Origin of the sequence: Coleofasciculus sp. B1-GNL1-01 (assembly GCF_040220235.1) — a bacterium.
In the GTDB taxonomy this organism is placed as follows: Bacteria; Cyanobacteriota; Cyanobacteriia; order Cyanobacteriales; family Coleofasciculaceae; genus Coleofasciculus.
Genome location: NZ_JAVJTO010000070.1, coordinates 115344 through 173014, shown reverse-complemented (window position 1 = coordinate 173014; position 57671 = coordinate 115344). Strand labels below are relative to the sequence as shown.

The window sequence follows — 57671 nt, the reverse complement described above, 5'->3', positions numbered from 1 at the left end:
GCGAATGAACTTGAACAACTTGTCGGGCAATTTAAATATTAACGGACTCTTGACAAATGACGAATGACAAATGACGAATGACAAATGACAAATGACAAATGACAAATGACCATTAATATCCTTGTTGTTGATGACTCGGTGCTAGCGCGGCGCATGATTAGTAACGTACTCGAAGCTGATCCCGCCCTTTGCGTCATCGGTGTCGCGGCGAATGGTAAAATCGCCCTGGCTAAACTGGCTCAAGTAAAACCAGATGTGGTGATATTAGATGTTGCCATGCCAGAAATGGATGGCTTGGAAACATTAGCCGCAATTCGCCAGCAGGATCATCAGTTACCTGTGATTATGTATAGTGTCCTAACCGAACGTGGGGCGGCGGCTACGTTGGATGCACTGTCTCTGGGGGCGACGGATTATGTCGCCAAGCCACAAACGAAAAGCAAAGAGGAAGCCGTCGAACATATTCAGGAACACCTGGTTCCCAAAATTAAGGCATTTTGTGCCAATTCGCCCTCGACTCCGGTTAAAGCTGGTGTAGAACCATTGCCAGCGACATCTCCACAGCATCAAACGGATACAGTCTCTGATGTAAAGTCTCAGATTAAAATTTTAGCGATCGGCGTATCAACTGGAGGACCCAAAGCACTCGAGGCAATTTTACCCCAGTTTCCCGCTAATTTTCCCATACCGATTGTGATCGTACAGCACATGCCGCCTGTATTTACCACCCGTTTAGCTGAACGATTAGCGCAAAAATGCCAAATTAAAGTGGTTGAGGGGTATACATCGGGTCAATTAGAACCAGGGTTAGCGTGGATAGCACCAGGAGACTATCACCTGATTATCGAGAGAAATGGTAAAGGTGTACAACTTCGCACCCATCAAGACGCGCCAGAAAACTCCTGTCGTCCGGCTGTTGATGTGTTATTTCGTTCCGTGGCTAAATTGTATGGGGCAAATACCTTAGCCATTATCTTAACGGGAATGGGGCAAGATGGACGTTTAGGCTGTGAATGTATTCGCCAAGTTGGGGGTCAGGTTTGGGTGCAGGATGAAGCCACCAGTGTTGTTTGGGGAATGCCAGGAATGGTGGCAAATTCGGGGTTAGCGGATAGGGTGATTCCGTTACCCAATATTGCGGCTGAGATTATCCGTTGCGTTTAACTATTTAGAGGATGAGAATTACACCCAGAAACCGTAGGGGCGCACCGACGTGCGCCCGATTGAATTGTCAGGTTTAAGCTGTCATGCATTTAAATTGGATATTGGTAGCGAGCAAGATGCAAAGCCTGCGGCATGGCTTCGCTAAACGCACTACAAGGATTGCGCCATTATTGATATTAAGGTTTAAATGCCGAACAGCTTATCCCTGGATAAAATACGATGATCAGGCTAAAGTTCCTTTACTACAAACCTGTCAGGTTTATCCCTGGATAAAATACAATGATAGGGCTAAGGTTCCCTTACTACGAACCTGGGTTTGTTCATGTAATTAACGTGCCAATTTGTTTCATAATTTGCAGAACGTTGTATAGTTCATTATGCGGACGGGCAAAGATGGAAAAATCAGTGGATAAATCATAGTAGCCGACAGGCTCTTGAATTAATTTAAGGAAAAGGAAGTTATCCCCATTAGTGACTAAGCCAAAAGACGGTTGTGTGGGATGAGGATTAGCCATCATGTAGGCGAGGGCTTGGGGAATGGCGACTGAAAAGGAAAATTTAGTTTGTTTGGATTCAATGAGGGTTAGCCAAAATTGATTTTTTAACACGAGAGCGTCAATGCGTCCGCGATAGGTTTCATCTCGTTCTTCAACCGTAAATTCGACTGATTTTTCTCCTTTAAGTTTATAGGGCGGATCACAAAAGCCGGCTAGGTACAATAGTGGGGAAACGAGGAGTAAATTAACGGTCGCTTCGGTCATTGAACCATCAGCACTATTGTAGAGGTAACTCGTTTTAATCCGGTTGAGGGTGTCCTGTTCAGATTGGGTGAGTTCAGGAAGATAATCTTGCCATTCTGAAAAGAACTCAAGATGATCATTTCGGCGAATATTGAACCGCGATTCGGCTTCGTTGAGCGAAGTAACGACTTCAGTAATTGTTAGGGTTTTCGTCATAGGTTTAGGGGGAATACAGAGGATGCTTCGCTTTTTTTGCACGGGAGAGGGGCTGGGGGAGAGGGTTCCCCTTCTCCCCACCGTGGGAGAAGGGGTTAGGGGATGAGGGGGAAAATGTCAAGGAGTAGATAAACACAGCTTAAAACCTTGTCAGTATTGCTTTCACCTTAAGTTGACACCAATGACCGACGTGCGCCCGATTTAATTGTAAAATCTATCCCTGGATATGATACGATGATAGGGCTAAAGTTCCCTTACTACGAACTCTGAGATTGGAGCTAAAATGATTGATTAATAAGCCTTGAAGGTCAAGGTTAACTGATCTTTCGGAGAATCATTCAAATCTGGAGATTCAGGATTCGAGAGAGTAACCAAATTATTTTGGTACATTGTACGGATTTGCCAAGGCACATCAGCCGCAGATAACCGTTGCTGCAAGTCCGAGGGTAAGACACCACCGAGTTGGGTTAAGGCATCTAGAAGATTAACCACTAAATCCACTTCTTTGAGATGGCAATTTCTGAGACGATTAAGAATTGGTTCATTCGCTTCCTTAATTCCTAGTTTAGCTAAATGTTCAGCAACTAAACCAGCATAGTCTTTATCCTGAGTTACGGCATCTAACAGACACGGTACTCCTACCCGTGAGTTAAATTGCAGTAGCACAAGTGCTGCCAGAATTTGAGTTTCTGAATCATCCGATTCCTGGAATAGTTTCTCTAGATGCGGCACAACCACTGAACCCAAACGTTTAAGGCGTTCGGCAATTAGAAAGCGATTCGGACTTGTTCTTAAAGCAGCAACGGCTTGGATAGCAATAGAATCAACAATGTCTACAGCTTGTTCTAACGCCGGAACTTGTTTTTCAATCTGGGTCGTCCCAAGATCTTCTAGAACTGAATTAAGATTTGAATGGGTCATTATCGAATCCTCGTTACTAAAAATGTGCCATTCTGAATCAGGTAAATTCCTACTTGAGAGGATGATAATTACACCAAGAAAACGTAGGGGCGCACCGACGTGCGCCCGATTTAATTGTCAGGTTGATCCCTGGATAAAATACGATGATAGGGCTAAAGCCCTTACTACGAACTACGGGTTATTCTCTGGAATGGAAGACAAATCTAAGGGAATTGGTTCATCCGACGATTTAACCTGAACACTCCCATTACTCCCAACCTTATTTCCCTGATCTAATACCTCTGTCCATTGCTTGGCTAAGGTAATAAAATCTGATGGCATCATAATCAAGGTTGTGGTGTTATTTTCCGCGCCGATTTCCGTCAGCATTTGTAAACGCCGTAACTCCAAAGCGGCTGGATTTTCCACAATCTTCTGCGATGCTTCAGCTAACTTAATTGACGCTTCTTGTTCGGCGGAAGCCTTAATCAGACGCGCCCGTTTTTCCCGCACGGCTTCGGCTTCTTTTGCCATTGCCCGTTGCATATTCGTGGGAATTTCTACATCTTTAATTTCTACCCGTTCAATCACGACTCCCCATGATTCGGTGATTTCGTCTACAATTTCTTGCACACGCAGGTTGATTTTATCGCGGTTTTGCAAGACATCATCTAAGATATTTTGTCCCACGACATTCCGTAATGTTGTCATTGCGGCTTGATAAACTGCGATTTCGTAGTTTTCGACTTTATTAATTGCCCGCGAGGGATCAATGATGCGATAATATAAAACCGCATTGACTTTAATCGTCACGCTGTCAGCCGTTACCGCTTCTTGGGGGGCAATATCCACCGTTTTGGTGCGGATATCGACTTGAGCTTTTTGGTCAATCAGCGGTAAAATCCAGTACATACCTGGTCCTTTGACATTGCTGAACCGTCCTAGGCGGAAGATGACGCCGCGTTCATATTCGCGATCAATCTTAAATCCGCTGAGTCCCGCCAGCAGGATGATTCCGAACACTGTGCCAATAATGGTTTCCATAGAGACTTGCACCAACTCTAATGTCTCTATTGTAGGAGATAAGCCAGATAGGAAGGTAGAGACATAACCTAGATCTCTACCTTCCCGGTTCAACTGATGTCCATTGAAATCGGCGGTTCCCCGTTTCCTTTAACGACAAGCAAACAATTTATTCATCGCGGTGGTATAAGGCTGAATGATTGATTGTTGCTCAGAGTCTAGACGAATGATAATTTTTTCTGTCAAAAGTCCAACCATTTTTTCTACCAGTTCCCAACTAACACTCACACTGGGATAAACCATCTCACATAACGGATAGAGTTCTTTCTCCATTGCTGCCATACTCTGTTCCAATACACAAACCCATAGATAGGCTTGAAACATCTCGACATCACGAATACTTGAAGTTTTAACTTCTGGATGATCCAGTTTCCCGCGACGGCTGCGATAATTGGGGAATCGCTCTAATGCTTGGCGATAAACCCTGGTGGCAATTTCCTGACTCTTGGGAATGAGTTGCTCGACTAAGGCTAGTATAGGAGAATTCAGGGAATGTTGAGCCGCCGCTGTGCATACCCGTTGCCAGGGAATACAGACTTGCTCCTCAATAAATTTAAAGTAAGGAGAGAGCAATAACTGTTCCGGTAGGCTTAACCGATTCAGTAACACCTTGGAACTGAGATGAAACTGGGTACTCATAAATCCCAGCGTATTCTGATTATTGGTAGATAAATGCTGGGACTGAAATTGCATTAATTCTGGGGTCAGAATTGTAACCAGGGAGGAAACTTCGGGTAGTTCTAATTTGGGCATGACCGAGACTTTATATAAATCGGTCGAAATATCCACAGTATCTGCTGCAGATAACGCCTCCATTAAAGATGGACTTGGTGACTGTTTTCGATAGACAGATAAAACCTTCTCATAAACCTGCGCTGAGGATGTGGCGATACCCTGGGATTCGGTTAAGTTGACAACGTTGGGAATATAGGAGAAGAGAATACTTGTCCGAATACCCGCACACTTACAGTGAATTTCTATCAGTCGAGAGAGTTTAGTTGCCGTTTTCTCTCGCCCTTGACGAGAGGCGGCTTCCATTAACTCAATCGTTGTACATTTGTTAGTGGTTAAGGAAAGCGTGGATAAGTCAGGGACATAACGGGCTGCCCACAGTTTAAGTAGGCGTTTAACTGTGATACTTTTGTCTAATGGGGTGGTTACCAGCATGAAATACTCCTAGTTTGGGGTGAGGATAGTCAACAAATCGGATGATTGGCATCCGTCGAACCTATCGTTGGCTGGTAGATCCCCTTTTGGACTAAATTCGGGTTAATTCTCCCGTTTTGGGTAGAGACAAGGCAGATGGCAGATGGCAGATGGCAGATGGCAGATGGCAGAAGGTTCCCCGGAAAAAGTTATGTAGAGACGTGCCATGGTACGTCTGAGTTGGGGATTACTCTCCCTGCTTTGGTGAACGGATGGGAAAATTTTGCCCTGAAGGTCTAGGCTTGCGTTAATTTGACAGTCTTAATGTTTAGTATAAACGCAAATATATGAATTTATGTAAACCTTTTTTAAAGAAATACGGGGAATTTTTCCGGGCTTCCCCTGCTTCCAGACGCGCCATGGCGCGTCTCTACATTACCGAGCAGTCTCCCTATATCTGGTGTTGATGTAGTACAATGTTTAGCTTCTGTATGACGTGACTATACTGAAAAATTAAGAGGGGTGCATCTAATACATTATCGTTTGCCGTCGTCCAGAGGGATTACAACCCAAATTAAAATGAATAGTTTTCAAACGCCTAGTGAATCCATGGATCAACCAGCCAACAAGGAATTCACTCAAACTTTATTTTTAAGCGTATCAGATGATTTATTCGGAATATGGCACAAACAGGGATATTGGCAGCCGCTGAATCCGGCATGGGAAAAGGTTTTGGGCTGGACAGAGGAGGAGTTGCGATCGCATACTTCTCAGGAACTGATTCATCCCGATGATCGCGACAGCACCATCGCCCATTTTAACTCAACCGAGGCGGTTGAGTGTGAACATCGCCTTCGCCACCAAGACGGGAGTTATCGCTGGCTGGCGTGGAAACTCATTCCGGTGGAAGATGGTAGGTTGTATGGTGTTGGCAAAGACATCACCGAAACCAAGCACACAGAAGCCAAGCTCAAAGAACGCATCGAGTTTGAGGAGTTAATCACTAGCCTATCCCATCAATTCATCCACTTGTCCTCTGATGGCATTGATGAGGCGATTCAGCATACCCTGGAAAAAATCGGTGAATTTTGCGAGTGCGATCGCACTTATATGGCATTATTCTCAGAAGATGCTGCTACCGCCAGTATCATTCAGGAATGGGATGCACCGGGCGTGAGTTCCATCCAACCTCAATGGCAAGATTTCCCTACCGCCTCTTACCCTTGGGGAATAGCAAAGCTGAGAAACTTAGAAGCGATTCAAATTTCCCACCGCAGCGATTTGCCCCCCGAAGCCAATTCCCTGAAACAAGCGCTGGAATTAACCGGGGCTAAATCTATCACCCTCGTTCCCATTGCCCAAGGTAATCATCTAATCGGATATTTAGGGTGTTCTGCGGTTAACGCCGAAAAAACTTGGTCAGACGATAACCTCTCCCTCTTACAAATCATTGGCGGTATTTTTGCCAACGCCTTGAGTCGCCAGCAAGCCGAATCCCAACTGCGAGAAAGTGAACGGCGATTTCGGGCGGTTTTCAATCAAACTTTCCAATTATCCAGCTTGTTAACCTTAGAGGGGAATGTTGTCGCTGATAACCAGACAGCTACCGACTTTTGTCAACTAGATAGTTCTCAAGTAATCGGATATCCCTTCTGGCAATTAAAATGTTGGACAATTTCTGCCGAAACTCAACAGCAGTTGCAAACGGCGATTGCTGAAGCGGCGACAGGGAAAACCATTCGCTATGAAGCCGATATATTAGCCCCCGATCAGTCCGTGATCACGATTGACTTTTCCCTCAAACCCCTGCGAAAGGAAAACGGCGAAATCGAACTCTTAATTGCCGAAGGTCGGGATATTAGCGATCGTAAGCAAGCAGAAGCAAAACTGCAAACGGCGATGGGGGATTTAGAACAGCGAGTTGAAGAACGAACTCACGAACTCCAGCAGGCAAACGCGCAACTACAAGCGGAAATTCTTCAGCATCAGCAAACCGAAGCCGAGTTACGCAATAGTGAACAACAGTTTCGCCGGGTATTTGATGAAGCACCCATTGGCATGACATTGGCAGACTTAAATGATCGCTACATTCGCGTGAATCGATCATTTTATACCATGCTGGGGTACAGTCAATCGGAAGTCATGGCACTCAGCTTTAAGGATATTACCCACCCCGACGAGTTGGCGATGGAAGTTCCTTATATGCAGCAGTTAATTCGCGGGGAGATTGACAGCTTTCAACTGGAAAAACGTTATATCAAAAAGAATAACGATTTAGTCTGGGTAAATTTAACCCTCATCGCCTTGCGAGGTCAAAAGGGGGAAGTTCTCTATACCTTAGCCATGGTGGAGGATATCACCGAACGCAAACGAGCCATGGAAGCCCTGCGTCAAAGTGAGGCACGGTATCGAGCCATTGTTGAAGATCAAACTGAATTGATTTGTCGGTTTAAAGCCGATGGCACATTCACCTTTGTCAATGATGCCTACTGTCGCTATTTCAACAAACAACGCTCCGAATTAATCGGATATCGATTTAAACCCCAGATTCCGGAAATTGACCAGGAATTTGTCAACCAGCAATTTAAAACCCTTTCCGTTGAACAGCCCATCGTCACCTACGAACACCAAGTCATTTTGCCAGACAATGAGATTCGCTGGCAACAATGGACCGAACGAGTGATGTTCGATAATGAGGGGAATATTGTCGAGTTTCAGGGAGTTGGACGGGATATTACACCGTTGAAAAAGGCAGAAGCAGAAATTATTAAATCCTTGGAAAAGGAACGAGAACTGAGTGAACTACGCTCTAGCTTTGTTTCCTTGGTGTCTCATGAATTCCGCACCCCTCTGACGGCAATTCTGTCATCGTCAGAACTTTTAGAGCGTTACAGTAAAAAGTTAACGGATGAGAAGAAAAAGGCTCATTATCAGCGCATTCAAATCGCGGTTAGTCGGATGACGCAGTTATTGGATGATGTGCTGACAATTGGGAAAGCTGAGGCGGGGAAACTTACGTTTAAGCCAGCCTCAATGGATTTAATTGCCTTCTGCCGGGAAATTGTAGACACGCTGGAAATGAGCATCAGTCAACAGCATTCGATTAACTTTATCAGTCATGGCGACTGTGGTGATGCTCAAATGGATGAGAAGCTTTTACAGCATATCTTGAACAACTTAATTTCTAATGCGATTAAGTATTCTTCCCAGGGGAGTGAGGTGGAGGTTGAGTTAACTTGCGAAGGAGAATCGGCGATTTTCCATATTCAAGATCAAGGGATTGGTATTCCGCCAGAGGATATCAAAAAACTCTTCTCGTCGTTTCAACGCGCCGGTAATGTTGGCACAATTCAGGGAACGGGTTTAGGATTAGCCATTGTCAAGAAATGCGTGGATTTGCATGGTGGATTGATTACAGTTGAAAGTGAAGTTGGCAAAGGGACAACGTTTACGGTGATGTTACCTTTGCAATCGATGGCAGAGTAAATACCCTTTTCCACCCAGCAAATTGTCGTTCAGTTCAATTGTCGCCCAATTGTAGGGTGCGTTTGGGGGAGCGATAGAACCCCATCCTCAACGTAACGAAGTGGAGTAGGGTGGGGATGCCTTCACTCCCCCAAGCAAAAAGCAGGTATTCAATTATGCCTGCTTTTTGCACTATCTAATACTCTATACTAATATATTCGACATAGAATTGAGTTAACCATGCTAGTATTCGAGGCAAAATTACGAGGAACAGACGAGCAGTACGTCATCTTAAACGAGATGATCCGTACTGCTCGTTTTGTTCAAAATAGCTGCCTTCGGTACTGGATGGACAATAGAGGGGTCAACAAGTACGACCTCAACAAATATTGCAAAGTCCTTAGAGAACAATTTGAATGGTGTAAGAAGCTCTCGGCACAAGCCTGTCAAGCTAGTGCCGAGAGAGCATGGAGTGCCATCGCTAGGTTCTTTGATAACTGCAAGAAAAAAGTTCCAGGCAAGAAAGGCTTTCCCAAATTCAAAAAACATCAAACTCATTGCTCAGTCGAGTACAAAGTTGATGGATGGGTATTATCGGATGACCGATTAACCATTACATTCAGGGATGGTTTCAAAGCTGGAACGTTCAAGATGTGGGGAACTCGTGACGTGCACTTTTACCAAAAAGAGCAGATTAAGCGAGTCCGTGTTGTTCGTAGGGCGGATGGATACTACGTTCAGTTTTCCATCAACCAGGAGCGAAAAGAACGCCATGAACCCACTAATAGGATGGTAGGGATAGATGTCGGTTTAAACCACTTTTACACTGACTCTGATGGCAACAAGATTGAAAACCCTAGGTTTTTGAGGAAGGCGGAGAAAGCCTTGAAAAAGGCGCAAAAACGTGTTTCCCGTAGAGCTAAGGGTGCCAAAAATCGCATCAAAGCCATCCAGAAGTTGGGTAGAACGCATCTCAAGGTGTCAAGGCGGCGTAAAGACTTTGCGGTAAAGACTGCAAGGGCGCTTGTCCAGTCGGCAGACTTGGTAGCTATTGAAGACCTAAAAGTGCGAAACATGGTCAAAAACCATCATTTAGCCAAATCAATATCTGATGCTAGCTGGACATTGTTTAGGCAGTGGTTGGAGTATTTTGGGAAAGTGTTTGATGTGCCAGTAATTGCCGTTGCACCTGATTACACGTCCCAGGACTGTTCTAATTGCGGGCAAGAAGTGAAGAAAGCCTTATCCACTCGCACCCATAAATGTCCTCATTGTGGGTATGTTGACTGTCGAGACGTAAATGCTGCCATCAACATTTTGATGAAAGCATTGCAAGGGCTAGCCCAACTACCGAGGGGCACTCGGAAAGTTACGCCTGGGGATGAGATGACCCTCTGCTTGGATGGGGAAACCCAAAAAAGTAAGGTTGCTCGTAGAGCCAGGAAACCCCGTCAGTGATGATGGGAATCCCTACCTTCAACGAAGTAAGGTGGGGAGGATGTCAAACTGCTCAAGATTTAGCTAGGTAGCACCCAGGAAAATCATGGATCAAATGTCTCTCACTGTCACTCAAGTCATTCAAGCTATTCTTGCACCAGCCGTGATGATTTCCTCCAGTGGATTATTTTTTTTGGGATTAAATGCGAGACAGTCTTCTTTATTAAATCGTATCCGGTTATTGAACAACGAGAGAAGAATCCTTTCGCGAGAATTAATGCATCAAGGACAGTTCGATTCGGGAGAAGATATTCGCTTTTTAAGCTTAGAACATCAACTGAATAATCTGTTGCGCCGCGCCTGGTATGTTCGGAATTCAACCCTTTGCGATACATTAGCAGTAGTTTTTTTTGTGCTGACCTCATTTGCTATTGCCCTGCATTTTTTCATGGGGATCACTCTCCTGGAACGAGTCCCCATTTTTTTGTTTATCACCGGAATGTTTCTGGTATTAGTAGGAGTAATTTGTTTGGCGATTGACGAATTAATCGCCTATTCAGTAATTTTACTAGAGGTTCAAGACAAACAATCGATTATGGTTGACTTTTTTGCCCGGTCAAATGAACGGAATCCAGGAGAGCAGAGTAAAATGTAAAAAGTATACCCTTAAACAAAGTGAAGCGTAAAAAAGGTGTTTTTTCTTCTGCCTTTTCGAGTGAAAGCCTTTGTGACAAAATAGGCTATTGTTGATAACAACTGGATATCCGTCGCATCGATTCCAAGGAGTTGCTTTGCTATCTAATTTACCGCTACAACCTAATCCCTATCTTCTGTTAACGCTTCACTGCATCATTGGTATTATCGCGGCGCTCCTGGCTCGACGCAAGGGGTTTGATTTTCGTCGTTGGTTGATTATCGGGTTAATTGGCGGTACACCTGCGTTGATAGCCGCGCTAGTGGTTAAGCCAAAACTGTAGGGATTTTAGCTTTCACCCAAGCCAGCCCTCACCCCCAGCCCCTCTCCCAAGCTTGGGAGAGGGGAGCCATGTAGAGACGTTCCGGTGGAACGTCTTGCTTTTGAAGCGTCTGAAAACTAAAGTGGCAATTCGTCTAGAATAGTCGTTAATCTGGTTAATAATTCCCCTACCATCGCATTCTTACCGCCATGACTGGATCTGAAGCTCTCATCGCTCAAGCGATTAGCGGCATCGCCGTTCCCGTTTTCCAAACCCTCTGGGGACAAGGTGGTAAAGTTCTGGGATTATTTGGCAAAACTCTGGATGAAAAAGCTAAACGAGCGATTTTTAAAGCCTCTCGACAATATGCACAGAATTATACAGAACGTCATGGCATTCTGAAAGTCTTAGGAATGCGAGAACCTGTTTCTTTGGAATCCGTCTATACAACGGTGCAATTTTTGAATGACGCTGCGATTCGGAGTTTTGAATCCGTTGAAACCCTAGAAACTGTCTATCGGGAAGCAAAACAGCGGAGTTTTCAGTCTAAAGATTGCCCCAAGCAACCCGGAATTACTGTCGCCAATCAAAAGCAGTATTTGATGGTGTTAGGAAGTCCCGGTTCAGGAAAGTCTACCTTCTTGCGGCGGATGGGATTGGAAGCGCTGAAGGGAAAGAAGGGAAAATTTAAACACGCTTGTATTCCGGTATTGATTGAACTTAAGACATTTAACCAGGGTGATATTGATATCGAACATAAAATTGCTGAAGAATTCCGCATCTGTGGCTTTCCCTCGTACCCGGCATTTACTGCTAAAGCCTTGGAACAAGGGAAACTGCTGATTTTGTTGGATGGATTGGATGAAGTGCCAACGGAGCGGATGAATCAAGTAATTCAGCATATTCAGAACTTTGTCGATTTACATGATAAGAATCGCTTTATTGCCTCCTGTCGGGTTGCCGCTTATCGCAACAACTTCCGCCGCTTTACCGATGTAGCAATGGCAGAGTTTGATGATGATCAGATTGAAAAATTTATTAGCAATTGGTTTGGGCGTGAACCACAAACTGGTCAAGAATGTTGGCAAAAGCTGAATCATCAAGACAATAAAGCGGCAAAGGAACTCACCCAGACACCATTGTTGCTGACATTAGTCTGTTTGCTCTATCAGCGATCGCGGAAATTTCCCACCAACCGCGCTACGCTGTATGAACGAGCATTGCGTGTCTTGCTGGAAGAATGGGCAGCAGAAAAAGGTGTGTTTAAAGATGACGTTTATAAAGGATTAGATACGAAACGCAAGGAGATGATCCTGTCTGAAATTGCCCATGATGCGTTTCAGGCAGATCATTTATTTTTACCTAGACGGGAAATTACGGATCAGATTGAGGAACTCTTGGCAGAAATGCTCCCGGATGAAACGTTTATTGATGGAGAAGCGGTTTTAAGGTCAATTGAAAAACAACATGGGGTATTAGTCCAACGGGCAGAAGGGGTTTACTCGTTTTCTCATTTGACGCTTCAGGAATATTTGACGGCGCAATATATTGATGATCATCGCCAAATTGAAAAGTTAGTCAAGGAACATCTTACTGATCAGCGCTGGCGAGAGGTGTTCTTGTTGGTTTCTGGATTAATGCGGGGTGGGGCAGATGAGTTACTCTTGTTGATGGAAAAAGAAGCGCAAACCTATATTAATACTCCCCGGTTACAAGCTTTATTACGTTGGGCAGATTGGATAACGGCTGATTCTGAAAGCAATATGAAGCCTGTAGCAAAACGTGCGATCGCCTACGTTATTGCGAATACTCTTGCCAATGCTATCACCCTTGATTATGCTAACTACCTTCATCTTAATATCTACGCCAGAGCGATAGCCCGGACTCTTGGCTTTTCCAGAAATTTGGCTAATGCTGATGATTTCGTATCTACCCTCAACCTTAGTTATGTCAGAGATCGTGCTGTTAGTCTGAAGATTGCCAAAAATCTCACCCGCGATTTAGAAAAAATAAAAATATTCAAGAATATAGATTTCACTTTAATGATTGCAAGAATAGAATCTCTTAAAACTAAATTACCAGACAGCAATCAACCATATAAAGTACACAAGGAATTTGCGAATAAACTCTTGCAGATTTGGTTAAAAGCATTTAATTTAAAAAAACATATTATCCAATTATCTGTAAAAGAAACAAGCGCATTTCACAATTATTTTTACGTAAATTACCTAATAATTCAGTGCAAAAAATCAGCTGTGCGGGTATCGCCCAAAACCTGGGCAGCGATTGAAGAACGGATGTTGCGGGTTCCCGACAACGGATAATCCAAGTTCCGATTGTATCTCGATTCACGCTGAAGGTGAAGTTCCTTTCCTATTTCTTGCCATTTCACCCGTTAGGATAGACGGATTATGTTGATTGAGTCGTTTAGGCGGTTCGCCAGGGCTTGTTCCAGGCTCAAAGACTCGTCAGCCACACATAGAGACTCGTCAGCCACACATAAAAACTCGCTAGCCACACATAAAGACTCGCTAGCCACGTATAGAGACTCGCCAGCCACAATCTAAAGACTCACCAACCCGCTTACTCCTTCAGATGCGAACGTTTCATGGCAAGTTTAGACACCTGAGTCAGGGCGGGTTTAGTTACATCTGGGTGCAACCGAAAAGATAGTTGTGAAACCATCCGTATCAACTTAAGCTCAACCCCTCACCCCCAGCCCCTCTCCCACGCCGGGGAGAGGGGAGCAAGAGCCATACCGTGAAAACTAAGATTCAGATGAATTACTCTCTTGCTTTTTGGCACGATAATTTATGAGAAAATTTGGTGTGCAATGGTAGAGTTAGCTGGCTGGCTAAGGAGATTTTGGCTTGACTTCAAATTCTAATTTAGAACGGTAGAAGCAAACATCGAATTCAATAAAAAAGTTGGTCTGACCCAAAATCAATGGTGTGTTTGGACGCTGCACCCATGCAAACAGCAATTTTGTCTGGGGAAAGTCTCCGATTTTGGCGATCGCAGAAAAGGGCATTGCTGGCTGATTGCTAAGATTACCCGCTAACTGAATAATAGCGCTGCGATCGTCCCAAATTCCCCCTAATTGAAGACCGAGTTCAAAAGGTAAAACATTAACTGTAGCACCGCTATCCACTAGCCCAATTGCTTCAATTCTCTGGTCTTCCTGATGTAGAATTAGCGGAAGTCTCGGCAGGCTGTCAAACTCATTTTGATTTGGGCTAGTGGTTGAATATTTAAACCGCATATATCACTGCTGACTTGCATCGGAGGGTTTGAAGGCTTCCATTAAAACTGCACCTGCCCCAAAACAATCATAAGGGGTGGGCAAGTCATAGATTTTAAAGGGTTCCAACGGTAAAATATCCTTAGCCATCTCCAAATCCTCAGCCAGAATTCGGATCAGTTTGAGCTTTTCCGTTGCGGTGAGTTGTCGTGCAGCAGGAAGCACCTCAGCTAGTGACATAATTGCACGTCCCCAAATTGCCAGAATTTACACCTACAGCTTACTCGATTCCAGTCTGATTCGATTCAACATCAGCTTGTTCAACAACCAAAACCTATAATGAAAATCTAACGTTATCTCAAAACCCTGCTACTTAACATGACCACCTCTCCCCGTCGCTACCATATCACCACCTTCGGCTGCCAGATGAACAAAGCCGACTCGGAACGCATGGCTGGTATCTTAGAAGATATGGGATTTGAGTGGTCAGAAGACCCCAACGACGCCAGCCTGATCCTCTACAATACCTGCACGATTCGCGATAACGCCGAACAAAAAGTCTATTCCTACCTGGGTAGACAAGCAAAGCGGAAACAAGAACAACCTGACCTTACCTTAATTGTTGCCGGATGTGTCGCTCAACAGGAAGGAGAATCACTGCTGCGGCGTGTCCCCGAATTGGATTTAGTCATGGGACCTCAACACGCTAACCGCCTAAAAGACTTACTCGAACAAGTCTCCGACGGAAACCAAGTTGTCGCCACTGAACCCATCCATATCGTTGAAGACATTACCAAACCCCGCCGCGATAGCACCGTTACCGCTTGGGTGAATGTGATTTACGGCTGTAACGAACGCTGCACCTACTGCGTTGTCCCCAATGTGCGCGGCGTGGAACAATCCCGCACCCCAGAGGCGATTCGGGCAGAAATGGCGGAATTAGGACAGCAAGGGTATAAAGAAATCACCCTACTGGGACAAAATATTGATGCTTACGGGCGAGATTTACCCGGCGTGACTGAATCGGGACGACATCAGCACACCTTGACAGATTTACTCTATTATGTTCACGATGTCCCCGGAGTTGAACGGATTCGGTTTGCCACGAGTCACCCCCGCTATTTCACGGAACGACTCATTCGCGCTTGCAAGGAATTGCCCAAGGTTTGCGAACATTTCCATATTCCCTTCCAATCCGGGGATAACGACATCCTCAAAGCCATGGCGCGGGGATATACCCAGGAAAAATATCGCCGAATTATTAATACGATTCGCGATTATATGCCCGATGCGTCGATTAGTGCGGATGCAATTGTCGGCTTTCCGGGGGAAACCGAGGCACAGTTTGAGAATACGTTAAAACTGGTGGAAGATATTGAATTTGACCAATTAAACACCGCCGCTTACTCGCCTCGCCCCGGTACACCCGCCGCCTTATGGGAGAATCAACTGAGTGAGGAAGTTAAGAGCGATCGCCTACAACGACTCAACCATTTAGTTAGTATAAAAGCCGCCGCGCGATCGCAACGATATTTCGGGCGAATTGAAGAAGTTCTTGTCGAAGATCAAAATCCCAAGGATTCCAGCCAAGTGATGGGGCGCACGCGAGGAAATCGGTTGACCTTCTTTAGCGGGGATATTAATCAATTAAAAGGACAGTTAGTTAAGGTGAAAATTACCGAAGTTCGGGCGTTCAGTCTCACGGGTGAAGCGTTAACCTTAGCCCCTTGTTAAAAAGGATGTGATGTCGGGTGGGCAATGCCTATCCGACTCCTGATCGAGGCGGGTCTAGCAACTGATGATTGGCGATGATTGGGAGTGCGATCGGCTAAAGATTTCTATTATAGCACTACGCATTGAGGTTAGGACAATAAAATTAGGTGAAAAGGCAATAGGGAATAGGCAATAGGCAACAGAGTAATGTCCTAACGTATGCCCGTAATGCTATATAACAAATCCCTGAAAACTAGGATAATCATTTTGGACACAGGTCGATGAAATTAGTAATGCTATGTTCGATGAAATCTTGCAACGAATGCGAGAAAAGATTCGCTCACGAAAATATGTAATGACACTCCACGCTGAAGAAGAAATGAGCGAGGATACCCTCACGATCTATGATATTGAACAAGGCATTCTGACAGGCGAGATACTGGAACGTCAAAAAGATAGGGCGACCGCCGAATCGAAATACCGCATTCGAGGTACAACTCTTGATGGTGGGGAAGTCGAGTTAATTGCCAAGCTGAGTCCAACTGGGAAGCTAGTTATCATTACAGTATATGTACCTTAAAAACGGGAAAATGCTATATGATGTGCGATATTTGTGGAAGTGAAAATGTAATCATCCGCCAGATTACTAGGGCATACGGCAAGGGTGAAGACCTACTCGTGATCGAAAATATTCCAATCCTCAGTTGCCCTGATTGTGGTGAGAGCTATTTTACCGCACAAACCCTTCACGAAATTGAGCGGATTAAACGCCAACGTAAATCCTTAGCGGTTGAACGTCCTGTAGAAGTGGCTAGTTTTGCACAGTGAGTAACCTATTATAAATTAGCAATAATCATCATATTTATGATGAATATAAAAAATATATCCCTTGGGTTTTAATCCCCCTCTTACAATCAATCATCATCACCCTTTTGGCAATTAGATGTTCGTAGTGGGAGCATCTTGCTCCCTACCTAGGGGCTGCTGAATAAGTCTTGTGGTGGGGTAGAGAGCAGGGGAAGCAGGGGAAGCAGGGGAAGCAGGGGAAGCAGGGGAAGCAATGATACATTTTCCCTGATAGCGGTGCAGGGGTATGAAAGGGTTTTACATTATGTTCTTGAAGATGAGCCAATGTCCATGCTACTCAAAGCCTTGATAGATAAGGGTTTTGGAGTTGTGCAGCCAACCCTACCTAGAGTCTTGGTTCAGTATTACATTTTCTCCCTCATCTCCCTCATCTCCCCCATCTCCCCCAACTCCCCACCTTTCCTCTGGAAAAAGTGCAGTTACCGTTGAGATGGGATATATAAGAGAAGAAGAGACATCGGATAAATGATCGACCCAAAGCAGTAGCTTAGTATGGGACTAACTGGGACTGTATTCCTGGCATAGCCCTGCTAATTACAACTTTGGGGATGCACCAACCGCCTAACCTAGCCATCATGCACCGCATACGCCAACACCCATGAACATCACTCCCACTCAAAACCATGTCCTTAAGCGACGTGAAGAATCGGTCAGGGCAGGTTTTGTACAACTGTTACCATCAATAGCGACAAGAAAGTCCCTAAACCCGCCCCTACGCACTCACGCACCCGGTTCTCTTGAACGAAGGGAAAGGTTCAAACGCCCGGATTACGGATCAATGACTTGAGACCCTGCATAAACGACTTAGATTAGACTGTTCAGCTAGGCTGCTATTTTGAGGACTCCCATGACCACCCTCGTCATCGTCGAATCTCCCACCAAAGCCCGTACCATTCGTAACTACTTGCCTTCGGACTATCAAGTAGAAGCGTCAATGGGTCATATTCGTGACCTCCCTCAATCGGCTAGTGAGATCCCCGAAGCCGTCAAGGGAGAAAAATGGGCGCAGTTGGGGGTCAATGTAGAGGCAGATTTTGAACCCATCTACGTTGTCCCCAAGGATAAAAAGAAAGTTGTCAAACAACTCAAAGACGCCTTGAAAAACGCCGAAGAGTTGGTACTCGCCACAGACGAAGACCGGGAAGGGGAAAGCATTAGTTGGCATTTGTTGCAAGTCCTCAAACCCAAAATTCCCTGCAAACGCATGGTTTTTCATGAAATTACCCAAGAAGCCATTCGTGACGCCCTGCAAAACTGTCGGGATATTGATGACCAACTGGTACACGCCCAAGAAACCCGCCGAATTTTAGACCGATTGGTGGGCTATACCCTCTCGCCTCTACTGTGGAAAAAAATCGCCTGGGGATTATCAGCCGGTCGGGTTCAGTCCGTTTCTGTACGGCTGCTGGTGCATCGAGAACGCCAACGCCGTGCGTTCCGTCAAGGGAGTTATTGGGATTTAAAAGCCCTTTTAGACCAAGACAATACGCCCTTTGAATCCAAACTTGTCACCCTAGCGGGGACAAAAATAGCCACCGGAAGTGATTTCGACGCCAACACCGGGCAAATTATTGAAGGGCGGACTGTGCGGCTGCTGAATGAAGCCGAAGCGCGAGACTTACAGGCGCGGCTGACAGACAAAACCTGGACGGTGACTGACCTAGACGAACGCCCCATCACCCGCAAACCCGCCCCCCCGTTTACCACCTCCACCCTGCAACAGGAAGCCAACCGCAAATTAAGCCTATCGGCGCGAGATACGATGCGGACGGCTCAAAACTTGTATGAACAGGGGTATATTACCTATATGCGGACGGATTCGGTGCATTTATCCGCACAAGCGATCGCGGCAGCCCGGAGTTGCGTCGAACAAATGTATGGTCAGCAATACCTCAGCCCCAAACCGCGTCAGTACAGCACCAAAAGTAAAGCCGCCCAAGAAGCCCACGAAGCGATTCGCCCCGCCGGAAATACGTTCCGTACCCCCAGAGATACTGGACTATCGGGTCGTGAATTACAACTGTATGAGTTAATTTGGAAGCGCACCGTCGCCAGCCAAATGGCAGATTCGCGCCAAACCCACATTACCGTAGACTTGGAAGTCGAAGATGCCGGATTTCGGTCTACAGGTAAACGTATTGATTTTCCCGGTTATCTGCGGGCGTATGTAGAGGGTTCCGATGATCCTGACGCCGCCTTAGAAGACCAAGAAGTCGTCCTTCCCGCCTTAGCCGTCGGAGATCATCCCGAGTGCAAAGAGTTAGAAGCCGTCGGTCATGAAACCCAACCCCCAGGGCGCTACACCGAAGCCTCCCTGGTCAAAACCCTAGAAAGTGAAGGAATTGGGCGTCCCAGTACCTACGCCAGCATTATCGGTACAATTATCGATCGCGGCTATGCCCAAATGCAAAAAAAGACCCTCATCCCCACCTTCACCGCCTTTGCCGTCACCAGTTTATTAGAGAAACATTTCCCTGACTTGGTAGACACCAGCTTTACCGCCAAAATGGAACAAACCCTGGACGAAATCTCCACCGGAGAAGCCGAATGGCTACCCTATCTGGAGAAATTTTATCGGGGTGACAACGGCTTAGAAACCCAAGTTCGCGAACGGGAAGACCAAATTGATCCCAACGAAGCCCGGAGTATCGAACTGGAAAATCTGGATGTCAAAGTTCGCATTGGTAAATTTGGTCCCTACATCGAAGCCGAAAATGGCGATGGTTCCATCACCGCGTCCATTCCCCAAGATTTGACCCCCTCGGAACTGGATGCTGAACAGGTGGGGGTAATCCTCAAGCAAAAAACCCAAGGACCGGAAAAATTGGGGCTGCATCCGGAAACAGGTGAACCGATTTATCTGTTAATCGGGAGTTATGGTCCTTATGTGCAACTGGGTGAAGTCTCGGAGGAGAATAAGAAACCGAAGCGGATGTCTTTACCCAAAGGGGTGAACCTGGAAGATGTCACTCTGGACATGGCGCTGGGTTTATTAGCCCTCCCCCGTACCTTAGGGGTTCATCCCGCCACTGGGGGTAAAGTTCAGGCGGGATTGGGACGTTTTGGTCCTTATGTTGTCCACAACCAGGGGAAAGAGGGAAAAGATTATCGTTCTCTGAAAAAAGACGATGATGTATTGACAATTTCCATGGATCGTGCATTGGAAATTTTGTCTCAGCCGAAGAAATCTAAAGGGGGTAGTCGCAGCAAGTCTAAGACTCCTTTAAAGGAATTAGGGGAACATCCGGAGGACAAAGAACCCGTCAATGTCTACGAGGGTCCTTATGGAACGTATGTTAAACATGGTAAAACCAATGCGGGACTCCCGGAGGATTTATCGGTTGAGGAGATTACCCTAGAAAAAGCCTTGGAACTATTGGCGGCGAAAAAATCCAGCAGTCGTTCCAAAAAATCAAAATCCTCAAAATCCTCGAAATCCTCGAAATCCTCGAAGAGTCGTAAGAGTACCACAAAATAGGTTGGTGTAGAGACGTTCCCTGGAACGTCTCTACCGTTAAGTTTAATTGTGTCCATCTACTTATAAGTTCTCAATTTCTGTTTGTAATTCCATCAAATCAGAATATTGAGTAATATCAAGTTGATCAATTGCCCAATTAAAAAAGTTTTTTAAAGAAATGTATTGAGATTCTTGTCGCTGCATAGCTTTTTGCAAATCTTTACCATGAAACCAAATCAAATACTGTTTCTGTTGCCAAAATTCAGCTTGGTCAAACTGAGTCTGATAGATAACGAGACTTTCTTCAAATCTATCTTGGGTGACTTGATCAACAGCTTCTTTAAATGTCTGAATGAGTTTCTTGGCTTCAGCTTGACAGTGTTGTAAATCTAAAGAAGCTGGAAGGTTACCACTACCTTTTGTCCAAGTTGTTTCAAGCTGCGATCGCGCCACACTTGGCTTCGCTACATCAGCCAATGCCCATCTTACTGCTTGATAGTCTGTCAGCGTCCTTGCTGCACTGTCAATCCATGCTGCAATTGTCTCAATTCCCGGTGAATCGCCATGTCCCCACTTGGATAAAGGATTTTCCGATTTCTCTGTAAACTTAGCCTGCCAATACTTATGAATTAAATCAGCATCTAAAAGATAATTTTCAACACAAGCACGATGAGTTAAAAAGCAGCGTTGTCCCAGTTGTAGTAATTTAACGTTTGCGGTTGGTTGAACATCAAAATCTCTATCCCTAAAAATGATGTATCGTTGGTTGATCGCTTCATCAGGAAAAAAATAACCTTGAGCAAAAACTGAAAAGGTAAACTTCCCACCAGCCGACACAATTGTTGGTCTCTGTCCTGGTTGTTCTGCTAAGATGCGCTCTAGAAGCTTGATATCTAAACTGGTTTGTTTCCCCTCACAGAAAATAACCTTATCAGAGACACTCAAAGTTACACCTCTAACCGGATAATATGTGCTTCAGGGACTAATTGCTCTACATAATCAGAGTGAGTTGTGATGATAAATTGATTATTTTTACCCAACTTTGGCAAAGTCCTCAGCAATGCTTGTTGCATTGGCGGATGTAAATGTAATTCAAGTTCATCAATCAAGATGACTGAATTATGAATATTCCAGTTGGCAAAGTCCATTAACATGGGAAATATAGCCCGTTCTCCGCCAGAGAGTTCCGAAATTTCATACTGGTTTTTGCCATCGTAGAGATAAAACCATGGTTCACTCAGGATATCATCAATATTTTCGCGGGGAACCGGACCTTCAAAACTACGTTCGGGGAAAACCTTCTGGTAAACTTGTTCAATTTCAGCGTACACATCTTTTTGTCCTGGACGTAGTTGCTTAATTCTACCTATTTCAATATCTTGATGGAACTGACGCCATTTTGATAGGCGATCGCGTAAAATGTTTTCAGTTATTTCAATTTTTTGATCGGGATCTTCACTGGTTAAACTTGTTGACGTTCTTTGATCGGTATACCAGAATACTGTACCCACTCGTTCAAACACCTGAAACCCTTCAGATCGCCGCAGTTGTTTGGCATAATCTCGCCCTTTAAATTGAAACAATTGAGGCGCCGTATCTGCTTGGACTCGCTCACCTTGCCATTTCAAAGTTGCTAGGTAATCCTCTGCTGGAGTAACGGGTAAATGACGACCCATTTCGTGTAACTTGTGATGGAATTCCTGAACAGCGTGGAGTTCTTCAGATGAAAATTGTACCTTTAGAGTTACATCTGGCTCAAATCGACCCCAGTTATTTCCTAACAGTTCATAATTAAATCCTACCCAATCTAAATCAGGAAGTTTTTGTAATCGTCCAGTTGCTACTCCTAGCGTCGCCGCAATTGCCTGTAAAAGACTGGTTTTACCCGCACCATTCATGCCAATTAGGACAATAATATCTCGTGCTAAACCCGTTTCCGAATCCGTAAAATCAAATACAGGCGGATTTCTGAATTTCTTGAAATACTTTAACTCGACCGATTGAACTTTCATGGCAAATTATTTAACTATTTACGTGTTTAGTCACCTGACTCAGTCTCAGTAGATAGTTGGGCAATTAGATCGTTTAAGGGAATATTGTTCTCGTGCTTTGACTTGGCATCTGTCGGTTTTTCTGCAACTTGAGCATCTACTTCTTCTATTGATAACACAGGTAAGTCGAATGCATCCTTAAACCATTTGACCAGTTGGATCAATTCTTCCAGCGAAGCGCCAACAACAACAACAGGTGCTTTACTATAAGCGACAATCGTACCATCTGGCTCATAAAATACCTCACGAATTGAATAGCGTCCTTCTTCTTGAAGTAATGTAAATCTCGAACAGCATTACGAATTCGATTTGATACATTTATCACAAAAAAACTAGGTTATACATTATTTACATACTGACAATAGAATCGACGGATATACTTATATCAGGAAACGCTAGGGGATAAATTATCCCTCCCGCTAAGGCAGATCGGGAAGCGTATTCTCCATCTTGGGGATCTCGAAATACAATCAGTTGTCTTCTTTGTAGATTAATGACCCAGTATTCAGAAATACCAACTTGGGCATAAATTTTACGTTTTATCTCTAAATCTTTCTCTAAACTGGACTCGGAATACTCAATTAGCCAAAAAATGTTGTCTGGATAAGGGTGATGGTCTAGGTATTCACGCCCCAATCGTTGCACAATGGCGATATCGGGTTCAGGTTCAGAGTTGTTTGGGAGTGTTATCGGTTTAGCTAAACGAACCATCGCGCGATCGCTTAACCGCCGCATTAGATATTCCCCAGCTTCACTACTGAAGTAGGCGTGGGGTTCTCCTTCTGGTGAAATCTCGACAATTTCTCCTTGGAGTAGTTCCACACGCCGATCCTCTAAAATCCCCGCCGCAATCATGCGATGATACTCGTCTATTGTCCATTTGGCTGTGGTGATTGCCATTGCGATCGCGTTTATTTGGCTGGCTTTATTGCTAACTATAGAGGCGCTGAAGCGCAACTACGAACGAATGGCGCGATCGCACCTCTATATTCAACACTTGAAGACAAAAGATGAAACACCAATTATTGTTAGGTTTTCTTCAATCCAAATCCCGATGGGTAAAGGATTTCGCATCCTTGCCACTATAACTCGCCACAACCTGACCTTGACCTGTCATTTGATACTTATATGTCACCAATCCCTCCAATCCCACAGGACCACGAGGCGGTAATTTATTTGTACTAATTCCCACTTCCGCGCCAAACCCATAACGGAACCCATCCGCAAACCGAGTCGAACAGTTGTGGAACACATTCGCGCCATCGACTTGATTGAGGAATATCTGGGCAATATCGGAATCTTCGGTAACAATAACATCGGTATGCCCAGAACCATAATGATTGATATGGTTAATGGCGTCTTCTAAGGAATCAACAATTTTAATCGACAGAGTTAAATCATTGTATTCTGTAGACCAATCCGCATCTGTGGCGGCTGAACAGTCAATCATTTGACAGGTTGCTTCATCGCCACGAAGTTCTACCAGCCGTTCTTTTAAGGCTTTTGCGGCTAGGGGAAGGAAACTCGGCGCGATCGCCCGATGTACCAGTAGCGTCTCTATCGCATTACACACCGCCGGATACTGGGTTTTCGCATCGACGGTAATCTCCACGGCTTTTTGCAAGTCAGCCGCCCGATCAATATAACCATGACAGATTCCATCAGCATGACCCAATACCGGAATCCGAGTATTGTCTTGAACGAAGCGGACAAAGGAATTTGAGCCTCGGGGAATAATTAAATCAATGTAGTCATCCAATTGCAACAGCGCCATTGTCTCCTCTCGCGTGGTTAAGAGTTGCACTACCGCTGGATCAACTGAACTGGTGGATAATCCTTTATGAATCGCGTTAACAATCGCTTCACAGGATCGAACCGCTTCCTTTCCTCCTTTAAGAATCACCCCATTCCCCGATTTCACCGCCAGGGAACTAATTTGCATCACCGCATCGGGACGTGCTTCAAAGATAACGCCTAAGACTCCCAGGGGACAGGTGACACGCTTGAGAACTAATCCATCATCGAGTTCCCGATGAATTTGGATTGCGCCAATGGGATCAGTCAACTTCCCCACATCCCGCACTCCCGCGATCGCGGCGTTCAGTTTCGTCTCATCCAGCTTCAGGCGATTGTACAGGGGTTTAGGGATACTTTCCGCTTCTGCGGCTTGACAATCTGCGATATTCGCCGCCAAGATATCCGGTGCTGCGGTTTCTAAGGCTTTGGCGATCGCTTCAATCGCTAGATTTTTGGTATCAGTGGACATAACCGCCAACTGTCGTGCGGCTTGGCGAGTGGATTGGGCGATCGCGCTGAGGGATTGGGATGGTACTGGAGTCGCTGTCATGGCTGGAGATACAAATACCAACTGTCATTTGAAGTCTAGCAAAATCCTGGACTGGGCGAAAATTATGATTGATGTCGTTCCCGGAAGCCAAGAGTCCCCTATTAAGACAACGCTATAAGTTCTCAATTTTTGTTTGTAATTCCATCAAATCCGGATATTGAGTAATATCAAGTTGAGCAATTGCCCAAGCACAAAAGTTTTTTAACCTCATTTTTCCACTCAATTAAATAAATGTTTGAACAGCCAAGCGCTCCAAAACATGATATGAAAAGCCACAATTGCCCAAAATAAGACTTGGTAAGAATTTTTGCTGCTTTTGTGGCGTAGGGTGCGTTGAGCAATGAATGCGCCTAACCATCCACCTGCTAGTTCGCACAAATGTAACGTTTTCTCAGGTATCCTCGATTCTCCGGTTCTAGCACGGGACTTATCGTGAGCATAAAGGACAAAGGTTAACCCACTCATGATCAAATACAACAGGAGAGGAATTAAATTTGATGTTATTGATGCCAAGTGAATCGAGCCGCCAAGAGGAAATAGAGATAAAAACAAAACTTCCCAGACTAGAGAAGATGATTTTGTTCTCTTTTTCGATCGCTTTCTTTTAGGAGAAATTTTGGCTAACTGTTTGGGACTAGGCGGAGATGCTTTTCCTTCGATGACAGCCTTGCTAGCACGAAGTTTTCCTTTATTGGCAACGGTTACTTGATAACGGATAATGTCACCGACTTGGGGACGGCGATTAGGGTTATTTAATCCACTGATATGCAGAAAAACGTCTTGATCGCCATGATCGGGTTTGATAAAGCCAAACCCCCCTTCGTCTTTCCAAACCGTTAATTGACCTTTATGCGTTTTGGGTTTCATCCCTAAAACTCAATGCTAGTTTAGAATACTATACCATGGCGTCAGCTTTGCGTCCCTACAGTTAAGTATCAATAGTGACAATAGAATCAACGGATATATTTAGATCAGGAAACGCTAGGGGATAAATTATTCCTCCAGTTAACGTAGCTCTGGAAGCGTATTTCCCATCTTGGGGATCTCGCAAAACAATCAGTTGTCTTCTTTTAAGATTAACAACCCAGTATTCAGGAATACCAACTTGGGCATAAATTTTACGTTTTATCTCTAAATCTTTCTCTAAACTGGACTCTGAATATTCAATTAACCATAAAATGTTGTCTGGATAAGGGTGATGTTCTAGGTATTCACGCCCCAATCATTGCACAATGGCAATATCAGGTTCAGGTTCAGAGTTGTTTGGGAGTGTTAAGCTGTCATGCATTTAAATTGGGTATTAGTAGCGAGCAAGATGCAAAGCCTGCGGCATGGCTTCGCTTAACGCACTACAAGGCTTTCGCCGTTATTGATATTAAGGTTTAAATGCCGAACAGCTTATCGGTTTAGCTAACCGAACCATCGCGCGATCGCTTAACTGTCGCATTAGATATTCCCCAGCTTCACTATTGAAGTAGGCGTGGGGTTCTCCTTCTGGTGACATCTCGACAATTTCTCCCTGAAGTAGTTCTACTCGCCGATCCACTAAAATCCCCGCCGCAATCATGCGGTGATACTCGTCTATTGTCCATTTGGCTGTGGTGATTGCCATCGCGATCGCGTTTCTGTTGCTGATTCCATTTATTATAGAGGCGCGGTCAGCGCCTACTACGAACGAACGGAGCGATCACACCCCTATATTCAAAAATTGAATATACAATGAAACTATGAATATAGTAGAGATGACCCAATGTCCACTCGCAACAAAGACGACACGCTGAATCTGACGCTGATCGAAGAATCGATCCTGAATGCGCTGATGTATCGAGAACGCTATGGATTGGAGATTATGAGTGCGATCGCGCAAGCCAGCAAAGGTGCACGCACCATTGGCTTCAGTTCTCTTTACCCCACCTTGCGAAAACTAGAAAAGCGGGGATTTGTTACCTCTCGCTGGGGTGATGAAGCGCCTGAGGAAACCACAGGCGCACGCCGACGTTATTACAAAATCACAGGTTCTGGCTTGCAAGCCTTGGAGAAAAAGCAACAATTCCTCACCGCCTTACAGCATTTGCAACCTGCACTGGGAGAACTCTAATATGATTCACCGAAACCGTCACCGCCGCCGCACCGTTCCGCAGATAGTACGTTTGATCTGGCGTGGTGTACAAGCGATCGCCAAAGCACGGCTTTAACCTACTGGCGATTAACTGGACTCTGCATTACCGTCAGTTTGATCAAGCTGAGACGACTTGCGATCGCGGCGAGACGAATACGTTAAGAATTTCCCATGATTGCGCCCGTTATGGATGAATGCTCCAAAACACCTGTTCCGTGTAGGGGCGACCCGCTTGGACTAATTCAAAACTCCATTCCACTCAATTGGATCGGGTCGCCCTCTACTCAATGAATGTCGAGATCGGTTCGTCCTGATTCGCCAAGGACAAAGGACAAAAAAAAAGAGAGTCACCTAAGCAACTCTCTAGATTATCAGGGTGCATCTACTAAGCATAATTATAGTCATTGGGGGTGAGGGGTGTCACCCCCTATTTGCAAAAAAGATGTTGAGTTTTGTAAAGAAGTGGCAGCCTAACCCGTGATCCGTGACCCCTGACTGATGAAAATAAAAGCTGTAGGGTAGGGTAGGTAGCGCGTGAGGAGACAGCTATGGAACTGAAGTCAGTTTCCGTAGAGCTTCCGGAAGGGTGTAATATTATTATCGGTCATAGCCACTTCATTAAGACAGTGGAGGACTTACCGATTCAGAGGAACTCAAAATTGCCTCATCCGTTAAGAGAGATTTTGCCACTAAGCTTAACTCACCCAAGACATAGGATTATCCTCTCCCGTTGAGGAAGGGGTAAACAGCATCAACTGGGACAGGGCTGGCTGGGATAAATCTGTGAGTTGTCGTCCAAAAATAAACTCGCTGTAATCAGCTAGATTATCAAGTCCTAGAAGATTGAGCAATATCTCAGCCGCTAACCATACCGTTGTTTTTGCCAGCAATGCTTTCCAGTTTACCGTCATGGATGTATCCCCCTTGGAATAAAAAAGTGGCAGGTGGTGAACGCCAACGATTTATTGCATCACTAGGATAGGCGGAGACTTGGAGGAACAAACACCGTGATTTTATCCAACTTAAGGGGTTAGTTGAATCAGTATCAGTAGATCTACTGATAAAACAGGTTTCACTAGAGGACGCATAATTGGGTAGAGACGTTGCAGGCAACGTCTCTACAACAGTTCTTTGGTCCTAATCGATGTGTCTACTGCTATACAACAAAAAAAAGCCAGACTTTAATTTCCAATAAGTTTGGCTTTTGGGGTTAATTAAATTAATTATTGAAACCAATTTCAGGGGTTCAATTATTCTCCTTCGGTTGTGCGGGAGCAACGGCAGCTTTAACATTGACAGACTGAACCCCTTTAATTTCTTTTGCCAAAGGTTCAATTCTCTCAAATTGTTCCTGAGTGGGAACCGTTCCCGATACCATTACAACACCGTCCTCTGCTTCAATCACTAAGGCACCAGCGGGAAGATTCGCTTCGAGTTTACTGCGAACTTCGCTCTCTAGGTCATCATCACTTCTATCTTCAGCCGCACCGTCATTTAAGGCATTATTGCGCTGCTCCCGGGCGCGAATGTCAGAATTAAGCTGGTTTTGGCGGACTTGACTTTGAGCGTCTTTCTGGCTATCTTGAGCCTCGTCAGCGTCTGGAATTTCTGCGGGGTCTGTAATTGTATTTGGAGCATCTGCACTGGTTTTAGCACCGTCGGCGCAGGCTACGGCACCAAAGAGCATAACACTAGCCAAGAGAACTGGAGTGAATTTTTTCATGGTTTTTCCTAAGGGTGAAAACAGGAGACAAGGATTTTAATCCTTGATTTTTGGCATGGTTAAGAAATTCCTTACTGACACCAGTAAGGTAATTTTCACGAGATTTGAGTATTGCAGATTAGGTCAATTATCGAAATAATCAGGATTAGAACACCAATGCCGATAATTTCAAGAACCGGGTTTCTTGATTAAGGACTGAATAAATATCATCCTTTAAACATTGAGAAACCCGATTGATTAACCTGCTAACCTCAGAGTTGTCTGCCTTCTACTTGTATGAGACGGTTTAATGGCGACGGTCAACAATTACGACTTCAGGAGCATCACTAATCCGGTTGATGCGATGGGGTTGCTTAACCTGACCCGTAGTCGAATTATAAATTCCCCAATCCTGCATCCCATGACGGCGCAAGATGGTTTCAGCCTGGTGGATTTGGGCTTGGGTGCCTTCTACCATGACCAGAAATGCACCTTGGTTGAATCGGTCATGGAATAAGGAATTACGTTGTCCGAGAAAGCCGAAAGCACTATCAAAGCGATCGCGAATGGTAAGATTAGGTATCAAGTTGTGGCGCTGATAGTCCCGCGCAATCACAGACACTTGATTCATGGGAAAATCGGCATCATATAATTCCTGGATTGCTGTATCCATATTAGGGCGATGGGAGAATGTACCAACCGCCCGATGATGGTGTCCTAACGAGTGGGAAGTATTAGCCATGGAATTACTCCGACGAGAGTGATTAGTATTGAGTCCGTCAAAAACTTCCCAGTCTTGGACACCATGACGGTGCAAGATCGGTTCGACGCGACGGATTTGGTCTTCTTTGTCTTCTAGGATTAGCAAGTATTCACCCTGGTTAAATCGGTTGTGGAAAGCGTGATGACGTTCTCCCAGAAAGTCTAAGGATGTCTGATCAAAGCGATCGCAAACACTTAAACCCGGTATCCAGTTGTGGTGCTTGTTGTCACGGCTAACTAGAGAAACGTGGTTCATGGGAAAGCCAACATTACTCAATTCCCAGAGGGTGGTTTCCAGGTTATGACGCTTCTTAAACACACCAATGGCATGGTGATTGCGAGTGGTGTCAGCATGGGGAGTACAGACAAGGGGTTGATCCGTCTCAGAGGCGTTGTCATCCGGTGCATTAAAACTGTCCCATTCTCGAACACCGTGACGGTGCAAGATGGCTTCGGCGCGACGGATTTGGGTTTTTGTACCCTCTAAAACGATCAGGAATTCACCCCGCTTGAATTGGTCATGAAAGAAGTGATGACGATCATTGAGAAAACCCAATGATGTTTTATCGAAGCGATCGCTAACATTCAAACCCGGTATCCAGTTATGGCGATCCTGATCACGGGAAATTATGGAAATTTGACTGAGAGGAAAACCCACCTGGTTTAATTCGCGAATGGCAGCATCGGTATGGTGATAGTGGGGAAATATACCAATGGCACGAGAGTGATGGTGATCTAAATGATGATCAAAAGTCTTGGAGGTGACAGGGTGGGTACCAGAGGGAGCCATTTTCGGCGCATCGAAAATATCCCACTCTTGAATCCCGCGATGGTGCAAAATGCGTTCGGCACGTTGGATTTCGGCTTCAGTGCCTTCTACGATGACTAAATAGTCTCCGCGAGAGACTCGCTCATTGTACACTTTGGCTCGGTGTTCCGGAATGCCTAACCCAATGAGTGCGCCAACCAAACCACCTGCAGCTGCTCCGATAGCCCCGCCTGCTATGGTGGTTGCAATCGCGGTTGCTGTTGCACCGGCTAGTAAAATCGGTCCGACGCCGGGAATGGCTAAGGTACCCAAACCGACTAACAAGCCTGTCAAACCTCCTAATGCACCTCCGGTGACAACACCTGTTGTCGCACCTTCATCGGCTTTGTTACTTACTTTCTTATGTCCATTTGTTCCACCAACTTGATTCGGTCGATGAGAATCCTGGGTGATCACGGAAATTTTATCCATCGGGTAGTGAGAATTTCTTAGGTCTCTCAGTGCCGATTCAGCGTCTTGGCGGTTGGGAAAAGTGCCTATCGCTCGTTTATGGTGTCTTAAAGTCATTTATTTTTCTCCCAGCAGGAAAGGTTTTTTTAATGCCGTTTTCTGGTCTACCCTTCCTATTTAATCTCTGATTCCTAGCGGCTTCTTCTGCCGAAGTGAATAACTTATACTTATATAAAGTGATAGATGATTGTTAGTTAAAACAAAGCTTCAATTAAATTTAGCTTGTTTTAGGAATATTTCTTTTGGACTAAGTACAAACCCTAAAGATGTAGCATTTTTTACTCCGAAAAGTACCGTAATCAGCTTTACATAATTGTGTCGGGGCGTTGTTGAGCTGTCCGCATCTGGCTGTTTTCGTCAATAAGATGAGTTATTTTTTTGATAAAACTTAAAAAATGAAGGTTTTATTTGTCCAGCTTATTTCTGGAGATAGAGGTTGAATCAAAACTCAAAAAGATAAACTCATCAACATCAATAACTATTAGGTTGGAGAAAAAACCATGAATATCTTGGCTTGGATAGTTTTGGGTTTACTAGCTGGTGCAATTGCCAAGGCAATTTACCCAGGTCATCAAGGTGGCAACATTATTTCCACTCTATTACTGGGAATTGTCGGTGCTTTTCTGGGTGGAACCTTGGCAACACTTCTAACGACGGGGGAATTAGCCATGACAGCAACATCGTTGAGTATTCCCGGTGTTGTCGTGGCTGTTTTGGGAGCGATTATTGCCATCTTTATTTGGCAACGATTTGTTCAACGGGGTGTTTATTAAGTCAGGGAAGAATGTTCCAGACATATCAGGGTGCGTCTGAGAACAGGGGAAGGAATCAACCTAATTTTTGCGATTCTTGCAGGACTTACGCTGTACTGTTGAATTACTGTTTGTCGGGGTAGGATATCTCCTACCCCAACTCTATGGCGTGTCGGTGCGTCAGGATACGTTAGGACATCAGGTTGACGTGAGGCTTTTGACGGAAAACAGCTCAAGTCTGTCAAAATACTATAACTATTCCCGATCACTCATACTCATGTCCACATCTAGCCATAAGAATCAGTCTGCCCCGAATTACACCCAACAGTTACAATACCTCATGCAGCAGGTGGATGTGTCCAGTTTTCGCCAACTGAGTCGCGTCAGTGGTGTGTCTGAACGACAACTGAAACGTCTGCGACAGGGAGAGGTATCGCAAATGCGGGTAGAGACGCTGCTGAAATTATCGCAGGTATTGCAAATATCGGTCGATCAATTGCTAACCTTATTTTCACCCGAATCAATCTCCCCGATGACGCCGCCGCGCGATCGCACTTCACCGAGTTCTGAGATTCCCACATTGCAAAGCCTTGACAACCTCAAGCAGGAATACAACCGACTACAACAGCAATTCGCCGAACAACGCGAAACCCTTTTACAGGAATTTCAGCAATCGAGTGTGCAGGTATTAGAATCATGGTTATTACAGTGGCCCACAGCCGCTTATGCGGTAACTCAGAATGACCAGTTACCTGCCATCCGATTATTGCCTCTAATCAAGCCAGTGGAACAGCTTCTGCAACAATGGGGCATAGAAGCGATCGCCTCCGTTGGTGATGAATTGGCTTATGATCCCCAATGGCATCAATTAATGTCGGGAACCGTTCAACCCGGAGAGCTGGTGCGAGTTCGTTATGTGGGCTATCGGCAAGGTGATAAATTATTGTATCGGGCTAAAGTGAGTCCGGTGAATAATTAAGGATAAAATATTTTTTAAGCCCTTAACTATGTGGTTTTAATCTTGATAAAGCTTGCCCACATTACAGGCTTCTTCGGTAATCCAAAAGCGAAAATATAAAATTGAATAGTTTTGTTTTTTCTGTCTGCGGGAACTGCCCCGACATTCAGAACGGGTTAGGAAATTGTGCGGGGAAGGTCGAGGCTCTTTATTACTACTTGTCGTTGTTTGATTCAAGGTTAAATCTCCTGTAGGTTTAAAATTCAGCGGTTTTTGATTGGGTAAAAGCACCTGTTTGCAATTAGCACAAATAATTGCTTGGTTAATTGATAAATCGATAAATGCAGGTATAGCATGACTAGCTGTGGCAAAGGTTAAAGTTCCTAAAAGGCTAGTGCTAGCTAGACGAATTAAGCATTTAGTCATTTATCGACCTAGGGGTAGGTTGTTGATTTTTATTGTCGCATTCTTATTTCAAATAAAATTCGGTTTTATTGAGGAGTTTAAAAGGCAGAATTTAGGCGCAATCAGAGTTTACATTAATGATTTAGGGCTTTTGTTCTAAAGTTTTAATGTTTTTTGAAAGTTACCTCAATTATCCTGAATTCCATTAGTCCTGAATTTAACTCAACCGGAAACCGTAGGGACGCACGTCGGTGCATCCGTGTCAACTTAAGCCACAATTCTTGCCAACTCCCGGTAGATCGGCGACTTGTAAATCTAGTTCAACGAAGAAGTTGGGGAGCTGGTTTCGCGATCGCTCTACCCAAAATTTGGACAATTTGGTAGCAATTTGGCGATAGAGACCTAACAGGCTACGTCTGGAACATCTCATTCCTGTACTTCCCGCACCCCTGCACCGCCACTTTTTTACATGACGCTTCAAGCATTGGTCAACAAGCCCTATAATTAGTGTTCCTTTCCTAAGCTATTCAGTTTGACTACTAGATGTAGTGTAGTTTTGCGTATGAACCCCTTAATCTCAAATCCCGTGAATTATCTGCAAGAATGGAACAGTAGCTGTATCGATGACCAACTCACGCGCTTAAACGTTATCCCTTTAACTGGCACTTGCCCATCGAACTATTTATTCTACGCGGATACATTACCACGACGGAATGATGGTCGGGTCAGTCACCGCATCCTCAAGCGCTACGAACATACGGAACAAGGAGGATGGTGGTGTTCCGGAATTGACGTACTCACGGGTAATGATGACCTTTGGGGTTGTTTCAAGCCTAGTTCTCCTCGGCGCAATACTCAGACGGGAAAACCGATTAAATACGAACATCCGCCCCTAGCCCCCACAGGTGTTTTTGCTCTACGTGTCCCCCTACATCTGTGGCAGGATATTGCTAATCGCTATAACCTGACGCTTCCATTTGATGTGTCTGGGGGTGGGTTTAATCACGTCATCGACAATCGTGAAAACCTCGCCGACACATCGGTCAGGGCGGGTTTTGTACAAACGTTACCATCAATCGCCCCAGGCGAGTCCCTAAACCCGCCCCTACAAACCATGCCCTCGATAGTCGCTAAGGGTGAACATTCGGTCAGGGCGGGTTTTGAGGAAACGTTACCATCAATCGCCCCAGGCGAGTCCCTAAACCCGCCCCTACAAACCATGCCCTCGATAGTCGCCAAGGGTGAACATTCGGTCAGGACGGGTTTTGTACAAACGTTATCATCAATCGCCCCAGGCGAGTCCCTAAACCCGCCCCTACAAACTCACAATGTCTCCGGCAAATTTTGGCAGTGGTTGATTGCCCATCCCGAAATCCCGTTGTGTATTACTGAGGGCGCAAAGAAAGCGGGGGCTTTACTCACCGCCGGCTATGCGGCAATTGCCCTCCCTGGTGTATTCGGAGGCTATCGTGTCCCTAGAGATGAACAAGGAAATCGGATCGGCAAGTCTCGCCTAATTCCCCAGTTACTCAAATTAGCCACACCGGGGAGAACCATTTATATTGCCTTCGACCAAGACACTAAACCCAGTACCATCAAAGCTGTTAATGCCGCGATTCGTCAGTTGGGATATTTATTAACCCAAAAGGGATGTTCTGTCAAGATAATTAGTTGGCATCCAGACCAAGGAAAAGGGGTGGATGATTTAATTGCCAACCAGACTCAAACAGCATTTGACGAAGCCTATCAAACGGCTGTCCCCCTAGATACTTGGAAAGCCCAATCCTTAACCGGGCTGACGTATCCGCCCACGATACAGATAAATCGTCGCTATGTAGGGGAATTATCGATTCCTGAGGATGCCAAATTGATTGGGATTAAATCCCCTAAAGGGACAGGGAAAACTCAGTGGTTAGAAACAATTGTCAAAGAGGCGATTAAGCGCCAGAAATGGGTTTTGGTAATTGGTCATCGGGTGCGACTCGTGGAGGCGTTATGTCAGCGCTTTGGCTTGAACTATGTCACTCAGATACAGGATACAGAAACGGGTGCTAGGTTAGGCTATGGTCTCTGCGTTGACTCTCTCCATCCTACGTCTCAGGCTGGCTTTGAGGCGGTGAACTGGTCAGATGGAGTGGTGATTATTGATGAAGTGGAACAGGTTCTTTGGCATGGGTTGGATTCGGAGACTTGCAGGAGTAACCGAGTGGCGATTCTGAAATCTCTGAAGACATTGATGCAAAATGTTTTGGGAGATGAGGGACAAGTTTATGTGGCAGATGCGGATTTGAGTGATGTTTCTATCGATTACTTGATTTCGTTATCGGGGGTTCCCCAACATCCTTATATTATTCACAACACCTGGAAACCTAGTGAGTCTGAATCCTGGCGGGTAAACTATTATCCAGAACGTAAGCCAGAACGCTTGATTCAGGATTTGGAACGACACATTGCAGCTGGTGGGAAACCCTTTGTTTGCCTTTCCGCCCAGAAACGGGGGAGTCAGTGGGGAACCTGTACGTTGGAAGCCTATCTACGTTCTCGATTTCCTGAGGCAAAGATTCTCCGCATTGATTCCGAATCTCTGACTGAACCGACTCATCCGGCGTATGGCTGTATGCGTGATTTGGATGGGGTGTTGAGTCAGTATGATATTGTTCTGGCAAGTCCGGTGATTGAAACCGGAGTCAGTATTGAGTTGCAGGGACATTTCACCTCGGTTTGGGGAATTGCGATTGGGGTGCAACGTGAAAATTCGGTGCGTCAGGCGTTGGGGCGAGTGCGGGAAAATCTGCCTCGGTTCCTCTGGGTGGCGTCTTGTGGGTTTAATCGGGTGGGGAATGGTTCTACGTCGATTCCGGCTTTGCTGACATCGGGACGACGTTTGACTCAGCTTAATATTCGATTATTACAACAATCCGATTTTGATGCCCTTGATGATATTGAGACGGGGTTTCAAGCCGAATCGCTATTGTGTTGGGCAAGAATGGCGGTGAGGCATAATGCGTCGATGTTTCAGTATCGGGAATCGGTACTGGCGGCGCTGCGTAGGGAAGGGCATCAGGTGGTTGAGGCTGCGGAAGAGGAGATTGTCTCCTCGGCTTCTCAGACAGAGGGGAAGATTGAACCCGATTCGCTGACGGCTGCGATCGCGGCGGTGAAAGACCAAAACTATCAAGCCGAATGTTTAGCGATCGCGCGGGCTAAAGATCTGAGTGATAAACAATATCATACTGGGCAAAAACGATTAGTGAAAACCCTTGCCCAACGACGGGCGATTCGCAAATATGAGTTAAAGCAGCGTTATCGAATTCCAGTGACTGCCCAACTGGTGGCTAAGGATGATGAGGGTTGGTATCAAAAGCTATTGCTGCATTATTTTCTCACCTTAGGGCGAGATCATTTAGCGCAACGGGATGCAGTGATGGCACGTAAATTGATTGAGTTAGGCGGTGGGAGTATTTTCTTGCCCGATTTTAATCGTTCTCAATTGGGGGCGGCGGTAGGGACAATGGAACTTTTGGGGGTTCCCGTTTTGTTAACGGATCGGGGGCGTAAATTAAGGGGAACGGATGAAGATTTGCAGGCGATGGCACAATTGGCATTATCGAATCGGGCGTCGATTAAAACTACGTTGGGAATTGGATTGGCGCGAAATGCCACACCGATTCGGATTGTGCGGCGTTTGTTAGATAAAATTGGTTATGGACTTCAATGTATTGGTCGTGAAAGTAAGCGTTTAAATCGGGTGCGTGTCTATCAGGTGGTTCATCCCTCGGATGGGCGGTTTGAGGTATTTCAGCAATGGTTGGCGCAAAGTTGTGAGGTGTTAGAGAAGTCTCATCAACGACTTGATGCTTGTTCAAAAGAGGCAAACAATAAAGCTGATGCTGATGCTGGGGTTGACTATGTGCAGCTTTGTCTTAATTTGTCGGATTGTTGATTTTTATTAGTCATTAGTCATTTGTCATTAGTCATTAGTCATTTGTCATTAGTCATTAGTCATTAGTCATTAGTCATTTGTCATTTGTCATTTGTCATTTGTCATTTGTCATTTGTCGAAGATCACCTGCACTCTAATCGGGGCGGGTTTAGTTATATCAGGGTGACAACTAAATGTTAATGGTAAAACCCGCCCCTACACACTCTTCCCCATTTCCCCCATCTGACACACCGAACGTGTGACCGAGCGAAGTCGAGGTCAGTCGAGGTGTTCCCCATCTTCCTCACCCACTCTCTCTCAGGCTTAAGCTGGCTGATATAATAAAGGATCTAACTTGCCCTGACTATCTAAACTATAGAGATCATCACAGCCACCAATATGCTGGTTGTTGATGAAAATCTGGGGAACGGTTCGCCGTCCGTTTGCTCGTTCTGCCATTTTCATTCTGGCACTTCCATCGCCGTCGATTTTATACTCTGTGAAGTTAACGCCTTTCCACCACAGTAATATCTTGGCACGAATACAAAAGGGGCAAGTTTGCCAGGTGTAAATTTCTACGTTAGCGTTGATGCGTTCGGGATGACGTCCCAGGAGGGAGTTGATAGACTGGAGCATTTTATCGCTATTTTAAAGGGTTCTATTTTCTATTCTAAGATATTAAGGTGTGTTAAGCCAATCCTTGTCCTCTATCATTTTTATTTACCGCTAGTGCTAGCATGATTTAAAATTATAAAAGAATAATATTACATTAATTTATAGGACAAATCAAGATTATTTTTACGGGGTTACGCACTAGGGAATACAGCAGTTCGTTTCATCGATTAAATGACCGCCTAACCCCCCTACAGAGAATTAATGGTTTTGCGAGCAATGGTCTCTCAGTCTAGATTCAGTTATCTAGTTTACCGGAATTTTCACCAAAGAGCTTGATAGTAATGGTAGCATGTCACCTCCAATTGCTAGGTTGGAGCTAGCTGTTGGAGATGGAGGAATTCAGGAGGGAGATATCTGATGGGTTCAAAGCTGAAAACCTGGATTAAGCAGTGGCAAGGAGTATTATTAATCGCGCCGAGTGTGACGCTGATTATTCTTGCCCTGAATGCAGCGGGTTTATTTCAGCTATTGGAATGGGCAACGCTGGATCAATATTTTCGGCTGCGCCCTCAAGAATCTCCAGATTCTCGTATTCTCGTGGTTTCAATTGATGAAACTGATATTAATCAGGTGGGACAGTGGCCCATTCCGGATGGGGTTTTGGCTGAGTTAATTACTACGCTGAAAGCGGCTGAACCACGAGTGATTGGTTTAAATCTGTATCGGGATTTACCTGTAGAACCGGGACATCAACAATGGGTGGAGGTGATGCAGTCTACGCAGAATCTAATTGGGGTAGAAAAACGAGTGGGCGATCGCGTGGCGTCTCCACCCACTCTGGACGCTTTAAACCAAGTTGCTTTGGCGGATCTGATGGTGGATACGGATGGCAAGATTCGCCGAGGGTTATTGTCGATTCAACGGGAAAATGGAGATGTGCAATTAAGTTTAGCTGCCCGTTTAGCATTACTGTATTTAGAGGATGAGGGGATTAGTTTAGAGGTAATTAATGCGAATCAGCAGCGTTATCGCTTGGGGAAAGCTATCTTTACTCCGTTTCAGACTGATGATGGGGGGTACGTGGATGTAGATGCGGGAGGGTATCAGATTCTATTAAATTTTCGCGGTGTTTCAGACAGCTTTGATACCGTCTCATTAAGGGATGTTTTAGCCGATCGCGTTCCCCCAGAAAAAATCCGCGATCGCATCATCTTAATTGGATCTAAAGCCCAAAGTACCAACGATTTATTTTTTACGCCTTATGATAGCACCATATTTGTCCCTCCCCGTCGCGCCGCTGCTGTTGTTATTCACGCGAATTTAATCAGTCAAATTATTAGTAGTGCCATTGATGGACGCCCCTTGATTAAAGTCTTACCCAATCCAGTCGAAGGGGTACTGGTTTTGTGTTGGTCGTTTCTGGGTACAGTCGGAAGTTTAGTTTGGCTAAAGAATAAATGGTTGAATCCCAAAACCTTACTTCAATTACTTGCCCTAGGCATTTATATTGTATTAGCAAGTGGTTGTAGTTTAATTGGCACGTATCTCTTATTTCTGGCAGGGTGGTGGTTACCTGTAATTCCCTCATTACTCGCCTTAACCGGTTCAGCCGTTATCACGGCTGATTATCAGAGTCGGCGGTTACAGCAGGAAGCCCAACAGAAATATCGCCGTATTTTTGAAAATGCATTAGAAGGTATTTTTCAGACCACTCTTGATGGACGCTATCGCAGTGCAAATCCGGCGTTGGCAAAGATTTATGGGTATAAGTCTCCAGAGGAGTTAATTACCAGTATTACTAATATAAAAACTCAGCTTTATGTTGACCCAAAACGTCGAGATTATTTTATTCAACTGATGGAACAACAGGGAGAAGTTGTCGGCTTTGAATCGCAAGTTTATCGTCGGGATGGCAGCATTATTTGGATTTGTGAACATGCGCGATCGGTTTGTGATGATCAAGGAAATGTTCTTTACTATCAGGGATTTATTGAAGATATTAGCGAACGGAAGCAAGCGCAAGTCGAGCGTGAAGCATTTACTAGAGAACTTTTCAAGTTGAATCAATCGTTCTCCCAGTTTGTCCCGCGACAATTCTTGCAGTTACTCAAAAAGGACAGTATTTGTGATGTTAAGTTAGGCGATCAATCTCAGCAAAATATGTCAGTTCTATTTGCGGATATTCGTAACTTTACGAGTCTATCGGAAGCGATTAAACCGCAAGAAACCTTTAATTTTATCAATCGTTATCTTTCCTATATGGAACCTGCCATTATCCAGAATCAAGGCTTCATCGATAAATACATTGGTGATGCGATTATGGCGTTATTTAGTGGCAGTGCCGATGATGCGGTCAACGCAGCAATTGATATGCTGCAAAACTTAAAATGCTACAATCAAGAGCGACAAAAAGCCGGAGAATCTCCGATCGAAATCGGGATTGGTATTAATACTGGCTTGATGATGTTAGGAACAGTGGGCGGTAAAACCCATATTAATAGTACGGTGCTTAGTGATGCTGTGAATTTAGCCTCTCGCTTGGAACATTTGACTAAAGAATATGGGGTATCGCTGCTGATTTCGCATTACACCTTTGACCATTTGCGTGACCCTTCTAACTATTCGTTTCGTATCATTGGTCGGGTCAAGGTTAAAGGTAAATCCCAAACCGTGTCGGTGTTTGATGTGTTTGATGCTGATCCGCCTCCGGTTCGTCAGCGGAAGCTGAAAACAAAGACGATATTTGAACAAGCGTTATGCCTTTATTCGCAACGAGAGTTTAGTAAAGCGGCTAAATTATTTCAACGGTGTCTAGAGTTTGTGCCTGAGGATAAAACCGCTAAAATCTATCTGCAACGCTGTCAGAAGTAGAGATGTAATATACTACATTGACATAAGCTGTTCGGCATTTAAACCTTAATATCAATAAGGGCGAAATCCTTGTAGTGCGTTTAGCGAAGCCATGCCGCAGGCTTTGCATCTTGCTCGCTACCCATTCCCAATTTAAATGCATGACAGCTTACAGGTAACATGCCGTTTTTAATTTTATAAAAATTTTAATCTTCCTCCAAAAGAGTACGGGTATAGTTACAACGGGACTGTATAGAGAAAAAGAACCGAATCATTGGGTTTAACCTCTTGTCAATGAATTTTACCGGATTTTTTGTCTCAAATCCAGTTCAACTGATGAATCCAGTTAATCTTAACTTTCTACTCAAAAGCCTAAACAGTCGGCAAGCGTTACAATGGTTCTGCTATTTTGGACTTGTATCCAGTCAGATTTTTTATGCGGCAAAGATTAATGCCCAACTGATTCCTGATGATACGTTAGGTGCAGAAAATTCAATCGTTGTTCCCCAAGAGGCGCGGGATTTGATTCAAGGCGGGGCAAGACGGGGGAGTAATCTGTTCCACAGTTTCCAGGAGTTCAATGTTGATTCCGGACAGCAGGTTTACTTTACTAATCCTGGGGAGGTTGACCATATTCTAACTCGTGTTACGGGAACAAATCTATCCAATATTTTTGGCACTCTCGGTGTGGAAGGGGCGGCAAGTTTATACTTAATTAATCCTAATGGAATTATTTTTGGGAAAGACGCTAGGTTAGATGTAACAGGTTCATTTGTGGCGAGTACGGCGGATGGGATTCGCCTGGGTGAACAGGGATTATTTTTGGCAACAGAACCTGAAGAAAGTACCCTCCTATCGATTCAGCCAGGGGTATTCTTTTTTAATTATTTGACGGGTGAATCGGCAACGATTACCAATGCGGGAAATTTATCGGTGGGAGGGAATCTTACTCTAGCGGCTAATACTCTTAATTTACAAGGTCAGCTTATCGCTGGGGATAATCTTACTCTGCACGCTAATCATACTGTAAATATTCGAGACAGTCTGGTAAATCCGTTCATCGCTAAGGCTGGCGGAACTATGCAGGTACAAGGCGATCGCACAATTGATAGTTTTGCCCTGAATCATCCGGATAGTGGTTTTTTCGCCAATGGGGAGATGGTATTCCGTTCGGCTAATCCTGTGCAAGGAGATGCCTATTTCTGGAGTGGTGGTGAGTTTCGCATCGAACAGCTTGATGGGAATCTAGGAATTCTTAGGAGTCCTAATGATCCGGTTATTCGCAGCCGTGGGGATGTTTTAATGGGGGCTTATCAAGGCGCTTCACTGCATATTTTTGCGGGCGGAAGTGTGACGATTCCCGGTGGTGTTTTGATCAATAACGTCGATGCCGAAAATGGCATTGTTGAAAATGTTACTCTATCTGATGGTACATCAATATTAATTAATGGGAAAACTCAACCAACCCTGGATATCCGGGCTGGAACTACCGCGTTTGGAATTCCAGTTATCAAGGGGATTCCATCGCAGGGAATTATTGTTCCACCTTTCCCCAATCCTCTAGAAAGTTCCACCAGTGCTAATATTACCATTGGCGATATTGTGAACTCAGAAGGAACTGTATTTTTAACAAATCAGTATCAGCCGAATCTATCGTTATCTGGGGGGATAACGGTTGGGTCAATCAATACTCAAGGAATGATGGGAGGGGGTACGATTATTATCGACTCTAAAGGATTGATCGATACCACGGCTGGTACAATTGATACCAGTTCTTTGGGGAAAGCGGGTGATATATTACTCCAAGCCGTTGGTGATATTGGAGTGAGTGATATCCATGCTAATGGACTAATTGGGGGTCATATTTCCCTAACGAGTGGTGCAACCCTAACTATCGATAATTCAATCATTACTAGCGTGACCAGTTTAGGCAAAGGTGGTGATATTGAACTCTCAGCCCCGTCTCTGGTGTTGAGTGGTGGGTCGAAAATTTTCAGCGTTACGGTTGGTTCTGGACAAGGAGGTAATATTCAGGTTAGCGCTGATTCAATTCGTGCTGACGATAACTCGGATATTAATACGATTGCAGCTAGTATAAATGATATCAATAATATCACTAATATTATCGAAATTATTGGCTCACCGACTGGTGATATTGGAGAACTCGAGCAATTTTTTCAACCCAACACTCCATCTGGGAATGTTTCCGGATCAGGAGGTAATATTCAGGTTAGTGCAGAATCGATTATCTTGAAAGATGAATCGAATATTGCGACAGCTACCTTTGCGAATGGTGGACAGGCGGGCAATGTGAGAATTAATGCCGCGTCAGTCAACCTGCTGGATGACGGTAGCTTAGGTTCTCTTACGTATGGGTTGGGTGATGCTGGAAATTTAACCCTAAATACTCGCCAATTACTGATTCAAAATACCAAAATTCAGTCAGGAATAGGAACAGGTATTTCTACCGCAGCCCAACGTTATAGCAGTGGTGATGCTGGGGATTTAATCATCAACGCTGAATCGATAAAAATTATTGGCAATCAACCCGGTGCGGCTGTTGCTCCAACTGACCTAAATAGCCTTTTAGAGTTGACTAACTTGGTGACAGGTTTTACCTCTGGAACTCAAGGAAGTGGAGATGCCGGAACTATTACCATTAATAGCGATCGCCTGGTGGTGCGAGATGGTGCTGGAATTGTTACCTCGGCTGATTTAACCAGTACCGGAACTGCCGGAAACTTGCGTGTAAATGCGACTGAGATAGAATTGCGCGGGAAGGGAGGGATAGGCACGTTTAGTTTAGCCTCTGGTGATACCAGGGCTGGTGATTTGTACATTAATGCCGAGCAAGTGAAACTTCGGGATGGCGCTGTAATTGGTACAGGGACGCTATCCGGAAATGGTGGTAATATTCTCCTCGAAGGAGCCGATCTATTATTAATGCAAAATAACAGTTTAATCAGTACCACAGCCGGACAAGCTGGGACGGGTGGAGATGGTGGCGATATCAATATTGATGCTAAGTTTATCGTCGCGGTTCTGGAGGAAAATAGTGATATTGTGGCGAATGCATTTGAAGGAAATGGCGGAAATATTGACATAACCACGCAAGGCATTTTTGGCTTACAGGTGAGTGATGAACTTACCCCAAATAGTGATATTACGGCGAGTTCTCAGTTAGGCATTGATGGTACGATTACGATTAATACTCCCAATGTTGATCCGTCTCGCGGCTTAACTGAATTACCGTTTAATTTTACTGATCCGTCGAATCAAATTATCGCGGGTTGTCCGGCTGATACTGGGAATCGGTTTACCGCTATCGGACGCGGTGGTATTCCCGATAATCCCCGTGACTATTTGCAAGGAAATTCGGTTTGGCAAGATCGGCGAAATGTTGCAGGATTTTTGGATAATAAACCTGCTGTAAACTTGCCATCTGAGACACCTGAAAAGCAGATAATTGAAGCCCAAGGTTGGATGGTTGATGAAGATGGGACGGTTATTCTGACGGCTGAACCTAATGGAGGAAAAAGGATAGATTTTGGGGAAGGATCGTCTTCTTGTGGGGGGAGAAATGACTTAGACTAAATTTAATGGGTGAGATTGCAATTATATTTTTTAACGCAGAGGTACGCAGAGGTTTTCGCAGAGGTACGCAGAGGTGATTGAAGGATGGGGAGATAATTTTATAGAATTGGGGAAATAACTGGAAATGATCGGACAAAGGACGAATGACAAATGACAATAGGAACTCGTACTGATTTACCCCCAGCATTCCCTGATCATACTCAACTTCCCGAATCAGATGGTACGTTTGTGAAAAATTTCCAGGCGCATCCCCAAAGCATTATTTTAACGGATTCTATTGGCTCCGTTTTACGACAACTTCATCCTGATGGTCAATATGCTATTGGACAAGATTGTGGTATCTACTGGCGTGAAACTGACCCCCCAGAAAAAGGGGCTGAAGCACCGGATTGGTTCTATGTTGCTAATGTTCCGCCGCTTCTGAATGGAGAAATTCGCCGTTCTTATGTTTTATGGCGAGAATTCATGGCACCAACGATTGCGATTGAGTTTGCTAGTGGAAATGGAGAAGAGGAACGGGATGCTACACCCTTATCGGTTTCGGCTGATGGGAAAACGACGAAACCGGGTAAATTTTGGGTCTATGGACATATTATTCGCATTCCTTACTATGCCATTTACGAAATTAAAAATGGCAAATTAGAAGTGTATCATCTGCAAGATTTTTCCTATCAACGGATAGAACCCAATGAACGGGGTCATTATTCTATTCCACCGTTAGAAGTCGAACTGGGACTTTGGCAGGGAACGTATCAAAATCAAACCCAACTCTGGCTGCGCTGGTGGGATAGTGAGGGCAATCTTTTACTTATTGGTGAAGAACGGGCTGAATTGGAACAGCAACGAGCGGAAAACGAACGACAACGAGCGGAAACTGAACGACAACGAGCGGAAACCGAACGGCAACGAGCGGAACAAGCCGAACAAAAAGCGGCAAAATTAGCTGCACGATTACGGGAAATGGGGATTGACCCGGATGCTGACGACTTAGAGTAAATGAGGGCTTATGAAACGGTTAAGAAGAAGCAGTAAAAAGCAACTATTTTTCTGGGGATTAATCCTAGTCACTTGCTTCGTAGTGGTGACGGTTCGTCCTGTCGCGGCACAGTATTCTTCTAACCGTTTTTTGACCTCTCCCCCTACCCCTCTCCTGCAAGGAGAGGGGAGACAGATAGAGAATTCTAACCTTGTCAGTCAAGGTAAAACTGACGATGAATCTGGACATTTAGCAGATACAATAAAGACTTGGCAAGAGGCGGTAAAGAATTATGAAAAAACTGGCGATCGCATGAATCAGGCGTTAGCGTTACATTACTTATCCTTAGCCTATCAAGACGGGGGACAATGGCAACAAGCAGAAGCCGCAATTAATCAAAGCCTGGATTTACTCCAACCCCAAGCCAATCCCGCGATTCTAGCCCCCATTTTAAATACCAAAGGGAGTGTACAACTGGCAATGGGACAACCGCAGGCGGCGCTAGACACCTGGAAACAGGCGGAAACGGTTTACGCCCAAGCCGATGATCAAATGGGGGTATTGGGGAGCAAAATTAATCAGGCTCAAGCATGGCAAAGTTTAGGAATGGTTCAGCGATCGCGGCAACTTCTCGAATCGGTACAGCCACAGCTAACCACCCAACCGGATTCTATCATGAAAGCAACTGGATTACGCAGTCTGGGTAGGGTCTGGGAAGCTATCGGTGATTTGTCAGCCGCCCAGACTATTTTACAGGACAGTTTAGCTGTAGCACAACGCCTTAATTCTGCCCCAGATATTAGTGCAGCTTTATTGAGTTTAGGTAATATTAGCCGCAACTTGGCAGAAATGCCAGCCGCATTAGCCTACTATCAACAAGCCGCCGAAATCGCCGCGACTCCTCTATCTCAAGTCCAAGCAAAACTCAACCAACTTAAGCTACTGATTCATTTAGAACAGTTTACCGACGCCCAAGAATTAGTTCCTCAAATTCAACGCAATTTGTCCCAGTTGTCTCCGAGTCGAGAGACGATTTATGCCCAGGTTAACTACGCCGAACGTTTAATCGAACTCGTCGAAACCTCCGGCTTAGGTTCTCCCAACATTGCCAATTATCAAACCATTGCCCAACAGTTAGCCGATACTCGGAAAGCGGCAAAAAGCTTAAACGATAAACGGGCAGAATCGCTGAGTTTAGGCATCCTCGGAAAAGTATACGACAAAACCCAACAATGGTCTCAAGCTCAAGATTTAACCGAACAAGCCCTATTTTTGTCTCAGAGTATCAACGCGGCTGACTTATCCTATCAATGGTACTGGCAACTGGCACAAATCCTGACAAAGGTGGGCGATAAACAAAGCGCGATCGCGGCAAATAAACAGGCATTTGATACAGTACAATCCCTTCGGGGGGATCTGGTGGCAATGAATGCAGATGTGAGATTTTCCTTTCAAGAGGAAATTGAACCCATTTATCGTCACCTCGTCAGTCTTTTATTAGACTCTCCTTCACCCGAACATCTGCAACAAGCCCGGACTGTAATTGAATCTCTACAATTAGCCGAACTCGAAAACTTTTTCCGCACCGCCTGTTTAGAGACGCAAGCCGAACAAATTGATACCGTCATCGAAAAAGGTGATACGAAAGCAGCGGTGATTTACCCGATTATTTTACCCAACCGTTTAGCGGTAATTCTTTCCTTACCCGGACAACCTCTACAGACTTACCACACCAATGTATCTTCCCCAGACATTGAAGCCACAATCAGCCGTTTACGCCAAACCATGAATCCGGCGTTATCGAATAAAGAACGGCTTCAACTGTCCCAAACCGTTTATGATTGGTTAATTCGCCCGATTGACAATCAATTAACCAGTAATCAGATTAAAACCTTAGTCTTTGTTCTGGATGGTGTTTTGCGTAATATTCCTATGACAGCCCTCCACGATGGCAACCAGTATTTGATTGAAAACTACAGTGTGGCGTTAACACCGGGACTGCAATTACTCGAACCGCGATCGCTCAAACAAGTTCCCCTATTTTCGTTAACAGCAGGATTAACGGAAGCCCGTCAAGGGTTTCTTCCCTTACCGGCTGTTAAGCAAGAAGTTAAAGAAATTAGTGATGATTTACCGTCAGAAATTCTATTGAATGAAACCTTTACTCATGCCAAAATAGAAAAGGAACTCAAAAACCACTCCGTTAACATTCTCCATCTTGCCACCCATGGTCAGTTTAGTTCGCAACCCAAAGACACCTTTATTCTTACCTGGGATAAACGCCTCAATGCCAATACTTTATCTCAATTGCTTAAAACGAGAGAACAAAGCAATTCTGAACCGATTGAACTATTAGTTCTCAGTGCTTGTCAAACGGCGACTGGAGACAAACGAGCCGCTTTAGGATTAGCTGGATTAGCGGTGCGTTCAGGCGCTCGCAGTACAATTGCTACGCTTTGGTCAGTGAATGACCAATCCACTGCCGATACCATGATTAAATTTTATCGCCATTTGCGCCAAGGTGATGGCAACCGAGCTGAAGCCCTGCGGCAAGCTCAGTTATCATTATTAAAGCAAGAAGCCTATCAGCATCCCTATTACTGGGCACCTTTTGTTTTAGTGGGAAATTGGCTGTAATTCTTAATCAGAAAAAGCAGGTTTCAACAACGTCTTATTTTGGGGTCAGAGGTTGCTCAATTCCAACCAAACATAAATCCGAGGAGGATTGAAATCATGAACGTAGTTAAATCTTTATCCCTATTCGGCATAGCGTTATCCTTGGAGGTGTTAGTCGGTTTGGATTTAATGGCACAATCTGACTCAATTAATACCCAGTTGTGGGTAACATTTGAGCCGCCCAAAGAAGGAACTCCATACGATACAACAGGTGGCGCATCTCGGGGAACCTGTCCGGGGGATGAACTGATGAACAATGAAAGCTTATCCTCGTTAATGCCCACCCATAGCGAAACGGATGTCGAACGTCCCAGTTTTGCTGTATATCTTCCCAAAACCGGAGCTAAACAAGTATTTTTCAGCTTAAAAGATGCTGATGAAGACTATTTTTATCAGGCACAACTCCCACTACCAACAACTCCGGGTACGTATCGTTTAGAGTTGCCAACTGATGCTCCAGCAATAGATTCTAATAGAGAATATCAGTGGTCTATAGGGTTAATATGTGGGCAAGCCGTCGATCCTAATGATCCTAGAGTCGGTGGAATGATTCTGTATAGGAATCCCTAGTGCAGCTCGGCAGAAATAAGCGAAGCAGAAAGAAAGAGCAATGGGGTAAGTAGTGAATCGTTGTTATCAAAAGAAGTGCGATCGCTGTTTAACCTGAAGTTCCCGTAGGGGCGCACCGACGTGCGCCCTCGCCAAGCGTTGCGCCCTCGCCCTGTCAAAGGTAAAAAAGGATGATATCATGTTCAGATAATTACAGATAATTTCCATACCGTAGCCTGAAAATGTTTCCTCCTTGGTAAGCGTCTAGAACCCAATCCAACCCACGATTGCCTTACGAGATAAGGCAGAGGATTTGTTCGTGGATTCCCCCTCCCATCACCAACGCTGTGAAGATGTGGCGCTGGTGAACAAATTTTAAGGATGGGAGAATTTCACGATGTCATTGGATGGTAAAAATAAACCGACTCGAACAGTAATTGGATTAACGATTATTTTCCTGACAATTGAAGGATTAGACGAACTTGTGGATGGCGTGTGGGGTGCAGCCTATCCGTTGATTCGTAATGAGTTGCATCTTTCATACCTGCAAGTGGGACTGTTGCTAACCATACCCACTATCGTCAGTAGCCTGATCGAGCCAATCTTGGGTATTTTAGCCGATTTAGGTCAGCGACGGCAATTAATTTTAGGGGGAGGGATGGCGTTTGCGATCGCGCTCGTCCTGATTTCCCTAAGTGATCACTTTTTCGGATTATTAGCCGCGCTGGTCTTATTTTATCCCGCATCGGGCGGCTTTGTCAGTCTTTCTCAAGCAACGTTAATGGACATGGAACCCACACACCACGAGTATAATATGGCACGTTGGGCATTGGCGGGTTCGGTGGGAAACGTGATTGGACCCTTGATTTTAGCGAGTGCGATCGCATTTGATCAAACTTGGCGACGTGTGTTTCTCGGATTGGCGGTACTCACGGTATTACTGGTAAAAATACTGTGGAACTATCCGATTATACCTGCAACAGCATCCGCTACCGTTGAGCAACCCCTGCACAGCTTCAACCAGGGTATCCATCATGCCATCAATGCCTTAAAACGATCTCAAGTACGGCGTTGGTTAACCTTATTACAACTTGCGGATTTAATGCTAGATGTTTTGCATGGTTTTTTAGCCCTGTATTTTGTTGATGTTGTCGGCGCAACCAGTACGCAAACCAGCTTGGCTGTCACCGTCTGGTTAGGGGTTGGCTTATTGGGCGATTTTTCGCTGATTCCTTTACTCGAACGGATGCGGGGATTAAAGTATTTGAGATTTAGCGCCATCCTGGTTTTGTTTCTTTATCCAGCTTTTTTGGTTATATCCAATATCACGATCAAGCTGGTTATTCTTGGTTTATTGGGTTTCCTGAATTCAGGTTGGTACTCAATTCTTCAGGGGCGACTGTACACAGCGATGCTGGGGCAGAGTGGTACAGTGATGACGCTAAACAACCTGGCGGGTTTAGTGGGTAGTTTAATACCGCTTACCCTGGGTTGGGTTGCTCAACAGTATGGTTTGCCACAGACGATGTGGATATTACTCGCAGCGCCTATAGCCTTGCTGATTGGGCTTTTTGTCGAATAGGTTGTAGGTTGAGTTGACGCCTGTTCCCCGCCCGTGAGTTCCCCAATCTTAACCGTCAACTTTAATTTTGTCCGACTACTTATTACTGAACAGACATTCTTGCGCTAGCTAAAATTTTTATAACAACTAGGCGTTAAACTAAAATTAATTCAATTTTAACTTTAAAAAGCCAGGGTAAAAAATATAGCTATTCCCGTAAAAATTGTATTAAGTCAATTCCATCAATAAAATGCATTTGGTATAATTAATTTAATTCAAAACCATAAAAATTATCGTAACTAAACCCCTCACAACGTCAATCAAGTGCATCAATCTCCTGATTTGAGTCAACCCTAAAAAAACTGAATTAGAATTGTGCTTGTTCAACAATTAGATAAGCTGACGCTGGATTCAACCTTGGCTCACCTCCCTAGCCATGACTTTCAAGTGGAATTAACCACATTAGGTCAGGTTGTCGCCCAAGAATTCCAGCAGCATCCAGAACTACCTGGCGTTATAATTACAGATGCGAATCAAATTATCGGCGTGATTTCCAGAACGCAATTCTTTGAGTGGCTCAGTCGCCCCTATGGGTTAGAAACGTTCCTCAAACGCCCGATTCACTCATTGTGGAAGATGATTGCCAAAACTGAAGGGATTTTCACTGCCGAAAAATTAGCCGAAAAGTACCTGCTACTGAGTAACATTTGTTCCATAGAAAAAGCCGTAAACTTAGCGCTCAATCGTCCCGCATCGTTAGCTTATGAGCCGATTATGATTAAATGGGAAGATGGGCAGCGACGGTTGCTGAATATGCAGGCATTGCTTTTAGCTCAATCCCGCTTATTCGCCCTAGCCAAAGAAGCGGCTGATGCAGGGAACAGGGCGAAAAGTGAATTTTTAGCTAACATGAGTCATGAACTGCTCACGCCTCTGAGTACTATCCTAGGCTTCACCCAACTAATGAGCCGCGAATCATCCCTTTCTCCTGAACACCAGCACTATTTAGGGGTAATAAAGCACTCAGGGGAACATCTCTCGGAATTACTTGATCAGATTCTGTTGGGGAAAAACACAACATCGGCGTTTGATAATCAGATTGCCATTGCCAAAGCCGATAAAATTAAGACTTCTCAAAACAATCGCCAGGTGATTAGACTAGCACCCGATCAACCCCAGTATCGGATTTTGCTAGTTGAACATCGTCCACAGATGCGGATTTTTTTGGTCAAGATGCTGACATCGATCGGCTTTTGTGTTCGCGAAGCTGAAAATGGTCAGGAAGCAGTGGACATTCGCTCCAGCTATTTGCCTCACCTAATTTTCATGAATATGCGAATGCCGATAATGGATGGCTATCAAGCTACTCGCCGAATTCGCTCTGTGGAGAAGTTCCGCCGCAGTTTTTCTCAAGAACAAGCAACGGTGATTATTGGTTTGTTTGTTAGTGCTTCTTCTGAAGACAGTTCCCAGGTTTTATCAGTTGGCTGCAATGATTTTATCGGTCAGCCTTTCCATGAGGAAGTGCTTTTGGAAAAAATCGCCCAACATTTAGGAGTGCGCTATCTGTACAAGGAGTAAGTTCCTGCCTATATACGATTAATCTTAAAGTTTATATGAAAATTTGCCTGCTGCCAAAATGAGAGCTTAAATAAATGAAGATAGTTCTAAAGACGTACAGAAAGAGAACTACACAGCAAAGTGCAAGGCTGTCTTGGTTTCCCGTTGTCGAGTATCTGTCAGAAAGAGGGGTCACAGACTGAAACGCTTATCGACTGGGTTGGACTAAAACTTACCGAAGAATGAAATGAGGTGTTTGGTCACTAACCGAAGAGGGACGCACTACTGAGTGATACGATTGATCCAGGCAAAAGTCATCCTCTTGCAGGATAAGAGACTTTAGCATTAGTAGGGATTCAATCACGGAAATTATGTTAGTCGGATTCACAGTCACCACGATGGGGGATTTTTCTTCATCGAGATAGCCCAACTCTCTAATAATTTCGTCTACTTCCCTGGCGTTTGGACAATCCGTATGAGTTAAACCAACAATCATTGGAATTTGCACGCGCTGATTCATATAGGAGAGAATATCATAAGCTAATGGGAAATTATCTGGACGATGGGCTGCTACTAACAGAATATAGGCATCAGCTCTTTTGATTAACACATCCCACATAAAATCAAAGCGAGATTGACCCGGAGTGCCGTAGATGTGCAGTTCTATTTCCGGACTGAGTACCAGACGGTTAAAGTCAAAGGCAACGGTTGTTTGTGGTTTCAATAAGGACGTGGAATCCGTAGCTAAGCGCTCGGTTTCTATGAAGTCAGTATCACTAGCGGTTCGCACAAAGCTAGACTTACCCACACCAACAGATCCAGCGACAAGTATGCGTAAAACTTTCATCAATTTACTCCATAATAATCCAGGCAATTTCTATTGTATTTTTTCTTTTTTAAAATGTATTTTTTGTTACAGTTTTTTAAAAAAATAACTCAATTATTTTTTCTGAAAAAGTAAAGAAGTTATAAATTACCTAATCCTAATGAGTAAGTAGTCGGACTTTCATTTAAAGTTAACGGTTGAGAGTAGGGAACAGGGAACTATCTATTTATCCCAGATCCCCGACTTCTTGGAGAAGTCGGGGATCTTGCTTGGACTTGGTAGTAGTATTAGACCGCTACGAAATAATCCTGAGTCAGATTACTCGCATCCACCTGATTCAGAATTGCCAACGTTTCGTTGTCTAACCCAATCAGCGTATTTTCGCCATCCTGAGCGATAGTTAATTGTCCAAATGTCAGGTCTCCGACCAAACCGATGAAATCTTCACCAACATTGAAATCAACAATCGTGTCGGTTCCTTCGCCCGCAGCCAGGACAAAGGTATCACGCCCCTGACCCCCAGAGAAGTCATCACCAGTCAAGGTATCATGACCCAAACCGCCGCGCAGGATATCATCCCCATCATCACCCCAGATTTGGTCGTCGCCGTCTTCACCCAAGAGGATATCATCACCCCCTTTACCGCCAATCCGGTCATTCCCGTTACCACCGTAAATCACGTCATCCCCGCCGACTTGACCGCCAGAAGAACGACTGTTGCGATCGCCCCGCAGTACATCGTCACCGTCTTTACCGACAATGATGTCATGACCCATCTCGCCAGCAACGGTATCATCACCGTCACTCGCCACGATCAAGTCATCCAGGTCAACCTCACCAACCAGCGTGTCACCATCAGAACTGGCTTGGATAATACTACCTTCGGGATAACCGGGTTCAACCCCGCCGATGTCTGGATCGTAACCCAGTGTCGGGTCAAAGTTAGTGGCGTCATACGCCGGTAAGTCATGCACCGAGGCATACTTGTTATAGGTCGTCACATCCCAGGTAGACGAGAAGCCCGTCCAGCCATCACTCAGTTCACCCCAGTCATGCCAAGCAAGTCCATTATCTTCTCCATACAAATAACGGCTACTGGCGATTTCATGCTCAATGTTCATCCCGTCACCGATGAACAGGATCAGATGTTCCACCCCGTCTTGAGTGGCTTGATCCATCACCTGATAGATCTGGGTATTATCCACGATATCTGTCCCCGGATACCAGGAACCCGCATACTCCGAGAACGACGCCGCACCTGCACCACGAGCGGACAAAGTTACCAGTTCATTGGTATGATTCGTGGTGTGGTAGGAGACTTCCCCATTCGGATACAGCCAGGGACTGCCATAACTACCCTCCCCACTGGCTTCCACCTGCTGCGGTAAGTCACCTTTACCTAGTACCTCTTTGTTGCGGAGATAGCTGTTGGAATGGTCAGAGGTGACGATCATTAACGTATTAGACCAGTCCAAATCATCGCCCGGTTGAGCGATAAACGCTTCTGCGGCTTGCACGGCTTGGTCTAAATCCCAAACCCCGCCGATCATCGTTTCAAAGTTATTACCGTGGTTTGACCAGTCGATATCCCCCTGCTCGAACATGACGAAGAAACCATCGGGATCTTGATTGAGTACCGATAACGTCGCATTCGTTGCTTCCGTCAACGTGGGATTCTCCACACTACCGGGAGTGACGGATGGATTCCCTGGGGTATCAGACACCTGATGGAAATCGAAATTGCCACCCTCACCACCAAACAAGCCGAAGAGTTTCTCCCCAGCATTAACATCAATAGTCTCGGCGGCTGTCAGTAAAGCATCGCCGCCATCAACACCGGCTGTCCATTCCACAAAGGTATAGCCAGCGTCACCGGAGTTCAGCGCATTGTAATCCGACTCTGAGAGATAGCGAAAACGACCATAGGTATTGGGATGACCCCCACCAATCACCAGATCAGGCTGAGTGGTGTTGATGATTTCATTGGCGATGTCCAAGTAGTTGTTACGATTAACGTTATGGCTGACAAACGCCGCAGGTGTGGCGTGGCTGAAGGGTACGGTGCTAACGACACCGATTGAGAAGCCTTGGTCACGGCGTAATGTTTCCGCAATTGTCGTTAATGCACCATCGGCTGGATCACCCGTTAACCAAGCAATGTTACCAGCATCGGTTTTCTGCCCTGTGGCGATCGCGGTGGCGGCGGATGCTGAATCGGTTGCTGGTTCTTTGCCGTCGATCTGTTTCAGGAAATAAGCGTCACGAATTAGAGTTTCTGACATGGGTAAGGTAAAGTAACCTACCATAAAGCTACTCCTAGAATGCTTATTGAACGTGTCTGGAAAGATCGACCTCTCTAAGTAAATACTCCTAGTGCAAGTTTAACTCGTTATTATTATTCGGTTAAAAAGGGTTTGTTTGTAATAGTTTTAAATGAATATACAATTTTTTTAATCAACTAAATGAAACAATGGGTAATAGATGATGCAACGAAGTCGTTTAGTCTTTTTCCCAGCCACATGGAATTTAGCGGAAACCACGCGAACACTGGAAGTGGCAAAAGCATGTCGTCCCAGGTTTGATCTACACTTTGCTAGCTACGGAGGACAGTTTGAACCACTCATTGAAGATGCAGGATTTGCGCTGACGAAGTTATCGCCTCGCCTGACCCCCACGAAAATCGAGCATCTCTATCAGATTGATCAAGGAGAAAAACTGGGATCATTTTTTTCGTTAGCAGAAACCCGCGATCGCGTAAAAAATGAAGTAGCATTCCTGCAAAACCTGCGTCCTCTCGCCGCGATTACAGGCTTCAATACCACGGTAACCCTATCCTGTCGTGTGGCAAAGATACCCTTGGTGTGGCTGACACAATCCACCTGGGATATTGAAGCGATGATTGATCAGGGATTGGGTTCCTATATGGATGATCTTGAGCGTCCCCTGATCAGACACCTACCAGACACTATGTTGCAATGGTTAACCAAGCGGGCTGTTGCTTATTTCAGCAAGGCGATTCTCAAACCGTTGAATACAGTAGCACAGGAGTATCAAGTTCAGCCCCTCAAAGACATCTACGAACTTTGGCAAGGCGATTACAATTTATTGGCTGAACCCGAGGACTTTTCCGGATTAGAAAAACAACGCCAATCCGACTATTATATTGGTCCATTAATTGCCAACTTGGATAAAGAAATCCCCCAAGCGGTACTTGAATGGGTGAATCAAGATAAACCTCTGGTCTATTTTTCCATGGGTAGTTCGGGACGACCTTCTGTAATTAAAGCCATAGTGGAAGGGTTTAAGGATCAACCCTTTAATGTGATTTCCCCGATGCAGCGAAAAACAGAAGGTTTAAATATAAACGTTCCGGTTGGTGTGCTTCTGACCGATTGGTTACCTGCTTTGCAGGTGAATCGGCTGGCTGACATCGCCGTGATTCATGGTGGTATTGGCACCGTCATGACTGCGGCGTTGGCGGGTAAACCCGTTGTCGGGGTGGGAATGATGTACGAACAAGAATACAATCTCGACTGTCTGGTGCGAAAAGGGTTTGCCAAGAGAATCCGTCGAACGACTATTAATCCAGATAAGATTAACCAGGCAATAACGGTGCTATTGAATAACCCGGATGCGAAAGACAAGGCGAAAGCCTACAGCAGACATTTAGAGAAATGGTTGAACTTACGAGACGAAAAGATCAGAGAGTTTTTCGTATCTTTGGATGAAGGCACATTAGCTGATCCGGCGATCAGTACCCCACGCTGAATAAAATACAGCGTGGGATGAATCCGTTAAATCACCAGAAAAGAAGTCTCAGTTAAACTATCAGCATTTACCTGATTGAGAATAGCCAACACCGTATCATCTGCGGATTTAATTAAGGTATTCCCATCTTGTTCACTAAAGGACAACTGACCGAAGGTGAGACCATTCGCCAAACCGATCGCGTCAGTTCCCACTTCAAAATCAACAATGGTGTCCGTTCCTTCTCCCACAGCCAACACAAAGGTATCACTCCCTTGACCACCAGAGAAGTCATCACCGGTTAAGGTGTCATTACCCAGACCGCCATAAATAATATCATCGCCATCATCGCCCCAGATTTGATCATCACCAGCTTCACCAAATAGAGTATCATTACCACTCTTACCCCCGATGCGATCGCTCCCTGCACCGCCGTAGATGATATCATCACCCCCAGCTTCACCCACTTGGGCGCTGCGGCTATTCCGGTCTCCCCGCAGTACATCATCACCATCGCCACCTCGGATCAGATCATCACCGAGTTCACCAGCAGCAAGGTCATTCCCAGCAAAGGCGAGAATTAAATCCTGATTTGGGGTACCGACGAGGGTATTTGCCCCATCCGTTCCCGCGATCGCGCCTTCACCGAGGACGGTATCGCTACGAACGTCTAGGTTTTGAATGCGAGTGTCGAGTGCAGGAGGTACATCTTTATTATCAAAGGGCGTTTGGCTATAATTGTCTGCCAAATACTCCGCTAACGCATCTTGTTCAGAACCATCCGGCACAAACGTGGCTACCCCTGTGCGAGGTGCATCGTCGGCTTGTGCCAAGTTGACTTGATTGGCAGAGTCTCCCATGGGGAAAGGATAGCCATCACCACCACCCGCGAGAAAGGCTAATGTGACCATACGGAAGCTGCGATCGGGATTGCCAATTAGTTCACCATTGGCAACAACCACATCGGTGACATTCCCATCACCATCTTGAATCGCTAAGGATTGAACCCGATCGCCCGCTGGCAAATCGGCATCAAAACTGAACGCCATCCCCCCAACTTGGGGAAACCGTCCCGGTGTTGCACCGGGTTCTGTCTGGGAAACGCCATGTTCAATAATATCTAGGAGTTCTTGGGCGGTGACAGTGACTAAGGTTAACCCGTTGTTGAAGCGGAGGGAGTTGGAAATATCCAGTTGAGAAATATCTCCTTCTTCCTTACCAGCGAGGGGATTGGGTTGGGGCGGGAGTTTGAGTATATCTTCGGGATCTGTTGAACCAGGAGGATAGGTGACGACACCAATGTTATCCCGAATCCCACCCCCATTTTTCAGGGAAATCACCACACTGGGGTCAGACTCCTGCGCGATCGCCAGGTTCGCATCGGCGGTAAGATTTCCCAAATTAGTTTCTTGGGTGCGGACATCGCTGCGTGTTCCATTAAGAAAGACTTCGGTATTGCCAAAAATGTTACCCTCTTGGCTGGCGATGACATCCCGCAACGTCTGGGTAATGTCCACAATATCGGGGTCAGGAGTCCCACCCACAGCGGCGACGCCTTCCTCATCGGTGGCGTAAGCACCACTAATCGTAGGGTCGATGCTATCCGGAATAATTACACCGTTCTCGTCAAAGTCAACCACCAAGCGACCCACGTATTTATAGTTCCCATCGGTGTTAACTACAGCAACGGGATTCCCATCAGCTGCTGTCTTGAGAATCGGATAAGCACCTTCCACTTCATCGCCAGCGCGAAGGCGATCCGTTTCATCAGCTAGCAGCGTATTGGAACCGCCAGCGACAATAATGTCTACATCTGCCAAAGCGGTAGCCAGTTGTGCTTCAATCCCAATCTGCTGCATGTGCGCCAGCAGGATAACTTTGTTAATATCCGAGTTATTGGTCAGCAGGGTATCGACCGAGTCTTGAATTTCTGTGGCTAACGCCTGAATATCGGCGGGATTAGCCGAATCAAATTCAATCGGCGCAACGCCGACATCATCGGGAGAGGAAATCTGAGGTAAGGTTGGCGTCGTCG

Annotated in this window: 45 protein-coding genes and 3 pseudogenes (2 of these 48 cut by a window edge); 25 read left to right on the top strand and 23 right to left on the bottom strand. The window is 45.1% G+C overall.

All coding sequences use genetic code 11. The annotated features are described in order from the left end of the window. Both RID53_RS17565 and RID53_RS17560 read left to right on the top strand, forming a co-directional pair. Positions 1-42, top strand: partial view of a methyl-accepting chemotaxis protein gene (locus RID53_RS17565; RefSeq protein WP_446389316.1) — the 3' end only. Its footprint begins 2073 nt before the window's first position; the window shows 42 of its 2115 coding nt (coding positions 2074-2115); the start codon falls outside the window, past its left edge; it ends in the stop codon at positions 40-42. A gap of 63 nt (positions 43-105) precedes the next feature. Further along, positions 106-1164, top strand: coding sequence for a protein-glutamate methylesterase/protein-glutamine glutaminase (locus RID53_RS17560; RefSeq protein WP_446389315.1), 1059 nt, complete (start codon positions 106-108; stop codon positions 1162-1164). A 320-nt stretch (positions 1165-1484) separates the two neighbouring features. Here RID53_RS17560 and RID53_RS17555 read toward each other — a convergent pair whose 3' ends face one another. The 4 genes from RID53_RS17555 to RID53_RS17540 form a co-directional block, all read right to left on the bottom strand. Beyond that, positions 1485-2120, bottom strand: coding sequence for a type I restriction endonuclease (locus RID53_RS17555; protein WP_446389314.1), 636 nt, complete (start codon positions 2118-2120; stop codon positions 1485-1487). Positions 2121-2411: 291 nt separating this feature from the next. Continuing rightward, complete coding sequence (locus RID53_RS17550) at positions 2412-3041, bottom strand: hypothetical protein (protein ID WP_446389313.1); 630 nt, start codon at positions 3039-3041, stop codon at positions 2412-2414. A 171-nt stretch (positions 3042-3212) separates the two neighbouring features. Next, positions 3213-4064 carry a slipin family protein gene (locus RID53_RS17545; protein ID WP_446389312.1) on the bottom strand — a complete coding sequence of 284 codons (852 nt, stop codon included), beginning with the start codon at positions 4062-4064 and terminating at the stop codon, positions 3213-3215. A 129-nt stretch (positions 4065-4193) separates the two neighbouring features. Further along, the gene (locus RID53_RS17540) at positions 4194-5270 is read right to left on the bottom strand and encodes a hypothetical protein (protein ID WP_446389311.1); all 1077 of its coding nucleotides are present in this window, start codon (positions 5268-5270) and stop codon (positions 4194-4196) included. Between the two features lie 135 nt (positions 5271-5405). Here RID53_RS17540 and RID53_RS17535 point away from each other — a divergent pair, with 135 nt between their 5' ends. The 6 genes from RID53_RS17535 to RID53_RS17510 all read left to right on the top strand — a co-directional run bounded on the left by RID53_RS17535 (position 5406) and on the right by RID53_RS17510 (position 13431). Next, complete coding sequence (locus RID53_RS17535; protein ID WP_446389310.1) at positions 5406-5549, top strand: hypothetical protein; 144 nt, start codon at positions 5406-5408, stop codon at positions 5547-5549. Positions 5550-5828: 279 nt separating this feature from the next. Then, positions 5829-8735: a PAS domain S-box protein gene (locus RID53_RS17530; RefSeq protein WP_446389309.1), complete on the top strand. Its 2907-nt coding sequence runs from the start codon at positions 5829-5831 to the stop codon at positions 8733-8735. Positions 8736-8954: 219 nt separating this feature from the next. Then, the gene (locus RID53_RS17525) at positions 8955-10172 is read left to right on the top strand and encodes an RNA-guided endonuclease InsQ/TnpB family protein (protein WP_446389308.1); all 1218 of its coding nucleotides are present in this window, start codon (positions 8955-8957) and stop codon (positions 10170-10172) included. A gap of 85 nt (positions 10173-10257) precedes the next feature. Further along, positions 10258-10806, top strand: a complete 549-nt coding sequence (locus RID53_RS17520) for a DUF2721 domain-containing protein (RefSeq protein ID WP_446389307.1) — start codon at positions 10258-10260, stop codon at positions 10804-10806. 136 nt (positions 10807-10942) lie between these two features. Beyond that, on the top strand, positions 10943-11128 hold the full coding sequence (locus RID53_RS17515; protein WP_446389306.1) for a hypothetical protein: 186 nt from the start codon (positions 10943-10945) through the stop codon (positions 11126-11128). Between the two features lie 188 nt (positions 11129-11316). Further along, a complete protein-coding gene (locus RID53_RS17510) occupies positions 11317-13431 on the top strand; it encodes an NACHT domain-containing protein (protein WP_446389305.1) in 2115 nt (704 codons plus the stop codon). Between the two features lie 530 nt (positions 13432-13961). Here RID53_RS17510 and RID53_RS17505 read toward each other — a convergent pair. Continuing rightward, a complete protein-coding gene (locus tag RID53_RS17505; protein WP_446389304.1) occupies positions 13962-14369 on the bottom strand; it encodes a hypothetical protein in 408 nt (135 codons plus the stop codon). A 3-nt stretch (positions 14370-14372) separates the two neighbouring features. Continuing rightward, positions 14373-14588 carry a hypothetical protein gene (locus tag RID53_RS17500; RefSeq protein WP_446389303.1) on the bottom strand — a complete coding sequence of 72 codons (216 nt, stop codon included), beginning with the start codon at positions 14586-14588 and terminating at the stop codon, positions 14373-14375. Between the two features lie 138 nt (positions 14589-14726). On the opposite strand from RID53_RS17500, the gene miaB reads away from it, so the two are divergent. From miaB to topA, 4 genes are all read left to right on the top strand, one after another. Next, a complete protein-coding gene (gene miaB, locus RID53_RS17495; RefSeq protein ID WP_446389302.1) occupies positions 14727-16082 on the top strand; it encodes a tRNA (N6-isopentenyl adenosine(37)-C2)-methylthiotransferase MiaB in 1356 nt (451 codons plus the stop codon). A 277-nt stretch (positions 16083-16359) separates the two neighbouring features. Further along, positions 16360-16641, top strand: coding sequence for a DUF4258 domain-containing protein (locus RID53_RS17490; protein WP_446389301.1), 282 nt, complete (start codon positions 16360-16362; stop codon positions 16639-16641). 17 nt (positions 16642-16658) lie between these two features. After that, positions 16659-16889 carry a type II toxin-antitoxin system MqsA family antitoxin gene (locus tag RID53_RS17485; RefSeq protein ID WP_446389300.1) on the top strand — a complete coding sequence of 77 codons (231 nt, stop codon included), beginning with the start codon at positions 16659-16661 and terminating at the stop codon, positions 16887-16889. A gap of 886 nt (positions 16890-17775) precedes the next feature. Next, positions 17776-20406, top strand: coding sequence for a type I DNA topoisomerase (gene topA, locus RID53_RS17480; RefSeq protein ID WP_446389299.1), 2631 nt, complete (start codon positions 17776-17778; stop codon positions 20404-20406). A gap of 60 nt (positions 20407-20466) precedes the next feature. Here the strand turns inward: topA and RID53_RS17475 are convergent, their stop codons facing one another. From RID53_RS17475 to RID53_RS17440, 8 genes and pseudogenes are all read right to left on the bottom strand, one after another. Next, positions 20467-21330, bottom strand: a complete 864-nt coding sequence (locus RID53_RS17475; RefSeq protein WP_446389298.1) for a hypothetical protein — start codon at positions 21328-21330, stop codon at positions 20467-20469. A gap of 2 nt (positions 21331-21332) precedes the next feature. Further along, on the bottom strand, positions 21333-22397 hold the full coding sequence (locus RID53_RS17470) for an AAA family ATPase (protein ID WP_446389297.1): 1065 nt from the start codon (positions 22395-22397) through the stop codon (positions 21333-21335). A gap of 26 nt (positions 22398-22423) precedes the next feature. Then, entirely contained in the window at positions 22424-22600 is a 177-nt protein-coding gene (locus RID53_RS17465) for a hypothetical protein (RefSeq protein WP_446389296.1), read from the bottom strand. 184 nt (positions 22601-22784) lie between these two features. Continuing rightward, positions 22785-23336, bottom strand: a complete 552-nt coding sequence (locus tag RID53_RS17460) for a Uma2 family endonuclease (RefSeq protein ID WP_446389295.1) — start codon at positions 23334-23336, stop codon at positions 22785-22787. Positions 23337-23475: 139 nt separating this feature from the next. Continuing rightward, entirely contained in the window at positions 23476-24783 is a 1308-nt protein-coding gene (locus RID53_RS17455; protein WP_446389327.1) for a glutamate-5-semialdehyde dehydrogenase, read from the bottom strand. Between the two features lie 219 nt (positions 24784-25002). Continuing rightward, positions 25003-25650, bottom strand: a complete 648-nt coding sequence (locus RID53_RS17450) for a DUF1294 domain-containing protein (protein ID WP_446389294.1) — start codon at positions 25648-25650, stop codon at positions 25003-25005. A 61-nt stretch (positions 25651-25711) separates the two neighbouring features. After that, positions 25712-26056: pseudogene (locus RID53_RS17445) on the bottom strand (Uma2 family endonuclease); the annotation flags it as partial. A 126-nt stretch (positions 26057-26182) separates the two neighbouring features. After that, positions 26183-26395 (bottom strand): annotated as a pseudogene (locus RID53_RS17440) (Uma2 family endonuclease); the annotation flags it as partial. A gap of 138 nt (positions 26396-26533) precedes the next feature. On the opposite strand from RID53_RS17440, the gene RID53_RS17435 reads away from it, so the two are divergent. Together RID53_RS17435 and RID53_RS17430 are read left to right on the top strand one after the other, a co-directional pair. Beyond that, positions 26534-26881 carry a PadR family transcriptional regulator gene (locus RID53_RS17435; protein WP_446389293.1) on the top strand — a complete coding sequence of 116 codons (348 nt, stop codon included), beginning with the start codon at positions 26534-26536 and terminating at the stop codon, positions 26879-26881. Positions 26882-27450: 569 nt separating this feature from the next. After that, positions 27451-27540 (top strand): annotated as a pseudogene (locus tag RID53_RS17430) (adenosine-specific kinase); the annotation flags it as partial. A gap of 57 nt (positions 27541-27597) precedes the next feature. Here RID53_RS17430 and RID53_RS17425 read toward each other — a convergent pair. The 3 genes from RID53_RS17425 to RID53_RS17415 all read right to left on the bottom strand — a co-directional run bounded on the left by RID53_RS17425 (position 27598) and on the right by RID53_RS17415 (position 30702). Beyond that, positions 27598-27813: a hypothetical protein gene (locus tag RID53_RS17425; protein ID WP_446373506.1), complete on the bottom strand. Its 216-nt coding sequence runs from the start codon at positions 27811-27813 to the stop codon at positions 27598-27600. A gap of 335 nt (positions 27814-28148) precedes the next feature. Beyond that, entirely contained in the window at positions 28149-28625 is a 477-nt protein-coding gene (locus tag RID53_RS17420; RefSeq protein WP_446389292.1) for a BON domain-containing protein, read from the bottom strand. Between the two features lie 286 nt (positions 28626-28911). Further along, the gene (locus tag RID53_RS17415; RefSeq protein WP_446389291.1) at positions 28912-30702 is read right to left on the bottom strand and encodes a general stress protein; all 1791 of its coding nucleotides are present in this window, start codon (positions 30700-30702) and stop codon (positions 28912-28914) included. Positions 30703-31145: 443 nt separating this feature from the next. Between RID53_RS17415 and RID53_RS17410 the strand changes: the two genes are divergently transcribed. Next, positions 31146-31418, top strand: a complete 273-nt coding sequence (locus RID53_RS17410) for a GlsB/YeaQ/YmgE family stress response membrane protein (protein WP_446389290.1) — start codon at positions 31146-31148, stop codon at positions 31416-31418. A gap of 256 nt (positions 31419-31674) precedes the next feature. Beyond that, positions 31675-32376, top strand: coding sequence for a helix-turn-helix domain-containing protein (locus tag RID53_RS17405; protein ID WP_446389326.1), 702 nt, complete (start codon positions 31675-31677; stop codon positions 32374-32376). Between the two features lie 36 nt (positions 32377-32412). Here RID53_RS17405 and RID53_RS17400 read toward each other — a convergent pair whose 3' ends face one another. Beyond that, positions 32413-32781 (bottom strand): hypothetical protein, encoded by a 369-nt coding sequence (locus tag RID53_RS17400; RefSeq protein WP_446389289.1) that lies wholly within the window; start codon positions 32779-32781, stop codon positions 32413-32415. 241 nt (positions 32782-33022) lie between these two features. Further along, the gene (locus tag RID53_RS17395; protein ID WP_446389288.1) at positions 33023-33190 is read right to left on the bottom strand and encodes a hypothetical protein; all 168 of its coding nucleotides are present in this window, start codon (positions 33188-33190) and stop codon (positions 33023-33025) included. A gap of 132 nt (positions 33191-33322) precedes the next feature. Here RID53_RS17395 and RID53_RS17390 point away from each other — a divergent pair, with 132 nt between their 5' ends. Further along, a complete protein-coding gene (locus RID53_RS17390; protein ID WP_446389287.1) occupies positions 33323-36703 on the top strand; it encodes a plasmid replication protein, CyRepA1 family in 3381 nt (1126 codons plus the stop codon). A 303-nt stretch (positions 36704-37006) separates the two neighbouring features. Here RID53_RS17390 and grxC read toward each other — a convergent pair whose 3' ends face one another. Further along, a complete protein-coding gene (gene grxC, locus RID53_RS17385) occupies positions 37007-37318 on the bottom strand; it encodes a glutaredoxin 3 (RefSeq protein WP_446389286.1) in 312 nt (103 codons plus the stop codon). Between the two features lie 396 nt (positions 37319-37714). Between grxC and RID53_RS17380 the strand changes: the two genes are divergently transcribed. The 7 genes from RID53_RS17380 (at position 37715) to RID53_RS17350 (ending at position 51084) form a co-directional block, all read left to right on the top strand. Then, positions 37715-40168 carry a CHASE2 domain-containing protein gene (locus RID53_RS17380; RefSeq protein WP_446389285.1) on the top strand — a complete coding sequence of 818 codons (2454 nt, stop codon included), beginning with the start codon at positions 37715-37717 and terminating at the stop codon, positions 40166-40168. Positions 40169-40441: 273 nt separating this feature from the next. Next, the gene (locus RID53_RS17375) at positions 40442-43741 is read left to right on the top strand and encodes a two-partner secretion domain-containing protein (RefSeq protein WP_446389284.1); all 3300 of its coding nucleotides are present in this window, start codon (positions 40442-40444) and stop codon (positions 43739-43741) included. A 150-nt stretch (positions 43742-43891) separates the two neighbouring features. Beyond that, entirely contained in the window at positions 43892-44737 is an 846-nt protein-coding gene (locus RID53_RS17370) for a Uma2 family endonuclease (RefSeq protein ID WP_446389283.1), read from the top strand. A gap of 10 nt (positions 44738-44747) precedes the next feature. Next, on the top strand, positions 44748-47354 hold the full coding sequence (locus tag RID53_RS17365) for a CHAT domain-containing protein (protein ID WP_446389282.1): 2607 nt from the start codon (positions 44748-44750) through the stop codon (positions 47352-47354). A gap of 96 nt (positions 47355-47450) precedes the next feature. Beyond that, on the top strand, positions 47451-47963 hold the full coding sequence (locus RID53_RS17360) for a DUF928 domain-containing protein (protein WP_446389281.1): 513 nt from the start codon (positions 47451-47453) through the stop codon (positions 47961-47963). A gap of 376 nt (positions 47964-48339) precedes the next feature. Then, complete coding sequence (locus RID53_RS17355; RefSeq protein WP_446389280.1) at positions 48340-49524, top strand: MFS transporter; 1185 nt, start codon at positions 48340-48342, stop codon at positions 49522-49524. 354 nt (positions 49525-49878) lie between these two features. Further along, the gene (locus RID53_RS17350) at positions 49879-51084 is read left to right on the top strand and encodes a histidine kinase dimerization/phospho-acceptor domain-containing protein (RefSeq protein WP_446389279.1); all 1206 of its coding nucleotides are present in this window, start codon (positions 49879-49881) and stop codon (positions 51082-51084) included. 211 nt (positions 51085-51295) lie between these two features. On the opposite strand, the gene RID53_RS17345 is transcribed toward RID53_RS17350, so the two are convergent. Continuing rightward, complete coding sequence (locus tag RID53_RS17345; RefSeq protein WP_446389278.1) at positions 51296-51910, bottom strand: GTP-binding protein; 615 nt, start codon at positions 51908-51910, stop codon at positions 51296-51298. Between the two features lie 266 nt (positions 51911-52176). Beyond that, positions 52177-54195: an alkaline phosphatase gene (locus RID53_RS17340; protein ID WP_446389277.1), complete on the bottom strand. Its 2019-nt coding sequence runs from the start codon at positions 54193-54195 to the stop codon at positions 52177-52179. Positions 54196-54373: 178 nt separating this feature from the next. Here RID53_RS17340 and RID53_RS17335 point away from each other — a divergent pair, with 178 nt between their 5' ends. After that, positions 54374-55657: a nucleotide disphospho-sugar-binding domain-containing protein gene (locus RID53_RS17335; RefSeq protein ID WP_446389276.1), complete on the top strand. Its 1284-nt coding sequence runs from the start codon at positions 54374-54376 to the stop codon at positions 55655-55657. A 26-nt stretch (positions 55658-55683) separates the two neighbouring features. On the opposite strand, the gene RID53_RS17330 is transcribed toward RID53_RS17335, so the two are convergent. Continuing rightward, positions 55684-57671, bottom strand: the 3' portion of a protein-coding gene (locus RID53_RS17330; protein WP_446389325.1) for a 5'-nucleotidase C-terminal domain-containing protein. The gene runs 451 nt beyond the window's last position; 1988 of the gene's 2439 nt are visible here — the last part of the coding sequence; its start codon lies beyond the right edge, outside the window; it ends in the stop codon at positions 55684-55686.

Excerpts from the sequence above, each read along its gene's own strand:
- RID53_RS17425 (WP_446373506.1), bottom strand. The coding sequence starts at position 27,813 with ATGACGGTAAACTGGAAAGCATTGCTGGCAAAAACAACGGTATGGTTA.
- RID53_RS17400 (WP_446389289.1), bottom strand. The coding sequence starts at position 32,781 with ATGACTAAATGCTTAATTCGTCTAGCTAGCACTAGCCTTTTAGGAACT.
- RID53_RS17355 (WP_446389280.1), top strand. The coding sequence starts at position 48,340 with ATGTCATTGGATGGTAAAAATAAACCGACTCGAACAGTAATTGGATTA.
- RID53_RS17560 (WP_446389315.1), top strand. The coding sequence starts at position 106 with ATGACCATTAATATCCTTGTTGTTGATGACTCGGTGCTAGCGCGGCGC.
- RID53_RS17415 (WP_446389291.1), bottom strand. The coding sequence starts at position 30,702 with ATGACTTTAAGACACCATAAACGAGCGATAGGCACTTTTCCCAACCGC.
- RID53_RS17505 (WP_446389304.1), bottom strand. The coding sequence starts at position 14,369 with ATGCGGTTTAAATATTCAACCACTAGCCCAAATCAAAATGAGTTTGAC.
- RID53_RS17340 (WP_446389277.1), bottom strand. The coding sequence starts at position 54,195 with ATGGTAGGTTACTTTACCTTACCCATGTCAGAAACTCTAATTCGTGAC.
- RID53_RS17435 (WP_446389293.1), top strand. The coding sequence starts at position 26,534 with ATGTCCACTCGCAACAAAGACGACACGCTGAATCTGACGCTGATCGAA.
- RID53_RS17530 (WP_446389309.1), top strand. The coding sequence starts at position 5,829 with ATGAATAGTTTTCAAACGCCTAGTGAATCCATGGATCAACCAGCCAAC.
- grxC (WP_446389286.1), bottom strand. The coding sequence starts at position 37,318 with ATGCTCCAGTCTATCAACTCCCTCCTGGGACGTCATCCCGAACGCATC.
- miaB (WP_446389302.1), top strand. The coding sequence starts at position 14,727 with ATGACCACCTCTCCCCGTCGCTACCATATCACCACCTTCGGCTGCCAG.
- RID53_RS17460 (WP_446389295.1), bottom strand. The coding sequence starts at position 23,336 with ATGGCAATCACCACAGCCAAATGGACAATAGACGAGTATCATCGCATG.
- RID53_RS17550 (WP_446389313.1), bottom strand. The coding sequence starts at position 3,041 with ATGACCCATTCAAATCTTAATTCAGTTCTAGAAGATCTTGGGACGACC.
- RID53_RS17360 (WP_446389281.1), top strand. The coding sequence starts at position 47,451 with ATGAACGTAGTTAAATCTTTATCCCTATTCGGCATAGCGTTATCCTTG.
- topA (WP_446389299.1), top strand. The coding sequence starts at position 17,776 with ATGACCACCCTCGTCATCGTCGAATCTCCCACCAAAGCCCGTACCATT.
- RID53_RS17490 (WP_446389301.1), top strand. The coding sequence starts at position 16,360 with ATGTTCGATGAAATCTTGCAACGAATGCGAGAAAAGATTCGCTCACGA.
- RID53_RS17510 (WP_446389305.1), top strand. The coding sequence starts at position 11,317 with ATGACTGGATCTGAAGCTCTCATCGCTCAAGCGATTAGCGGCATCGCC.
- RID53_RS17500 (WP_446389303.1), bottom strand. The coding sequence starts at position 14,588 with ATGTCACTAGCTGAGGTGCTTCCTGCTGCACGACAACTCACCGCAACG.
- RID53_RS17555 (WP_446389314.1), bottom strand. The coding sequence starts at position 2,120 with ATGACGAAAACCCTAACAATTACTGAAGTCGTTACTTCGCTCAACGAA.
- RID53_RS17395 (WP_446389288.1), bottom strand. The coding sequence starts at position 33,190 with ATGAGATGTTCCAGACGTAGCCTGTTAGGTCTCTATCGCCAAATTGCT.
- RID53_RS17520 (WP_446389307.1), top strand. The coding sequence starts at position 10,258 with ATGGATCAAATGTCTCTCACTGTCACTCAAGTCATTCAAGCTATTCTT.
- RID53_RS17450 (WP_446389294.1), bottom strand. The coding sequence starts at position 25,650 with ATGAAACCCAAAACGCATAAAGGTCAATTAACGGTTTGGAAAGACGAA.
- RID53_RS17540 (WP_446389311.1), bottom strand. The coding sequence starts at position 5,270 with ATGCTGGTAACCACCCCATTAGACAAAAGTATCACAGTTAAACGCCTA.
- RID53_RS17485 (WP_446389300.1), top strand. The coding sequence starts at position 16,659 with ATGATGTGCGATATTTGTGGAAGTGAAAATGTAATCATCCGCCAGATT.
- RID53_RS17420 (WP_446389292.1), bottom strand. The coding sequence starts at position 28,625 with ATGAAAAAATTCACTCCAGTTCTCTTGGCTAGTGTTATGCTCTTTGGT.
- RID53_RS17375 (WP_446389284.1), top strand. The coding sequence starts at position 40,442 with ATGAATTTTACCGGATTTTTTGTCTCAAATCCAGTTCAACTGATGAAT.
- RID53_RS17455 (WP_446389327.1), bottom strand. The coding sequence starts at position 24,783 with ATGACAGCGACTCCAGTACCATCCCAATCCCTCAGCGCGATCGCCCAA.
- RID53_RS17535 (WP_446389310.1), top strand. The coding sequence starts at position 5,406 with ATGGCAGATGGCAGATGGCAGATGGCAGATGGCAGAAGGTTCCCCGGA.
- RID53_RS17380 (WP_446389285.1), top strand. The coding sequence starts at position 37,715 with ATGGGTTCAAAGCTGAAAACCTGGATTAAGCAGTGGCAAGGAGTATTA.
- RID53_RS17390 (WP_446389287.1), top strand. The coding sequence starts at position 33,323 with ATGAACCCCTTAATCTCAAATCCCGTGAATTATCTGCAAGAATGGAAC.
- RID53_RS17410 (WP_446389290.1), top strand. The coding sequence starts at position 31,146 with ATGAATATCTTGGCTTGGATAGTTTTGGGTTTACTAGCTGGTGCAATT.
- RID53_RS17470 (WP_446389297.1), bottom strand. The coding sequence starts at position 22,397 with ATGAAAGTTCAATCGGTCGAGTTAAAGTATTTCAAGAAATTCAGAAAT.
- RID53_RS17525 (WP_446389308.1), top strand. The coding sequence starts at position 8,955 with ATGCTAGTATTCGAGGCAAAATTACGAGGAACAGACGAGCAGTACGTC.
- RID53_RS17345 (WP_446389278.1), bottom strand. The coding sequence starts at position 51,910 with ATGAAAGTTTTACGCATACTTGTCGCTGGATCTGTTGGTGTGGGTAAG.
- RID53_RS17545 (WP_446389312.1), bottom strand. The coding sequence starts at position 4,064 with ATGGAAACCATTATTGGCACAGTGTTCGGAATCATCCTGCTGGCGGGA.
- RID53_RS17405 (WP_446389326.1), top strand. The coding sequence starts at position 31,675 with ATGTCCACATCTAGCCATAAGAATCAGTCTGCCCCGAATTACACCCAA.
- RID53_RS17365 (WP_446389282.1), top strand. The coding sequence starts at position 44,748 with ATGAAACGGTTAAGAAGAAGCAGTAAAAAGCAACTATTTTTCTGGGGA.
- RID53_RS17335 (WP_446389276.1), top strand. The coding sequence starts at position 54,374 with ATGCAACGAAGTCGTTTAGTCTTTTTCCCAGCCACATGGAATTTAGCG.
- RID53_RS17370 (WP_446389283.1), top strand. The coding sequence starts at position 43,892 with ATGACAATAGGAACTCGTACTGATTTACCCCCAGCATTCCCTGATCAT.